Here is a 57,671-nt window from a genome sequence, read left to right as displayed (position 1 = left end):
GCGCGGGCTGGAAGGATTGGACGGGATCGCGATACATGGACTTCTCCTGGCAAAAACAAAAAAACCCGGCTGCCAGAGCTGGGTTTCTTGGGATCGCTGGAGAAGCGGAAGAGACACCAGGTGGCTGCCGAAGCGGCCACCTGCGCGTGCTCAGGTGGCCGCGGCGGTCATGGTGGTAATCATTCGTGCATCCACTGCGCGCGGGAAAGCGCGCGGCATCGCACGGCCTGCGAAGGCGGGGCTGGATGCGATGGGGAGGGGATGGGACGGCATGAGGGGGCAAGTGTAGTGCAGGTCGCATTCTGGCTGCGGCGACATGGAAATCAGACCCAGGTCGCTCCGCCGCGATGCAATGGGTGGCGCTGTTCGCGCAAGCAGGACGGGACGGCACGGGCCCGTCTCCTTGATTGGAGGGCTTGAGTTGCAGGGTACAAACGCAAAGTTGCCGGAACCGTCTGCCCAACCTGCGGTACAACTGAACATCGACCCGGCATCGGGTCCAAGGAGTTTTTGTCCTATGAATGCCATCATCGAGCAGTCCCTGTTGGCCAAGATCAGAACACTGTCGCCCCAGCAAGTGGCGGAGGTGGATGATTTCGTGGAGTTCCTGAGCGCCAGGTCCAGGAAGAATGCCGCGCTGGATCACCTGTTGGCGATTGCGCCGGCGCTGGAAGCCGCAGGCGTAGTGCCCATGAGCGAGGAAGAGATCGCCGCCGAGATCAAGGCCGCGCGGGCAGAGCGCCGCTCGCGCCAAGTCGAGCAAGACAAAGGCTCGGATGCGCCTGGTCCTTGACACCAACGCGGTGATCGCCGCACTGTTGTGGCGCGGCACCCCCTACCAGCTGCTTCAAGCCATCCGCCAACATCCGAACCTGCAGCTGTACAGCAGCGCCGTTCTGTTTGCGGAACTGGCAGATGTGCTCACGCGCAGCTCGCTGCGCAAGCAACTCGCGGCCATCGACAAGCAAGCCGGCGACGTGCTGCTGGACTACGGCGCGGCCGTGCAGATCGTTGCAGCCGCGCCGCTGGCGAAGCCGGTATGCCGCGACCCGGATGACGACGCCGTGCTGGCGTTGGCATTGGCCGCCCAAGCCGATCTGATCGTCTCGGGCGACCAGGACTTGCTGGTGCTCGGGCAATTCGAGGGTATTGCCATCATCAACCCGCGCCAGGCATTGGAGCGCGTCGCCCAAGCGTAGTCCGCGGTATTGCGGGTGCCATTGATCACGCCGCAGGCAACACGACCAACGCAGCCGCCGGCAGATTTGCAAACGCATCGCCCACACGCAGGGCCCCGTCCGCGACGACCAGCACTTCATCGGTCAGCACATTGCGAAAGCGCGTGCCCTCTGCCCAGCCCGGCAGCTTGACCACCGTGTCGCCCCAGCTCGCGCCGCCCAACGGCAGGCGTTGCGCGGTGGCAGCAGCGGCGGCATCGGTTTCCAGCCCCGCGAACAAGCGACCCGCGATCACCACCAGCGCCTGCCCCCGGTGTTGCCGCGTATACGCCACCACGTGTTGCGCCCTCGCCCCCCGGGCGTGCAAAGCTGCATAGGCGCCATCGCGGAAAAGCACAGGCATCTCCTTGCGCAAGCCCATCAGCCGCCAGGTCAGCCACAGCTTGGCGTGGCCATCGTGCGGCGCTTGGGCGAGTCCGCGGACCATCGTCGCGACGCCGGGTTCCCGCGCCTGCGCTGCCAGCGCATCGAGCCATTGCGAGCGCAGCGCATAGTCGACCGGCCGACGGTTGTCCGGGTCGACCAGGCTCAGGTCCATCAGTTCGTTGCCCTGGTACAGGTCGGGCACGCCCGGCGAGGTGTACTTGATGAGCGTCATCGACAGGCTGTTGAGCGCGCCGAACCAGGCGACCGTGGTGCTCATCGCCTGCAGGTCGGGCAGGAAGTCGTTGTCTTCCGCCGGGGTCAGCAGGCGCTGCACGAAGCCGGTCAGCGCGGCTTCATAGTCGGTGTTGGGGTTGACCCAGCTGGTGAACGCCTTCGACTCGCGCGCGGCCTTCAGCATGTAGCGCCCGATGCGGGCGATGTACGACGCGCGGCCCTCGTCGTCCAGGCCACCGGCTGGGAGCGTGCCGAGCAGGGTCTGGTAGAGCAGGTACTGGTCCGCGGCACAGGGCAGTTCCGTCCCCTCCGGCGCCGCGTTCATCTCGCGCCAGCGCCGTAGCGCCAGGCGCCAGGCGGCGGGGAATTCGGAGAGCACGTTGATGCGGTTGCGCACGTCTTCCGAGCGCTTGTTGTCATGCGTGGACGTGGCCAGCATGGTGTGCGGCCAGCGCTTCGAGCGGTCGGTGCTGGCCTCGTGGAAGGCCGGCACGGTCATGCCGAAATGCGCGGGCTCGCCGCCGACCTCGTTGAGCGAGCTGAGCGGAAAGTAGCGGTAGAAGGCCGTGTCTTCCACGCCCTTGGCCGTGACGGGCGCGCTGAATTGCTGGAAGCGGATGGCAAAGCGCAGCACGCGTTCGCGCAGCTCTGCGGGTGCGCCGGGCACGGCTTCGCCCAGCAGCGTGCGTCGCACGAAATCGAACACCGAACCATCGGCCTCGGGGCTCTGCTGCAGTGCCTGGGCGACGGCCTGTTCGATGTAGTGAAAGTCCTGCGCCGAAGGGCCTTCGATGATGTAGGTGCGATAGACCTGCAGGCAGGCCGCCACCTCGGCCAGCGCGCGGCGCAGCGTGTTGAGCGTGTAGTCGCGCGTGTGGCGATCGGCGCGTGCGATGCGCAGCAGTTCGGTCGAGAGCACGTTGAGCTCCGACGACAGCGCGTTGCGCATGATGGCGTGCTTGCCGCGGAAGGCGAGCTGCGCGAAGGAGGCCTCGACATCCGTGAAGCTGCGCCAGATGCGCGTGAAGCGCTCCGCCGCGGCGGTGTCGACCAGCACGCCGTTGAGCACCATCGCAAAGCGGTAGCCGGTGGTGCCGTGCACATGCCACTGCTCGGGCACTTCCTCGTGCGAGGCGGCGATCTTTTCCGCGACCACGTAGAGCGGACGCGCGGGGCGGCCCTGCGCGTCCGGGCCGGGCAATGCGAGGCCGGCCCGGCGGGCGAAGCCGCGCTGCAGGCGCTCGAAGTACTGGGCCGGGTCGTACAGGCCATCGGGGTGGTCGATGCGCAGCCCGTCGACCAGGCCGGCCGCCGCCAAGTCGAGCGCCATGCCGTGCGTGGCCTCGAACACGGGCTCGCGCTCGATGCGCAAGGCGGCCAGGTCGTTGATGTCAAAGAAGCGGCGGTAGTTGATCTCGTCGGCCGCCACGCGCCAGTAGGCGAGGCGATAGGCCTGGGCGTCGAGCAGTTCGTGCAGCGCATCGCGTTCGGCGGCGCTGTTGAATTCCGCGACGGCCGAGGCCATGGCATGCGCCACGTCGTGCTGCCGGGACACGAGCCGCGCGAGCCGGCCCTTGAGCACTTCCTTGTCGCGCGCACGCTCGGCCACGGCTTCGGGCGCGGTGGCGGTGCGCGCCGGCAGGTGGCCGAAGGATGCGGCGATGCTGGCCAGGCTGGCGCTGATGTCGGCGTCGGCGATGCGCGCCTCGGCGCGCTGCAGCACGCGCGGGTAGGTCTCTGGCGCGAGCGGGAAGCGGTGCTCGTTGTAGTGCAGCGCGAAGGTGCCTGCGTCTTCGTCGAACACCAGCACCAGTTCGCCGCGCGCCAGCACGTCGCCGTAGTGGTCGCCGAGCACGGGCAGCAGCACCTTGTCCTGCAACTCGACGTTGAGCGGATGCCAGTCGATGTCAAAGTGCTGCGCGTAGAGCGATGACGGCCCGTTCTCCAGCACGTCGCTCCACCAGGCGTTGTCGGCGCCGAGCACGCCCATGTGATTGGGCACCAGGTCGAGCAACTGGCCCATGCCGTGCGACTTGAGCGCGGCGCTGAAGCGCTCGAAGCCTTCACGCCCGCCCAGCTCGGGGTTGATCTGGTCGTGCGCGACCACGTCGTAGCCGTGCATGCTGCCAGGCCGCGCGCGCTGGATCGGCGAACAGTAGATGTGGCTCACGCCGAGCCGCGCCAGGTAGGGCAGCACGGCGATGGCATCGTCGAAGCTGAAGTCCTTGTGGAACTGCAGGCGGTAGGTGGCGCGCGGGATCACCGCCACGGCGCCGCGCCGCGTGCCGGCCTGCGGCACGGGGTGCGGTCGGATCGCGGCGAGGGCTTCGCACAACTGGAGCGTCGGCACGTCGGCCGCCAGTTGCGGCAGGTCGAGGCGCAGCTTGCGGCGCCAGTTGGGTTGCGAGTCGGTGGTGCCGGGCATGTTGGCCTGCTCCAGCATGCCGACGGTGTCTTCCAGCTGCACCATCATCACCTGCGACGGCGTACTCGCGAGGTAGGCATGGATGGCGGTGACGGTGGCAGTCGACAGCGTCTGCGCGCCGGTGGCCTCGACCACGGCGTCGGCCGAGAGCAGGCCGGCGCGCTGCACCGCGAGCAGCAGTCGGACGCGCTCCTGCGCGCGGTCGAACAACTGCTTCTCGAAGATGGCCTGGCTCGGGAACAAACCGAGCGTGAGCCGAAGGCGCAGGTCGTGGCCGGCCCACCAGCCGGTGAGCGTGGCCAGGTCGTGCGTGCTGATCGCGACCAATGCATGGCGCGGATATTCGGAGGGCGGCTTGAAGTCGCCTTCATGGTTGCGCTCGAAGTACAGCAGTCGGTACGACAGCACCTGGAAGCGGGCCAGCGCGCCGCGCATCTCGTCGGCCACGGTGCCGAGGTCCTCGCCGATGATCATGCAGCGCTGGCGCTGGCTTTCGATGGCGACGATGGCCAGCATCTCGTGCAGCGCGTAGTAGACGTAGGCGCCGTCTTGCGGTGTCTTCTCGGGCGGGATCCAGAACAGGCGCATGAGGCCCATGACATGGTCGATGCGCAGGGCTCCGGCGCCGCGCATGCTGCCGCGCAGGGTCTCGATGAAGAAGCGGTAGCCGGTGCTGCGCAGCTTGTCGGGCCGCAGCGGCGGCAGGCCCCAGCCCTGGCCGTTGGGGTTGAACTCGTCGGGCGGCGCACCGACGCTGGCGCCCAGGGCGAACAGCTCTCGCTCGCACCAGGCGTCGGAACCTGCGCGGTCGACTGACACGGCCAGGTCGAGGTAGAGGCCGACGGCCATGCCCAGGGCCTGGCATTGCTCGCGCACGAAGCCGAGTTGCCGCGCGGCCTGCCATTGCAGGTATTCGAAGTAGCCGATGCGCTCGGCATGCGATTGGGCGAACTGCGCGACCTCGGGTGTGTCGGGTGAACGGAAGGCCTCGGGCCATACCGGCCAGCCCCAGGTGCCTGGGTCGGTCCGATGGAAATGCTCCTGCAGCGCTTCGTACAAGCCGTGCTTGCGCAGGGCATCGCCGCGGTCGGCGCGGAAAGATTCGAAGGCGACCGCGCTGGCCGTGCCATTGGCGATGTGCTGCGTGCGGAAGTGCGCGTAGAGCAGTTCCAGCACTTCGAACTTGGCCGACGCGACGCCGGGATAGTCGACCAGTTCGGTGTCGCGCAGGGCGGCGAGGCGCGCCTGGAATTCCGGCGAGCGCACGCGTTGCTGTGCCGGCTCGCATTCGCGGAAGTCTTCGATGGCCTCGACGTCGATGTAGAGCACGTCGAGTTGCACGCGCGAGGACGGGCTGTACGGGCTCGCATGCGCCGGGTTGTGCGGGAACAGCGCATGCAGCGGATTGAGGCCGAGGATGCCGGCACCGCGCTGGGCGGCCTGCTGCGCGAAGCGGGTGAGGTCGGTGAAATCGCCGACGCCCCAGTTGCGACTGGAGCGCAGTGCATACAGCTGCACCGCCGGACCCCACACGCGCACGTCGTCCTTCATGGCCGGCGGGTTGTAGCAGTGCGGCGGTGCGCTGATGACGAGGGTTTCGCCCGGCAGGTCGTCCAGCGTCAGGCGGTGGTAGCCCATCGGCAGCGTGAGCGTGAAGGCGACGCGGCGCTCGCAATGCGGCACGCCGTCGACATCGGAGCGCGCTTCCTCGTGGAAGTCATGCAGGCGCGCATGGCCGCGGTGCTGCTTGCCGTTCTCTTCCACGAGCGTCCAGTGCGCCTCGGCCAACGCGGCGGGCACGCGCAAGGTGACGGCCCAGTGCGACTGGCCCGCGTCGATGGCGACGGCAGGGGGCAGCGCAAGTTGCCATCCAGCCGAGCGCAGCTCGCGCAGGCTTTGCGGCAGGGGAAGCGTGATGTCGACGCCGAAGGTGCCGAGCAGTGCGCGCAGGTTCGCAGGCGCGATGACATGCCGGTTGCCGAAGATGTCGTGGTAATCGGTGGCAATGCCGAAGTGGGCGCACAGGGCATGCAATGCCTCGTGTTCGCCGGGAGCCTCATCCATGGTTGTTTTCCTGCAGCGTGACGCAGACCGCGCCAGGTGCCAAGCGTAGCGTTTCGTTGTGGCCGGCCATCGCGAGGCCATTGGTGTAGATGGGTTGCCCGAGGATGGGCTGGATGCCTGTCAACGGCTTCTTGCCGAAGTTGATGAGCTGCCGCAGGCGGGCGCTCCCCAGCGACCAGTCGACGCGAAGAACGTCGCCCTCGCGCCAATGCTGCCCGCCGCCGCGCTGGTTGGCCAGGTGCGGCACCACGAAGCGCCGGCGGATCGCCAGCAGTTCCGAGATGAAGGCGAGGAAGTCGCGGTGCGGGCCGTGCAGGCGCTCTTGCCAGTTCAGCTTCGAGGCCTCGAAGGTCGAGGCTGCGTTGGGGTCGGGGATGCGCGCGCGTGCGGCTTCGTCGGCGAAGGCCGCGAACTGGCCGAACTCGGCGCGCCGGCCAGCCGACACCGCGGCCGCAAGCTCGTGGCCGAAATCGCAGAAGTAAAGGAAGGGCGTAGCGGCCGCGTACTCCTCGCCCATGAACAGCATCGGCACATGCGGCGACAGCAGCAGGCAGGCATAGGCCGCGCGCAGCAGCGCCGGATCGGCCAGCCCCTCGATGCGGTCGCCGAAGGCGCGATTGCCGACCTGGTCGTGCGTCTGCACGAAGGAGACGAAGGCGCTGGATGGCAGGTGCGCGCTGGGCTCGCCGCGCGCTTCGCCCTTGCGGAAAGCCGAGGGCTGGCCCTGGAACACGAAGCCCTCCGCCAGCGCGCGGCCGAAGTGGCCCATCGGGTCGTCGGCATAGTCCGCGTAGTAGCCGTCGGTGTCGCCGGTGACCAGCACGTGGGCGGCATGGTGCAGGTCGTCGTTCCACTGCGCCGTGGCGATCCTGGGCTGGCCCTTGGCGTCGCGTTCGAGGTAGCGTGCGCCGTTGGCGTCGTTCTCCAGCACGATGTGGATATGGCGGTCGCGACCGGGGCCCTCGCGCAGCGCGGTGCAGATCTCCTCGACGATGTCGGGTCGGCTGTCGTCGCGGATCGCGTGGATGGCATCCATGCGCAGTCCGTCGAAGCGGTATTCCTCGATCCAGAACAGGGCGTTGTGCACGAAGAAATCGCGTACCGTGCGCGCCTGCTCGCCGTCGTAGTTGATCGCGGAGCCCCAGGGGGTCTGGTGCGCGGCATTGAAGAAGAAGGGGCTGCCCGAGTGCAGGTAGTTGCCCTCCGGGCCGAAGTGGTTGTAGACCACGTCCAGCAGCACCATGAGGCCGAGGTCGTGCGCGGCGTTGACGAAGGCCTTGAGGTCATCCGGCGTGCCGTACGAAGCATCGGGCGCGAACAGCAGCACGCCGTCATAGCCCCAGCCTTGCTTGCCAGGAAAGTCGGCCACCGGCATGACTTCGACGACCGAGATGCCGAGGGCGGCCAGGTCGATCAGGCGCTTGCGCGCCGCGGCGAAGGTGCCTTCAGGCGTGAAGGTGCCGATGTGCAGTTCGTAGATCACCGCCTCGGTCCAGGGGCGGCCGCGCCATTCGTCGTCGTGCCATTCGTAAGCGCGGGGGTCGATCACCTCACTGGCGCCGTGAACGTCGTCCGGGTTGCGGCGCGAGGCGGGGTCGGGCACGCAACTGCCATCGGGCAGGCAGAAGCGGTAGCGGTCCCCGGCGCGTGCTTCTGCGACTTCGAGGCGATGCCAGCCGTCGTCGGCGCGTTGCAGCGGCAAGGGTGGCTGCCCGCCCAGCTCCAGCGCGATCTGCGATGCGTCGGGGGCCCAGTAACTGAATCGCACGCCAGCGTCGAGCAGCGTGGCGCCGAAGGGCATGGCGTGCACATGGTTCATGAAATCTGCCGGGAATCGGCGCCATGCGGCGTTGCAAATGCGCGCCATGCCGCCGGTGACTGCATGGCTGTGCTTTGCGCCTTGCCTGGCGCCGATTTCGACAGATTGGTGTTGTTCAACGAAACATCCAGTTCGAGGTTGCGACTCAGAGCGGTGGTGGCGGATCGGCGGGGCGGCTCTGGATCAGCGGCCGGCCGCGCGGGCGCAGCGTGGTGACGTGGCTGGCGGCGGCGGCGGTCTGCTCCGGTGGGGGCGCAGGCGCATCGAAAGCGTTTTCTGTCGCCTGCACCGGAACGTCGCGCTTCGGTGTCGTGATCGGTGCGGGCGCCTTGGCACGCATGTCGTGCGGCCACCATTGCGAAATGCGGTCGGCGGCCCAGTCCTTGCCGGCCAGGCCGAAGGCCAATGCCAGCGCGAACACCACGCCGGCCAGGATCACGAGGAAGCTCTGGCGCACGATGTCGCCGCCCACCCTCACATGGTCCAAGGCGATCAGCACCACGAAGATCATGATCGCGTAGCGCACCACCTTGCCGAAGAAGGTGGCGTCCGCCAGCTTGGCGCTGCGGCCGTAGTGGATGACCGCATCGCCCACGAACTTGGCGAAGTAGGAGCCGAAGGCCAGCACCATCAGCGCAACGAAGATGTTCGGCACGAACCACATCACGCGTCCGAGCAGGTCCGTGATGTAGGTCAGCCCCAGGCCGTTGAACGCGATGATCAACGCCGCCAGCAGCACCATCCCATACGCCAGCAGGCCGATGAGGTCGCTGGTGTCCTTGTTGAGGCCGCCCTGCTTCAGGAAGTTGTCCATGCCGGAGCGCTGCGTCAGCACACCGAAATTGGCGGCCCGCAAACCCTTCGTGACGGCGAAGCGCACCACCTTGGCGATGAGCCAGCCGGCAATGATGACCACGGCCGCGAAGAACAGCCGCGGCAGGTAGGCGCCGATCTGGAACAGGAAAGCGCGCAGCGGTTCGAGGCTGATGTCAAACTGGTTCATTGCGCAACTCCTCTTGCGATGTCGGTGGCGTTCGTTCCGGCGAGCGACTGCAGGCCCTGCATCGGCACCTGCACCCAATCGACGCGGTTGTTCAACTCATAGCGAAGCTCGTACATGGCCTTGTCGATCTCGAACAGCGCCAACATCGCGGGCTCCGGCGGCGGCGCGCCGGCCGCGGCCAAGGTGTCGGTGTAGCCGCCGAGGAAGGCCTGGCGCACCTGCTGTTCCCAGTCGGCGGCAGCGACGTCGAGCCGCGCCAGCTCTTCCGGGTTCTGCGCGTTGCGCTTCAGAGACGACCAACGTGCGTAGTTGAAGGAGCGCAGCATGCCGGCCACATCGCGCAGCGGCGATGTCTTGGCGCGTCGCTCCTCGAAGCTGCGCGCCGGCTCGCCCTCGAAGTCGATGATGACGAAATCGTTGCGCGAGACCAGCACCTGACCCAGGTGGTAGTCGCCGTGGAAGCGTGTCTTGAAGCCGACAGGCCCCGTTGTTTCGGTGGCAAAGGATTCGATGCGCTGGAGCAGTGCAGCCTCGCGCGCCAGCAAGCGCGACGCATCCTGCTGCACCTCCGTCGGCAGTCCGTGGACGCGTTCACGCAGCATGGCGAAACTGCGGCGCGCCTCGGCGGCAGCGGTGTCGCGGAAGGCGGTGCGGTCCGCGGCCACCAGCGGCTCGGGGTCGAAGGCCGCATCACCCTTGGAGCGCGCGAAGGCCAGGTGCAGCTCCGCAGTGCGCTGGCCCAGCACGCGCGCCAGCTTCATGAAAGCGCCATGGTCGACCAGCGCATCGCCTTCGGGCAGGTCGCGCTGCTCCGAGAGCACGCGATCGAGATAGTCCAGCGTGTAGTCCCAGGCATCGCCCTGGTTCGGCACATAGGCCTGCAGCAGCGCAAGCGTCATCACGCGGCCATCCTTGCCGTGGTACTCGATGGCGCCGGCCACCGGCACGCAATTGGCGAAGCGCGCCACCTGGGTGAGGTAGCGGCCCACGTCCAGCTCGGGGTTGATCCCCACGTGCAAGTGCCGGTAGCCCTTGAGGAACAACTGGTCGCCCAGCGTGACGACCGTGTTGCTGCTGGCCGCGCTGGGCTTGCTGACTTCGAGTGCGTCGATGTCTTCATCGGTCACGTCGACCAGTGCACCGGTGGACGTGAAGCGGATCTCGCCCTGCATGGCGGGCAGCACCAGGCCTTGCGCGATGCCCATCACCACGGCGCGGCAGAAGGCCTCGTCGTAGAAGGCATCGCCCATCAGCCCGACCTCGGCCAATTGGCGCACCTTGGCGACGACCGCCTGCGTGAGCTGCTTCATGCGCTCCTCGTCATGGTCCTCCCAGGCGAGGGCGAGGGGCATGAAATAGGTCGAATGCGCATCGGTCGCCTGCACGTCGAGGATGGGCAGCATCCAGCGCAACTTGCCATGCGTCCACACCGCGTGCTCGGCGATGGTGGCGCGCGTGATCGCGCTGCCCTTGGCGCCGTACCAGCGCTGCACCTCGATGTGCCGAGCCAGCACGTCGGCTTCGAGTTGATCGCGCAGGCGATCGGACATCGCCATGCGCCACGGCATCACCTGCTCGCGGAACAGGCTGGTCCAGCTGTCGAACAGCACCAGCGTGGGACGGTCGCGCAAGCCGACTTCCTCCTGGTGCCACACCGGCATCGGCGCATCGGTGGTGAGCTTGAACCAGTAGAAGCCGTACGAGGGCATCGTCAGCAGGTACGGCAGCTCGCCGATCGGCGGGAAGGTGGTGCGACCCAGCATCTCGACCGGCACGCGTGTCTTGTAGGCCGACAGGTCCAGTTCCACCGGCTGCGCGGCGCGCGACAGGTTGAACACGGTGAGGATGACGTCGTCCTCGAACAGGCTCAGGTAGGCCAGCACCTTGCGGTTGCCCGGCCGCAGGAACACCTTCTTGCCACGGCCGAAGGCGCTGCTGGTCTTGCGCACCGCGAGCATGCGGCGTGTCCAGTGCAGCAGCGAGCTGTTGTCGCGCAACTGGGCCTCGACGTTGATGGACTCGTAGCCATACATCGGGTCCATGATCGGCTGCAGGTACAGCCGCTGCGGGTCGGCGCGCGAGAAGCCTGCGTTGCGGTCGGGTGCCCATTGCATCGGCGTACGCACGCCGTTGCGGTCGCCGACGAACACGTTGTCGCCCATGCCGATCTCATCGCCGTAGTAGATGATCGGCGAGCCCGGCATCGACAGCAGCATGCCGTTCATGAGCTTGATGCGGTCCTTGTCGTTGTCCATCAGCGGCGACAGCCGCCTTCTGATGCCGAGGTTGATGCGGGCGCGCTTGTCGGCCGCATAAGTGGTGTACATGTAGTCGCGCTCGCGGCTGGTCACCATCTCCAGCGTGAGCTCGTCATGGTTGCGCAGGAAAATGGCCCACTGGCAGCCCTCCGGGATGTCGGGCGTCTGCTGCATGATCTCGACGATCGGGTCGCGGTCTTCCTGCGCGATGGCCATGTACATGCGCGGCATCAACGGGAAGTGATACGCCATGTGGCATTCGTCGCCGTCGCCGAAATACTCGCGCACGTCTTCGGGCCACATGTTGGCCTCGGCCAGCAGGAAGCGGTTCTTGTATTCGGCGTCGAGGGCGGCGCGGATCTTCTTGATCACGCCGTGCGTCTCGGGCAGGTTCTCGTTGCTGGTGCCGTCGCGCTCGATCAGGTAGGGAATCGCGTCGAGCCGGAAGCCGTCCACGCCCATGTCCAGCCAGAAGCGCATCGTCTTGAAGATGGCTTCCAGCACCGCCGGGTTGTCGAAGTTGAGGTCCGGCTGGTGGCTGAAGAAGCGGTGCCAGAAGAACTGCTTGGCGACCGGGTCCCAGGTCCAGTTGGAGGTCTCGGTGTCGGTGAAGATGATCCGCGTGCCCTGGTAGATCTGGTCGGTGTCGCTCCACACGTAGAAGTTGCGCTCGGGCGAGCCGGGCGGTGCGTTGCGTGCGGCCTGGAACCACGGGTGGTCATTGGACGTGTGATTGATGACCAGCTCGGTGATCACGCGCAGGCCGCGCTTGTGGGCCTCGTCGAGCATCTCCTTGAAGTCGGCCAGCGTGCCGTACTGCGGGTTCACGTCTTCGTACTCGGCGATGTCGTAGCCGTCGTCGCGCAGGGGCGAGGGGTAGAAGGGCATCAGCCAGATCGTGTTGACGCCCAGGTCCTTCACGTAGTCGAGCTTGGCGGTGACGCCCTTGAAGTCGCCCATGCCGTCGCCGTCGGTGTCGAAGAAGGCCTTGACGTTGAGCTGGTAGATCACCGCGTCGCGGTACCACTGGGGGTCGCTGGTGTGGTCGACCTCGGGGGTTTCCAGGGCGATGGCGGGGACGTTGGCGTTCATGTTCTTCCTGGTCCTACAGGTAGTAGTCGAAGTCTTGTTCGCTGCGCGTGCGGCGCCGCACGACCATGATGTGCGCGGGCGTGTGGTGCGGGTCGAGCCGCACGTAGTGCCAGTCGCCCTGCCACTGGTAGCGCTCGTCGCTCAGCAGATCATGCATCTGCCAGGTGCCGCCCGTGTCGACACCGATCGATTGCGGCTCGAGCCCGATCCAGCCGTACTGCGCGTTGTGCGGGTCCAGGTTGACCACCGTGACGATGATGTTCTGACCGTCCTCGGACTGCTTCGCATAGGCCAGCAACTGGTCGTTCTCTACGGCCAGGAAGCGCAGGCTGCGATTGAACTGCAAGGCCACGTTCTCCTGGCGGATGCGGTTCACGCGCTCGATCAGGGGCGCGATGCTGTCGGTCCGGTCGTGGTCCCATGAGCGGATCTGGTACTTCTCGGAGTCGAGGTATTCCTCGCTGCTCGGGCCGCGCGGCAGGTGTTCGAGCAACTCGTAGGCCGGGCCGTAGATGCCGTAGCTCGCGGCCAGCGTGGCGGCCAGCACCAGGCGCAGGCGGAACATGCCGGGGCCGCCGGTCTGCAGTTGCTCGTGAAGGATGTCCGGCGTGTTGGGCCAGACGTTGGGGCGAAAGTATTCGTAGCCCGGACCTTGCGTGAGTTCGGTGAAGTACTTGGTCAGCTCTTCCTTGGTGTTGCGCCAGGTGAAGTAGGTGTACGACTGCGAATAGCCGAGCTTGGCCAGGCGGTGCATGACCTTGGGCCGCGTGAAGGCCTCGGCCAGGAAGATGACCGTCGGATGCTCGCGCTTGATCTGCGTGATGCACCACTCCCAGAACGGGAAGGCCTTGGTGTGCGGGTTGTCGACGCGGAAGACCTTCACGCCTTCGTGGATCCAGTGGTCGAACACGCTCTTGAGTTCGACCCACAGGCCCTGCCAGTCGTCGCATTCGAAGTTGAAGGGATAGATGTCCTGGTACTTCTTCGGTGGGTTCTCGGCATATTGCACGGTGCCGTCCGGGCGCCAGCGGAACCAGCCCGGATGCGCCTTGACGTAGGGATGGTCCGGCGCGCACTGGAAGGCGATGTCGAGCGCGATGTCGATGCCATAGCCCGCGGCAGCCGCGACCAGGTGGCGGAAGTCCTCCGCCGTGCCGAGCTCCGGCAGGATCGACTTGTGCCCGCCCTCGGCCGCGCCGATGGCCCAGGGGCTGCCCACGTCGCCCGGCTCGGTGACGAGCACGTTGTTCTTGCCCTTGCGATCGATGCGCCCGATGGGATGGATCGGCGGCATGTACAGCACGTCGAAGCCCATCTTCGCGATGGCAGGCAGGCGGCTTTCGACATCGCGCAGGGTGCCGTGCGTGCCCGGTGCGCCGGTGGAACGCGGGAACAGTTCGTACCAGGTGCTGAAGCGGGCGCGCACGCGGTCGACGATGAGCGGCAACTCCGCGGAGGTGGTCTGGAAGCGCCTGTCCGGATAACGGCCGGCCAACTCGGCGAGGTCCCTGTCGAGCGCCTGTGCCTTGAGCGCGGTGCCGTCGATGTTGCGATCCGCGGCGTCGTGGTCCAACGATTGCGCCCATTGCGTCAGCGCCTGCCGGTCCGCGCCCGACGCACGGCCGGCCGCGGCAGCCACTTCGATGGCGCCCACCTGCACCGCGACGCGGATGTCTTCCTCATCGACACGTCGCGTGAGTTCATGACGCCACGATGCGAAGGAGTCGACCCATGCGACCACGCCGTAGCTGTAGCGGCCGGGTGTCGGCGGTGTGAATTCGGCCTCCCAGATGTCGTTGTTCAGCAAGACCATCGGCACCTCATGCGTGGCGGCGCCGTCGGCACGCCACAGCAGCAGCACGCGCAGCACGTCGTGTCCATCGGCGAAGCAATGTGCCTTCACCTCCAGTTTTTCGCCAGCCGTGCGCTTGACGGCGAAGCGCCCGCCATCGACGACCGGCAGCACCGCGTCGATGACCGCGCGCGCATGGCCGTCGTCCGGCATGCCCGGCAACGTCGGGGTCAGGAGAACGGGTGTATGGACAGCCGGTGAAGGAATGGCCGATGTATGCATCTCAGTTTCCCATGGCACTGGACAAATGCTTGTTCGCGAGCACCCGCGGAACCGGCTTTGCCGGGCCGCTGGGTGCGCCCCCTTGAGGGGGAGCGCCGCAGGCGCATTCGGGGGTGAACATCGCTTCAGTCATTGGCAATGGGCCTCAGGATGAGTGTGGACAACGGCGGCAGGGTCAGGGTCAGCGAATACGGCTGGAGGCCTTCGGGCAGCGGCGCAGCCTGCACGCTGCCCAGGTTGCCCCAGCCCGCACCGCCGAACTCCTTCGCATCGCTGTTGAGCAATTCGCGCCAGACACCGCCCGTGGGCACGCCCACGCAATGGTTTGTACGCGGCATCGGGGTCAGATTGCAAGCGATGAGCAGCGGCGCACCGCCCGCGAGGGGCTTGCGCAGAAACACGAACACGCTGGTCTCGGCCTCGTCGGCCTGCAGCCATTCGAAGCCTTCAGGGGAGAAGTCGAGCTGATGCAGGGCCGGCTCCTCGCGCAGCACGCGGTTGAGTTGCCGCACATACGCCTGCAGGCCCGCGTGCTCGGCCTGCTCGGTCACCCACCATTCGAGTTCGCCGTCATGCGTCCATTCGCGCCGCTGGCCGAACTCGCAGCCCATGAATAGCAGCTTCTTGCCCGGGTGCGTCCACATGTAGCCGAACAGCGCCCGCAGGTTGGCGAACTGCTGCCAGCTGTCGCCGGGCATCTTGTTCAGCAACGAGCCCTTGCCGTGCACCACCTCGTCGTGCGAGAGCGCGAGCACGAAGTTCTCGCTGAAGGCATAGATCAGCGAGAAGGTCAGCTGGTTGTGGTGATGCTTGCGGTGGATCGGATCCTTGGCGAAGTACTTCAGCGTGTCATGCATCCACCCCATGTTCCACTTCATGCCGAAGCCGAGCCCGCCCATGTCGACCGGCCGCGTGACGAGCGGCCAGGAGGTCGATTCCTCAGCGATGGGCACCGTGTCGGGCTGCTCGCGGTAGATGGCCTGGTTAAGGTCTTGCAGGAACTCGATGGCTTCGAGGTTCTCGCGCCCGCCGTTCTTGTTGGGAATCCATTCGCCGTGCTTGCGCGCGTAGTCGAGGTAGAGCATCGAGGCCACGGCATCGACGCGCAGGCCGTCCAGGTGGTAATGCTCCAGCCAGAACAGCGCCGACGAGATCAGGAAGCTGCGCACCTCGTTGCGGCTGTAGTTGAAGATGCTCGAGTTCCACTCCGGATGAAAGCCCTGGCGCGGATCGGCATGCTCGAACAGATGTGTGCCGTCGAAGTAGCCCAAGCCATGTTCATCCGTCGGAAAGTGCGAGGGCACCCAGTCCAGCAGCACGCCGATGCCGCGCTGGTGCAGGTGGTCGACGAAGGCCATGAAGTCCTGCGGCGTGCCGTAGCGTGCGGTCGGCGCGAAGTAGCCGGTTGTCTGGTAGCCCCAGGAGCCGTAGAAGGGGTGCTCGGTGACGGGCATCAACTCGACGTGTGTGAAGCCCATGTCGCTCACGTACTCGGCCAGGCGGTGCGCCAGTTCCTGGTAGCTGAGCATCTCGCCATCGCGGCGCTTCCACGAGCCCAGGTGCACCTCGTAGACGGACATCGGCGCGTCGAGCGCATTGCAGGCGCCGCGCGTGGCCATCCAGTTGCCGTCATGCCATTCATGCGCGAGCGACCAAACGCGCGAGCCCGTGGCCGGTGGCGCCTCGCTGCAGAAGGCGAAGGGGTCGGCCTTGTCCACGACGTAGCCGTTGAAGCGGGAGAAGACGCGGTACTTGTAGACCTGACCCTGCGCGGCCTTGGGCGCGATGGCTTCCCAGATGCCGCTGCCATCGGGCCGCGGATGCATGCGCAGGGCGCTGTCGTCCCAGCCGTTGAAGTCGCCGATGACGGAGACGGCCTCCGCGTTCGGCGCCCACACGGCGAAGGTCGCGCCACTGCCGTCCGCATGCAGGTGACAACCGAGGTTGTCGTGCATGCGGGCATGGGTGCCTTCGCGAAAGAGCCAGCTGTCTTGCTCGCTGAAATGCTGATGATGAACTTGCACTGTGTTCCCTGTGACCGGACGGATGGATTCGTCCTTGGGCTTGCGAGCGATTCATTGAAGCGCAGGCTCCAGGTGTGTGCAAGGCAGGTCTGCGCCTTGTGCTGTCGGACGCCGACTACAGGTTGCGGCGCAGGACCGCGCCTGCGTTTGCTCGCCCCGATCAGCGAATGATTTCAGCCGCAGCGTGAATCGTCTCGCGCACGCGCGGATAGATCTGCGTGTTCCACTTGCTGCCGCTGAACACACCGTAGTGGCCCACGCCCGCTTGAAGATGGTGCGCCTTGAGGTAGGGGCGGATGCCGCTGCACATGTCTTGCGCCGCGACGGTCTGGCCCACCGAGCAGATGTCGTCGCGCTCGCCCTCGACGGTGAGCAGCGCGGTGCGCCGGATGGCCGCCGGATCGATCTTGCGGCCGCACACTTCAAGCTCGCCGCGCGGCAGGTCGTAGGTCTGGAAGATGCGCTCCACGGTCTCCAGGTAGAACTCGGCCGGCAGGTCGTTCACCGCCAAGTATTCGTCGTAGAAATCGCGGATGTTGTTGGCCTGCTCCATGCGGCCTTCGACGAGGTGCGCATAGAGGTCGCGGAACTGCTTCTTGTGCCGGTCCATGTTCATGCTCATGAAGGCGGTCAACTGCAGGAAGCCGGGGTAGACCTTGCGCCCCACGCCCGCATGCGGCAAAGGCACGCGGCTGATCAGGTTGCGCTTGAACCAGCCGATCGGCCGTTCCGTCGCCAGTTCGTTCACCCGCGTCGGATTGATGCGGCAGTCGACCGGGCCGGCCATCAGCGTCAGGCTGCGCGGCGTGGCGGCATGGTCCTCTTCCGACATCAGCGTGGTGGCGGCAATCGCGGCCACGCAGGGTTGGCAGACCGCCACCAGATGCACGCCGGGGCCGATCGCGGCCATGAAGTCGACCAGCGTCGTGGTGTATTCGTCGAGCCCGAACTTGCCTTGCCACAAAGGCACGTCACGTGCGTTATGCCAATCGGTCACATAGACGTCGTGGTCGCGCAACAGCGTGCGCACCGTTTCGCGCAGCAGCGTCGCGAAGTGGCCCGACAGTGGTGCGGCCAGCAGCACCGGCGGGTGCACCGCCTTGGTGTCCTTGCGGAAATGCAGGAGCGTGCCGAAGGGCGCCGTCAGCGTGGGCTCTTCCCGCACCGCCACTTCCTCGCCCTCCACCATGACCGTGTCGATGCCCCATTTCGGCCGCGTGTGCGTGAGCCGCATGCGCGAGAACACCTCCATCTGCGCCGATATCTGCCGCACGGCGGTGCGCTCGGAGCCTTCGCTCCACAGCGATGCCCCCAGGAACTGCGCACCGAGCCGCAGGGGTGAAAGCATGTCGGTGTGGTTTTGGTAGGCCCGATAAAGCATGAGGCCTTGAAGGCAAGTTGCGGGCCAAGGCGCGAGCCCGCACCTTGCGCATGGCATGGGCCTTGCACTGCCGCAGGCGGCAGACCCGCACCGCAATAGCCCCAAGGAGCATCTCGATGTCCAAACCCGTCCTCACCATCAGCAGCAAGAACTACGGCGCCTGGTCCCTGCGCGGCTGGCTGATGTGCCGTCTGGCCGGGCTCGACTTCGCCGAGAAGATCATCCCGCCGGACGACCCTGCCATGAAGGCCGAGATGCTGCTGTTGTCCTCGTCGATGCTGGTGCCTTCGCTGGAGCATGACGGCCTCAAGGTCTGGGACACGCTGGCCATCGGCGAATACCTGCACGAGATCAAGCCCAAGGCCGGCCTGCTGCCCACCGATGTGCGTGCCCGCGCCCATTGCCGCGCCATCTGCGGCGAGATGCATTCGGGCTTCGCCAGCATGCGCGGCGCACTGCCGATGAACGTCAAGGCGCGCTTCCCCCACTTCAAGATCTGGTCGCGCGCGCAAGGCGACATCGACCGCATCGTGGAGATCTGGAAGGAGTGCCTCGGAAAGTATGGCGGGCCGTACCTTTTCGGCAAGAAGCCGGGCCTGGCGGACGCGATGTATGCGCCGGTGGTCACGCGCTTCATCACCTACGACGTGAAGCTGCCGCCGGCCTGCGCGACCTACGTCAAGCACATGATGGAACTGCCCGAGATGCAGGAATGGATGGCTGCGGCGAAGCAGGAGCCCGAGGCGATCGACGAGCTGGAGGCGGAGTTCTAGCCGACCGCTTTCGCGGCACCGGGTCAGCGTGACAACCCGGTCTGCTCATCGCCTTCCGCGGCAACCTGCTGGACCTGTGTCTGCGAGACGTTCGCGCGCTTTGCCTTCGCGAGCGCGAGTTCGCGTTGCTGGCGTCGTTCGAGTTCCCTGGCTGCGGCGTCCCTGCGCGACTTCTCGACCAGGTGGGCTTCGATGATTCGCTGTTGCTCGGCTCGCGCCGCCGCCTGCTGCCGCGCGGCTTCCTCGGCTTGGGCCACGGCCGCTTCGGCAGCAGCCCGGTCACGCTGTTGCTCCAGGTACCACGCACCGCCGCCGATGAAGGACAGCAGCAGGACAAGGAGCATCAGCGGGCGCGCCCACCTGGACCGCTCCTTGCCTTCGGAATAGCGGATCTCGACCCACGACGAAACTTGCTCCGTCAAGACGGCCTTCGCCAGCTTCCGGTCATGCGCGGCGCGCATGTCGGGGCTGCGCAGCACCTTGTAGGCCTCCATCACATCCGCCAACTGCGCGGCGGCGCCAGCCTCCGAGCGGAGGCGTTCACGGGTGAACGCTGTCAAGGAATTGTTGAACGCGCGTTCGATCTCGGCGGGCTTTGCATTGCCCTGCACGCCCAGCACGCTGTATGCAGGCCTCATCACTTCCCCCTGCGGGCGGAAAGCGCCGCGGCGATCTGCCGCAACATCGATCCACGCCTTGGTTTTTTGTGTATCGCGATGTTACGCGCCGACCGCGCGGCGTGCAATTAATCCACAAGACTGCATTTCGAATCGGCCACCGGCTGGCCTGCCGCCAAAGTGCTACTCGGTGGGCTTGCCCACCGTGACGAAGTAGGAAGCGACGATGACGCCCACACTCACAACACAAGCAATAGCAATCGACATGGGAACCTCTCTGGTTGGTGTTTACGATGGTTCACATTCTAAGGGTAAACCCTAGTCCTCGCACGCGAAGGGATTGGGTCTGAAAGCTGGCATTCCGATGCGCACGGCGCCATACTGTAAATAAATACAGTATTGCTGCCATGACCGATACCTTCATTCCCGTCCATGCCCTCAAGGGCCGCGGCGCGGCGACGCGCATGCCGCATCGCTTCGAGAAGGACGCCCGCGACGCGTACGACGACGGCTGGGGCACGCTGGAGGACGATGCCGCCGAAGAAAGATCAGCGCCGCAAACCGAGGTCCGCTTCGAGGATGCGAAATCGGTGCTCGGCGAAAACGACTCGCCCGACGTGCCTTTCGACCGTTCGCTCAACCCGTACCGGGGCTGCGAGCACGGCTGCATCTACTGCTTTGCCCGGCCGACGCACAGCTACCTCAACCTGTCGCCGGGCCTGGACTTCGAGACCAAGCTCATCGCCAAGCGCAACATCGCCGAAGTGCTGCGCGCGGAGCTGGGGCGGAAGAACTACCGGCCCAGCCAGATCGCGATCGGCACCGCCACCGATTGCTACCAGCCGATCGAGCGCGAACTGCGACTCACGCGCGCGGTCATCGAGGTGATGCGCGAGACACGGCACCCCTTCGCCATCGTGACCAAGTCGAGCGCCATCGAGCGTGACCTGGACCTCATCGCGCCGATGGCGGCGGATCGACTGGCGGCGGTCTACATCACCCTGACCACGCTTGACGGCGAACTCGCGCGCAAGCTGGAGCCGCGCGCCGCCGCGCCGCATCGGCGACTGCGCACCATCAAGACGCTGGTCGATGCGGGCGTGCCGGTCGGCGTGAGCGTTTCGCCGCAGATCCCGTTCGTCAACGAAGACATGGAGAAGGTGCTCGAAGCCGCCTGGGAGGCCGGCGCTCGGCGTGCCTTCTACAACGTGATCCGGCTGCCCTGGGAGGTGGCGCCGCTGTTCAAGGAGTGGCTCGAACTGCACTACCCGCAACGCGCCGGCCGCATCATGGCGCGCATCCGCGACATGCGCGGCGGCAAGGACTACGACGCCGACTTCGCCACCCGCATGAAAGGCAGCGGCTTGTGGGCCGAATTGATTCGCCAGCGCTTCGAGAAGGCGACGCAGCGCATCGGCTTCACCCGCGAGCGCATTCCCATGGACCTCGAAGCCTTCCGGCCGCCGGGAGCGGTGGGGCAGGGGAGCTTGTTTTGACGGCTCATACGGCTCTGCATTCAATCGCAGAACAAGGCGGAGAACCGCAGACAGTGCTGTAGCACGGCAAGGCGATCCAACGCAGTTATGCGGTTGAAGGGCGAAGTCGTATCACAGCACGAATGGAATGAAGCGCCGCGTCCCGCGCATGTACGTCCGGTAGGCCTCGCCGAAGTGCTGCAGGCACTCCTGTTCGTCCCGCAAGGCGGTGATGAACAGCAACACCGTGGCCGCCAGCACCAGCACCAGTCCAAGCCATGAGAACTGCTTGAGAAACGCGCCCCAGGCCAGGAAGATCAGCGCGGCGTACATCGGGTGGCGGATGTAGTGGAAGGCGCCGGAGGTCACCAGGGCGCTGGTCTTCTCGAAGCCCAGCAAGGCGTCGTCCCGGCGTTCGTCGGTCGGTCGACCCACCTGCTTCAGCAGCCGAAAGGCATGAACCGGAAGCCACGCCGAGGCGACCAGCAGCAGCCACGACAGCAGTTGATGCGGCGCCAGCGGGTCGTTGCCCCACACCGGCAGGTTCACCAGGACCAACAGCAGGATGCATTCCCAGGCAAAGAATCGATAGAACCCGTGCGAACCGGGGTGCCTCAGCGCGCCGCGCGAGACGTAGAGCAGCGCGGCAGACCCGACGATGAAGGCGACGGCAAAGACAAGCGGGTGGAGCATGGCGCCCGAATCTACACGCGGCGTTCCAGCGACACCGTGCGCTCCCCAAGCAGGGGGATGCGATCAGCACAGTAATTTGCCAATGTCAGCAATCCCCTACACTCGCACGTCCTCCCCGCCTGTTGCCCCTGTGACCTCACCCCTGCTGAGCGCGACCGCGTCCCCCAAGCGCGTGCTCGCCATTCGTTATTCCCAGACGGGACAACTTGACGCCGTTGCCGACCAGATCCTGGGGCCGCTGCAGGCGGATCCCGGCATCGAGGTGCACGTCGAGACGCTGCGGCCCTTGCAGCCCTTGCCGTTCCCGTGGCCCTTCCTGGCCTTCTTCGACGCCTTTCCCGAGACGGCGCACATGCGGCCGGCCCCGCTGGCGCCCCTGTCGTTGACGGGCGACGAGGCGTTCGACCTGGTCATCCTGCCGTGGCAAGTCTGGTTCCTGGCGCCATCGCAGCCCATCGCCGCCTTCCTGCAGCATCCGGTGGCGGCGCGCCTGTTGAAGGGCAAGCCGGTGGTCACGGTGATCGCCTGCCGCAACATGTGGCTGACGGCGCACGAGAAGCTCAAGACGATGCTGGCGGCCGTCGGCGCGCGGCTGATCGACAACGTGGTGCTGACCGACCCCGGTCCTACCCTGGCCACCTTCATCACCACGCCGGCCTGGCTGCTGTTCGGCCGCAAGCGCGGCTTCTGGGGCATGCCGGATGCGGGACTCACGCAGGGGCAGATCGCGGGCGCACGCCGTTTCGGCCTGGCGCTGCGCGACGGCCTGCATGGCGATGCCGAAAAGGGCACGCAGCCGCTGCTGGCTGGCCTGGGCGCGGTCGTCGCCGAGCCGCGCCTGTATGTCAGCGAAAAGGCCGGTACCCGCAGTTTCTTCCTGTGGGGCAAGCTGATCATGGCGGTGGGGCGGCCCGGCAGCGTGCAGCGCCGGCCGCTGGTGTTGGCCTATGTGCTGTTCCTGCTGGCCCTCATCGTCACCATCGTGCCGGTCAGCCTGGGCCTGCAGGCTATGCTGCGGCCGCTCTTCAGGGGTCGATTGACTAAAATCAAGACCCACTTTGAGCTGCCCTCAGGCTCGGCCACCGATCGGTGCCACCGCTATGACAGTTGATGTATTCCTGACGCGTTCCGCAGCTTATTTGCCTTTCTCGCCGGTCTCCAATGACGAAATCGAAGATGTCCTTGGTCGCATCGGCGGCAAGGATTCGCGTGCGCGCCGGTTGATCCTGCGCAGCAATGGCATCCAGTCGCGCCACTACGCCATCGATCGCGCGACCGGCAAGGTGGCCATGACCAATGCCCAGCTCACCGCGAATGCCGTTCGCGCGCTGGGCGAGGACATCGGTGCGGTGGATTGCCTGGCCACCGGCACCACCTTGCCCGACCAGCTCATCCCCAATCACGCGGTGATGGTGCATGGCGAGTTGGGCTGGCCGCGGCTGGAAGCGGTGTCGTGCGCCGGCGTCTGCCTGTCCGGCACGGCGGCCCTGAAGCACGCCTGGCTGTCAGTGCGGGCCGGCGATGCGCGGCGTGCCGTGGCCACGGGTTCGGAACTGGTGTCGCCGCTGCTCATGGCCGCGAACTTCGAGGCCGAGTTGGCGCACAAGGTGCAGGCCTTGGAAGAGCGGCCCGAGATCGCCTTCGAGAAGGACTTCCTGCGCTGGATGCTGTCCGACGGCGCCGGCGCCGTGCTGCTGGAGCGCGCACCGCGCGGGCCCTTGTCGCTGCGCATCGACTGGATCGACCTGTCCTCCGCCGCGAACGAATTGCCGGTGTGCATGTACGCCGGCGCCGACCGCGATGCCAATGGCGCGCTGCAAGGTTGGATGCAGACGCCGTCCGCACAGTGGCACGCGCAATCCATCTTCTCCATCAAGCAGGACGTGCGCCTGCTCAACGAGAACATCGTGCGCGCCACCATCGAGGAGCCCTTGCGCGACATCATCGCGAAGCGTGGCCTCAAGGTGAACGAGATCGACTGGTTCCTGCCGCACATGTCCTCGCACTTCTTCGCGCGACCCATCGAGCAGTGCCTCCGGGAAGTGGACCTGCCGATCCCGTGCGAACGCTGGTTCAGCAACCTCGCGCAGATGGGCAACACGGGCGCGGCCTCGCCCTTCATCATGCTCGACGCGTTGTTCAAGTCCGGGCGCGTGCGCAAGGGGCACAAGCTGCTGATGTTCGTGCCGGAGAGCGGTCGCTTTTCCAGCGGCTTCGTGCACCTGGAGGCGGTGTGAACGTCGACGCCGTTCCGCAAGAAGGCAATGCGACGCTCGACGGGCACCGCAAGCTCATGTACGCGCGTGATGCGAGCGGCCATACCGTCACGGTCGGCTCGCGCGGCTGGGAGGCGGAAGAGATCGTCACCACGCATGCGGTCGATGCGCTGGTCGCGCAGGCCGAGGATGCGCGCGCTCGCGTGGTCGCGGGTACGGCGTCGCCGCTTGAATACTGGATGTACGAGCGCCGCATGGACGTGGCGTTGCTGTCGCAGACCAGCGGCTTCTGGCAGTGGCGCGTGCGGCGCCATTTGCAGCCGGATCATTTCGCCGCGCTGTCCCCGAAGCAACTGGCGCGCTATGCCGATGCGCTGGGCCTGTCGGTCGAAGCCTTGAAGCGCTTGCCATGAGCGCTGCGCCGGGCCGCCCCAAGCAAGCTCGCACCGCAGTGCGCAGCACGAAGGTACTCCAATGAACGCCGCCCGGCCGCCCGAAGGCGCTCGCACCGCAGAGCGTAGCGCGGAGGTTACCCAATGACATTCGAACACCGCCATGCCGCGCACTGCGAGAGCGGCGTCATCTCCAACATGCTGCGCCACCACGGCGTGCCGATGACGGAGAGCCTTGCGTTCGGACTCGCGTCTGCGCTGACCTTCGCGTACTTCCCGTTCATCAAGTTGTCGGGGCTGCCGCTCATTTCGTACCGCATGCCGCCGAAGTCCATCATCAAGGGCTTGCTGGCGCCCCTGGCCGCGCGCTTCCGGTTCGAGACCTTCGGCAATCCGCAGGCGGGGCAGGCGCGCCTCGATGCGCTGCTGGCCGAGGGCCAACTCGTCGGCCTGCAGACCTCGGTCTACTGGCTGCCGTACTTTCCGCCGCAGATGCGCTTTCACTTCAACGCGCACAACCTGCTGGTCTATGGCAAGGAAGGCGACGACTACCTGGTGAGCGATCCGGTGTTCGAGACACCGATGCGCTGCGGCAGCGCGGACATGGCGCGTGCGCGCTTCGCCAAGGGCGTGCTGGCGCCGAAGGGGCTGCTGTACTACCCGCAGAAGATCGAGCGCAAGACCATCGAGCCGCAGGCCATCGTCAAGGCCATCCGCAAGACCGTGCGCACCATGCAGGCGCCGGTGCCGCTCATCGGCGTGCGCGGTATGCGGACGCTGGCGAAGAAGCTGGCGAGCCTGCCAGCGGGCGAGGCGCACACGGTCGACTACATCGGCCACATGGTGCGCATGCAGGAAGAAATCGGCACTGGCGGCGCGGGCTTCCGCTTCATCTATGCAGCCTTCCTGGAGGAAGCCGCGCAGATCGCATCGATGCCGCAGCTGGTCGAGTTCTCCAATCGCATGACCGAGATCGGCGACGGCTGGCGACGCTTCGCGCTCAAGGCGGCGCGCATGGTCAAGGGCCGCGAGCCGGTCGATCCGCCTGCGCTGGCCGGCCTGCTGCGCGGCCAGGCCGACCAGGAGGAAGCCTTCTTTCGCGACCTGAAGCGCGCCGTCGCATAAAGGGCGCGTGTGCTGGCGCTCGAACACCTGAGCTACCGCTACCCCGGTGCAGCGCAAGCCGCGCTGGATGACGTGTCGTTGACGGCCCGGCGTGGCAGCGTGCTGGGGCTGCTCGGGCCGAACGGTGCGGGCAAGACCACCTTGATCTCGCATGTGTCGGGCGCGCTCGCCGTGCAGGGCGGCCGCGTGCTGGTGGATGACGAACCCTTGCAGGCCGTGCGCGCGCGCACGCCCACGCGCATGGCCGTGGCGCCGCAGGAGCACGCCTTCTACCCCATGCTGACCGTGGCGGAGAACCTTGCTTGCTTTGCGGGGGCGGCACGGTTGGGAGGCGCACGCAGGAAGGAGCGCATCGCGGCATGCATCCGTTTTGCGCAGCTCGAATCCTTTGCGACGGTGCGTGCCGAGCGCTTGTCGGGCGGACTGAAGCGGCGGCTCAACCTGGCGATCGCCTTGCTGGCGGAGCCCGAGTTGCTGCTGTTCGACGAGCCGACCGTCGGCGTCGATCCGCAATCGCGCGCCTTCGTGCTCGACGCCATCAAGACGCTGGCGGACAACGGCGCGGCGGTGATCTATGCCACGCATTACATGGAAGAAGTGGAAGCCATCGCAGACCGCGTGGCGATCCTCGACAACGGCCGCGTGCTGCGCGACGACACGCTGGAGGCCCTGCTGTCGGAGGGCGAGCGCGTGCTGACGGTGCGCGCCGAAGGCGTCGATGCCGCGATGCTGGCGCGCTTCGGCGAGGTGGAGCAGGGACCGGACCACTGGCGCGTGCGGCTGGTCGCCGATGCGAGCCCGGCCCAGGTGCTGGCCGCGCTCGATGTGTCGGGCGTGATCGTGCGGCAGGCCGAGTTCGGTCGCTACAACCTCGAACAGTTGTTCATGGCATTGACGCACCGCTCGCTGCGCGATGCCTGAAGCCGCATGACGATGCTGACCGCACTCATCAAGAAGGAACTGATCGCCCTCGCGCGCGACGTGCACGGCCTGGCCGCGCTGTTCCTGATGCCGGTGATCTTCATCGTGGTGATGTCGCTGGCGCTCAAGGACTACTACAACCCGCCGTTGGCGGCCTTGAGCTATGCGGTCGAACAGCACGACACCGGCGTGCCCGCGCAGTCGATCCTCGCCGACTGGAAGCGCACACACGGCACGCCGCAACCGTTGCCGGCCGACTGGCAGGCGCAACTGACCAACGGACAACTCAAGTACGTGATCGTGCTGCAGCACGGCCTGTCGGACGCATTGCATGCGGATGCACTGCCGACTGCGCCGCATATGCGCTTGCTGGCCGAGCCCGGCATCGACGGCAACCTGTTCAACGCCCTGCGCGCGGAACTGGTCGGCGTGGCGGGCGAGGTCAAGGGCCGGCTGGAAGCCACCGTGGCCGGTGGCCCGCCGCCACCGCCCGGTGCATCGATGGCGACGCTGCTGCAGGCCGAGCGCTTCGCCCCGAGCGGACCGCGTCCGACGGCCGTGCAGCAGAGCGTGCCGGCCTGGCTGGTGTTCGGCATGTTCTTCGTGGTGGCCTCGATGTCCAGCCTGTTCATCCAGGAGCGCGCGTCGGGCACGCTCGGGCGGCTGCGCAGCCTGGGCGTCCCGACCGGCATGCTGCTGCTTTCCAAGGCCTTGCCCTACCTTGGCGTCAACGCCCTGCAGGCTGCATTGATGCTGGCCGTGGGCGTTTGGCTCATGCCTCTTCTGGGCGGCGATGCGCTGTCGCTGGCGGGCATCCATTGGGATGCGTTGGTCGTGGCGCTGGCGGCCATCGGCCTGGCCGCGGTGAGCCTGTCGCTGGCGCTGGCCTGTGCGGTCCGCACACATGCCCAGGCCGCCACGGTCGGGCCCGTCGCCAACGTGCTGATGGCCGCGATCGGCGGGATCATGGTGCCGAAGTTCGTGATGCCCGCCGCCATGCAACATGTGGCTGAATGGTCCCCGATGAACTGGGGCCTGGAGGCGCTGTTGACGGCGTTGCTGCGCGGCGGCGGCCTGTCGGCGATGCTGCCGGAATTGGTGCGCCTGCTTGTCTTTTCCGCGGCCATGCTGGCATTGGCCGCCCTGTTGTTCCGAAGACGTATCGCATGAACGAAAGCCTGTCGCTGACTGACCTGATCGCCGAGCTGAAGGGGCTCGTGCTCGACGCCGTGGAGAAGTCCGCGCCCGAAGGCGGCCTCGCCGACGACGAGCCCCTGTTCGGCCCCGATGCGCGGCTGGACCTCGATTCGCTCGACGCGCTGCAGGTGTCGATGGCGATCCAGCAGCGCTACGGCGTGCGCATGCCCGACAGCAAGGAGACGCGCCGCGCGCTGACTTCGATTGCGCACCTGGCGGCGCATTTGAGTGCTGGAAGGTCATGAGCGCAGCGCCGGGCCGCCCCAAGCAAGCTCGCACCCCCTCGGGGGGCAGCGAGGACACGCAGTGCCGAGCGTGGGGTCCCCAGTGACCATTGAGGTCTATCTGGCAGGTAGCGGACTCGCCTGTGCACTGGGCCGGGACCTGCCACAGTCCCTGGCCGCGCTCCGGCAAGGCGGCGTCCCCGCGACACCCACCAGCGTCCCGGGCGGCTTCTCCTGGCCCGTCCATTCACTGCCGCCTGCGGAAGGCGACTGGGTGCAACAGTTGCGTCGCACCGTGCGCGAAGTGGTCGCGCAGTGCTCCCTGCTACGGCACCTGGCGACGCCGGAGATGCCGCTGTTCGTGGCATCTTCGTCGCTCGACGTGGGCTTCGAGGAGCAAGCCGGTTGCTTCGCCGGTGATGTGCAGGCCTTTGCCGATCTGGTGGCTGAGGCCATCGATTGGCGCGGACCGGTGTTCACCGTGTCGACGGCCTGTACCTCGGCCGTCAATGCGGTGCTGGCGGCGACCGACCTGATTCGTTGCGGCGTCGTGCCGCATGCGCTGGTGCTGGGCATCGAGTTCAGCAACCGTCTCACGCTGGCGGGTTTCGGCGGCATGCAGTTGCTTTCGCCCGGCCGCGCCTTGCCCTTCGGCGCGGAGCGCAATGGACTGGTGCTCGGCGAAGCCGCGGCGGCGATGGTGTTGAGCAGCACCCCGTCCCGCTGGCGCCTGGCCGGCGGCGCCAACGTGGTGGCCGGCGACACGCCCACCGGCGCCGACGCCGGCGCCATCGTCGCGGTGACGCGTGCCGCGATGCGGCAGGCCGGCGTGTGCACCGAGGACATCGACCTCATCAAGCCGCAGGCCGCCGGGAGCCCTGCCAACGACGCCATCGAAGCCATGGCGTTGAAGACCTTGTTCGCCAGCCTGCCGCCGATGGTCGCGCTCAAGCCGCTGATCGGCCACACGCTCGGTGCGGCCGGCGCGGCGGAACTGGTGTTGCTGCTCGGCTGCATCGAGGCCGGCGCGTGGCCCGCCGCAGACTACGCGCTCGATCCGACGCTGGACGTGACGCTCGCCACGCAGGCACCGGCGCGCTTGCGGCACATCCTGTTCAACGCCATCGGATTTGGCGGAGGCCACGCAGCGCTGGTGATGGAGGACTGCGCGTCATGAAATCAGCGCCGCATGCCGTCGATACCTCGGGCGCTCAGCGCGGCGCGGCAGGGCCGGGCGTGGGCTCGGCAATGAGCGCAGCCATTGAATCCATTCCGGGTTGGCGGCTCGCTGCCCATGTCGTGGCGAAGCCGCCGCCGTCCGATTGGCGCGACGCACTGGCCAAGCGGCTCGGCGCACGCCCGCGTCGCATCGGCGTATGGGCGGAACTGGCGCTCTACGGCGCCTGGCAATGCCTGGACGCCGCCGGCGAGTCCGCGCTGCCGCCCGGCGCCCGGCTGCGCGTGGCCAGCCTGAGCGGCCCCCAGACCGCCACGCGCGACAGCATGACGCAACTGCGCACCGGCCTGCCGATGCCTTTCGATTTCATGCAGAGCCAGTCGGGGCTGATGCTCGCGGCGCTGGCCAAGGGGCTGGGCTGGCAGGGCGACGCCAGCTTCATGGTGTGCCGCGATGCGTCCTTGCTGATGCGCGTGGCCTCCTGCGGCGCGGGACCGGACGGCCTGCTGCTGGGTTGGATCGAGCAGGATGGCGACGTGCTTCGCAGCGAATGGTGGCGCTGGCTGCCGGACGATCGCCGAGGCACCTGAGGCAGGCAGCCGCCTATCCGCACCCTGGCGCCGCGTCCCGCGATGTCGTGCACCAATCCCCGCCCAAGGCCTTCACCAGGAACACCGACGTGACGAGCCGCTGGCCCAGCACCTGCGCCGCCTGGCGCTCGGTGTTGAGCACGGCCTGCTGCGCGGTGATGACGTCGAGATACGTCGAGGCGCCGCCCTCGTAGCGCGTGGTGGACATGTCGAGCACGCGCCGCGACGCGGCCACGGCGGACAGGGCTTGCCGGCTCGCGTTGTCGAGCGCGGTGAGGCCGCTGATGCCGTCCTCGACTTCCTGCATTGCGGTCAGTACCACGCGCCGGTAGTTGGCCACCGTGGCCTCGTAGCCGCCCTGTGCAAAGTTCACGTTGGCCTTCAGCCGCCCGCCATCGAAAAGCACCTGCGTCGCCGACACACCCACCGACCACAGCAGGCTGGGCGCATCGAACAGTGTCTCGATCATGCGGCTGTCCACGCCGACGGTCGGCGCCAGCGTGATGCTCGGATAGAAGGCCGCGGTGGCAATGCCGATCTGCGCATTGGCCGCCGCCATCGCGCGCTCGGCCGAGGCCACGTCGGGACGGCGCTGAAGCACCTCCGAGGGCAGGCCCAGCGGAATGGCCGGTGGTGTCACGGGCCTCAGGTCGGGCGCGATGGAGAACGACGGCGCCGGCGTGCCGGTGAGCGTGGCCAGGGCGTGCTCGTACTGCGCACGTTGCTTCTTCAGCAGGTCGACCTGGGTCAGCGTGTTTTCCAGTAACGCTTGCTGCTGCGCCACGTCCAGCCCCGACACGGCACCGAGGTCATGCCGCGCCGTCACCAGTTCCAGGGCGCGACGCTGCAGCGCGATGCTGCGCGTCACCACGTCGAGTTCGATGTCGGTGGAGCGCAGGTTGAAGTAATTGGTGGCCAGGTCCGCGGACAGCAGCAGGCGCGCATTGGCCAGGTCGGCGGCCGACTGCTCGGCGGAGGCGGCGGAGCCTTCGACCAGTCGCTTCACCCGGCCTGCGAAATCGATTTCGTAGCTGGCCGTGAGGGACAGCGCGAAGTCGTTCTGCACCGTCTCGAAGTTGGATGCGTTGTAGTTCGTCAGCGGACGATTCGCGGAGATCTTGAAGCGCTGGGTGCGCGCGCCGATGCCGACCTGCGGATAGCGCGCGGCACTGCTCGCGTCCAGCGTGGCCCGCGCCTGCGACAGCCGCGCGACGGCGATCGCCACCGTCGGGTTGTCGGCCAGCGCCTTCTGCTGCAGCGCGTCGAGTTGCGCGTCGTTGTAGCGCTGCCACCAGCGGCCCTTGTCGAGCGCGTCGCCGGGCTCGGCCTGGCGCCAGGGATGCTCGACCTGCCAGGTGACCGGGAGGTCAGGCGTCGTCGGTGCGCGGTAGTCGGGGCCGACGGCGCAGCCGGCCAGCATCGCGACGACAACGACCGTGGCCAGCGCGGCCGGCAGGAGGCCATCGCGGCGCAACGCCTTCACGGACTTTCCTTGGCCAGCGCCACGACATCGCCTTCGGCCAGCGAGTCGGACGGGTTGAGCACCAGGCGGTCGGTCGGCGCGATGCCGTCGATCAGTTCCACCGTCTCGCCGTAGTTGCGGCCCAGGGTGACCGTGCGCAGGCGCACCGTGTTGTTGGCGTCGACCAGCGCGACGCGCGTGCCCTCGGCGCGGAAGAGCAGCGCGTTCGCCGGCACGGTGAGCGACTGGCTCGGCGCCATCGGCAGGGATACCTGCACATAGGCGCCCGGCATCAGGATGCCTTCGCGGTTGGGCAGCGCGACCTCGACCTGCATCATGCGCGTGGCGGCATCGATGGCGCCGGAGGAGCGCGCGACCTCACCCTTGAAGGTCTGGCCGCGCAGCTCGGCCTGCGTCACGACCACCGGCTGCCCGGCCTTGATGAGCTGGGCATAGGCCTGCGGCACGTTGATGTAGACGCGCAGCGGGTCGGTCTGCGAGAGCAGGAACAGCGGCCTGCCGCCATTGCCGGCGCCTGCGTCGATCAGGTCGCCCACGTCGACGTTGCGCCGCGTGATGACGCCGGCGAACGGCGCCAGCACGCGCTTGAAGCCCTCGGTCTGCTTCAGGCGCTGCACGTTGGCATCGGCCGCGGCCAGGTTGGCGACCGTGGAAGCGACCGCGGCGCGGCGCTCGTCGAGGTCCTGCTGGGAGACCACGTCTTTCTGGCGCAGCGCCTCCCAGCGGGCCACGGTGCTCTTCGCAAGCGCGAGTCCGGCGGCCGCCTGCTCGCGCGCCGCGATCGCTTGCGAGAGTTGCTGGTCGACTTCCGGCGTCTCGATCTCGGCCAGCAACTCGCCTTGCTGCACGCGCGCGCCGATGTCCTTGGTCCAGCGCTTGAGGTAGCCGCTGGCGCGTGCGTTGATCGGCGATTGCACGAAACCCTGCAAGGTGCCGGGCAACGCCAGCGTCTGGCCTGCGGTGGGCTTGATCGGGAGGGCGGTCTTGACGTACTGCGTGGCGCGTTCCGTCGTGCCGGCCTGCAGCTCTTTCGCATTGGACATGCGCACGAGCACCGTGCGCGCAGCGCCGACGCCCAGCAGCACCAGCACGATGAGCACGAGCCAGCGGGTGCGGCGCAGGATCTGGCGACGCCGCAGCAGTTCGTGATGGTTGTCGGTTTCGCCGCCGTGGATGGCCAGGCCGGCGTGGCGTTGCTCGCTCATGGCCGGGCTCCGCAATGAATGGACGTGGGCGACATGGTTTCAGCTCTCCTGGGACGCCACGGCAGCGGGCGGCATCGGATGGTGTTGTTCGCGCGCCGCCTTGCGATGCGCAAGCCGGCTGTGCACGCCGGCAAACACCGCCGGCACGAAGAAGAGGGTGGACACGGTCGCGAACAGCAGGCCGCCGATCACGGCACGGCCCAGCGGTGCATTCTGCTCCGCGCCTTCGCCGAGGCCCAGCGCCATCGGGATCATGCCGATGATCATGGCCAGCGCCGTCATCAGCACCGGCCGGATGCGGGTCGCGCCGGCTTCCAGCGCGGCCGACAGCGGTGGCACGGCGGCGGCCAGCCGCTCCCGCGCGAAGGCCACCAGCAGGATCGAGTTGGCCGTCGCCACGCCCATGGTCATGATCGCGCCGGTGAGCGCCGGCACGCTCAGCGTGGTGCCGGTGATGAACAGCATCCACGCGATGCCCGCCAGCGCGGCCGGCAGCGCGGTGATGATGATGGCCGCATCGATCCACGACTGGAAGGTCACCACGATCAGCAGGTACACCAGCACGATCGCCATCGCCAGGCCGACGCCCAGGCCGATGAAGGAATCCTGCATGGTCTGCACCTGGCCGCGGATCGTGACCTGGTTGCCGCGCGACAGCTTCGGTCGCATCTCGTCCACCAGCTTCTTCACCTGGCCAGCCACGTTGGCCAGGTCGGTGCCCTGCACGCTGACGTACACGTCGATGACGGGCTGGATGTTGTAGCGCGACACCACCGTCGGCATGCGCGCCGCGCGCGCGTCGACCAGGTTGCCCAGCAGTTGCGGCGGCTGGCCGCCTTGCCCGGCGCCGCCGACGGGAATGTTGAGCAGCGCGTCCAGCGAGTCGATGTTGTACTGCGGCGTCTGCACCGCGACGTTGTAGACCACCCCGTTCTGCGGGTTGAGCCAGAAAGCCGGCGCCGTCTGCGAACTGCCCGACAGTGCGATCAGCACGTTCTGCCCGACATTGGACGCCGTCAGCCCGTACTGCTGCAGCCGCGTGCGGTCCATCTGCAGGCTGAGGCTGGGTGCGTCCAGGCGCTGGTGCACGTGCGCATCGACCGCGCCGGGGATCGTGCGGATCTGCTTGACCAGTTCCGCCGCGCGGGCGGCATTGCCGGCCTGGTCGTTGCCGCTGAACTGCACGTCGATGGCAGCGGGCAGGCCGAAGTTCAGGATCTGCGTGACGATGTCGGCCGGCTGGAAGAAGAACTCGGTGCCGGGGAAGCGCTTGGGCAGTTCGGCGCGCAGCAGGGTCACGAACTTCTCGGTGGGCTCGTGGCCGTCCTTCAGCGACATGAGGATCTCGCCGTCCAGCGTGCCGATGGTGCCGGCGTTGCTGTACGAGAGGTTGATGCCGCTGTTCGGCACTCCGAGGTTGTCGAGGATGGTCTCGAGCTGGTCCTTCGGGATCAGCTCGCGGATGGCGCGCTCGACGTCATCGGCCAGCCGCGCGGTTTCCTCGATGCGCGTGCCGGTCGGCGCGCGGATGTGCAGGCGGATCTGGCCGCCGTCCACGCTCGGGAAGAAGTCGCGGCCCAGCACGCCGAACAGGCCGCAGGACAGCACGCAGAAGCCGAGGAACAGCGCGATGAACGGGCCGCGCCGGGACAGCACGGTCGACAGCACCAGCGTGTAGGCGCGCCGCACACGTTCGAACTGCCGGTCGAAGCTGCGGTACATGCGCTGCAGCAGGCTGGGCTTCGCAGCGTTGGCATTGGCTTCATGCACGCCGCCCATCAGCAGCATCACCAGCGTCGGCACCAGCGTGCGCGACAGGATGTAGGAGGCGAGCATCGCGAACACGACCGCCTCGGCCAGCGGCACGAACAGGAAGCGCGCCACGCCCGTGAGGAAGAACATCGGCACGAACACGATGCAGATGCACAGCGTCGAGACGAACGCCGCCGCGCCGATCTCGCCGGCACCGGTTTCGATCGCCTCCTTCAATGGCGTGCCCATGTGCAGGTGCCGCTCGATGTTCTCGATAGTCACGATCGCCTGGTCCACCAGGATGCCGACCGAGAGCGCGAGCCCGCCCAGCGTCATGAGGTTGAGCGTCTCGCCCATCGCGTAGAGCACCAGGATCGACGCCAGGATCGAGAGCGGGATCGTCAGCGCGATGATCAGCGTGCTGCGCCAGTTGCCCAGGAACAGCAGCACCATCGCGGCGGTCAGCGCCGCCGCCAGCGCGGCCTCGGCGACCACGCCTTGCACGGCAGCTTTCACGAACAGCGACTGGTCGAACAGCGGCGTGATCTTGATGTCCTGCGGCATGCCCTGCGCCGCCGCCGGCAGCAGCGCGCGCAGGTTGGAGACGATGTCCAGCGTGGAAGCGCCGCCGTTCTTCAGCACCGACAGCAGCACGCCGCGCACGCCGTCCTGTCGCACGATGTTGGTCTGCGGCGAGAAGCCGTCGCGCACCTGGGCCACGTCGCGCAGGTAGGTGGTGGCGCCGTTGACGGTGCGCACCGGCAGGTCGTTGAGCCCGGCGATCTCGTCGGGCGAGCCGTTCATGCGCACGTTGTATTCCGTGCCGCCCAGCTTCACGGTGCCGGAAGGCAGGATCAGGTTCTGCGTGTTGACCGCATTCACCACGTCGGCCGGCGACAGGCCGCGCGCCTGCAGCGCCTTGGTGTCGAGGTCGACCGAGATCACCCGGTTCTTGCCGCCGTACGGAAATGGCACGGCCGCGCCGGGAATGGTGATGAGTTGCGGCCGCAACTGGTTGATGGCCGCGTCGAAGAGGGAGTTCTCCGCGCGCGTCGGGCTGGACAGCGCGAGCTGGATCACCGGGATGCTGGAGGCCGAGTACTTGATGACCAGCGGCGGCGTGATGCCGGGCGGCAACTGGCGCACTTGCGTCTGCATCGAGGCCACGACCTGGGCGATGGCGGTCTCGATGTTGGCGGTCGGCTGGAAGAAGACCTTGATGACCGAGATGCCGGCCAGCGACTGCGACTCGATGTGCTCGATGTCGCTCACCGTGGTGGTCAGCCCGCGCTCGCTCTGGCCGGAGATGCGCTGGCCCATCTCCTGCGCCGGCAGGCCGCCGTAGTTCCAGATGATGCTGATCACCGGAATGTTGATTTCCGGGAAGATATCCGTGGCCATGCGCAGCAACACGAAAGGCGTCGCCAGCACGATCAGCATCGCCATCACGATGAAGGTGTAGGGGCGGCGCAGGGCGAGTTGGACCATATAGTCACGAATTGTTACTTCATTCGGAGGCGGGCGCCATCATACGCACGGCATGAGCACATTTGGTGCCTGCCGCGAGGCTTTACGTTCCCGAAACAAACCCACCCCCCCGGCGTCTGCGACGCGCCCGACGGTCGCCAGACGCGTCTGCTCTTGCGGGCCGTCGAAGCATGCGCAGACAGGCTCCGAGCCGCGTCCCTCAGTCCTCGAAATGGCGCACCCAGCGGTCCGGCAAAGCCGGTTCCGCGGGTGCCCACGAACAGGCATTGTTCGCTCTGATTTCACGCGTTGCGGGTCACACGCGAGCGTGGTGGCGTACTGACGCCAAGTCGCGGTCGCGGGGGCGACTCAGCCTCCCGGCGGCGGCGGGTCGCTCCAGAGCGTCCCGCCGGTGGCCCAGTCGTGCTTGGCGATGTCGAAGAAGAGGATGTCGACGGAGCCGGGCGAGCCGCCGAGCGTGCGGACGGTGGCTTCGGTCAGGGCTGCGGCAAGGGCGCGCTTCTGCTCGACGGTTCGGCCTTCGAAGAGTTCGACGCGGATGGTGGGCATGGTGGGTTTCTCCTTTGACAGTGTTGTGATCCGGAATCGTGACAGTCTGGGGACGTGCCGAGAACATCGGGCATCCGCCTCCGTGGCGGTTCATCCCTCGCGATAGTCTGGCTCGCTGCGGTCGAGTCGACGCAGCAAGGCCGGCCATTCGACATCGCCGTCCCACTCGCTGCCGTCCCCCACCCATTCGGCGTAGGTGCGCGCGGCCAGTGCGTCGCTGACGACGCGCACCGCACCGCCGGTCGCCGCCATCGCGCGCAACTGCGCCTTGGCGGCGCGCTCCAGCAGGTGCATCAGCATCCAGGCCTCGGCCACGGTCCGGCCGACGACCAGCGTGCCGTGGTTCTCCAGGATCAGGCCGTCGAGTGCGCCGAGGTCGGCGACCAGCCGCCTCTGCTCGTCCGCGCCGAGCGCCAGCCCCTCGTAGGCATGGCGACCGAGCCGGCGGTAGAGCCGCATCGCGTACTGCGAAGTCGGCTGCAGGCCCTCCGGCAACATCGACAAGGCCACGCCCCAGGGCGTGTGCAGGTGGATCACGCATTCGACCTCCGGCCGCGCCGCGTGCACCGCGCCGTGGATCGCGAAACCGCTCGGGTTGACGCGCGCGCCCGAGCCGTCGACCACCTCGCCGCGCAGGTTCACCTTCACCAGGCTCGACGCGGTGATCTCGTCGAAGGTCGCGCCAAAGGGGTTCAGCAGGTAGTGGCCGGGCTCACCCGGCACGCTGGCCGACAGGTGGGTGTAGACCGTGTCGTCCCAGCCGTTCTGCGCGGCCATGCGGTAGGCGGCGGCGAGGTCGGTGCGGACTTGCTGTTCGGTGCGGGCCGGGCGTTGGCGGCGGTCGGAGTTCATGCGAGGCAGGTGGTCACACGGGGGAGGGAGCGCCACTTTAGCGCTGCCGTCCGGCGCCCGCCCGCCAAGCACATGCCGGGCGATTCCCGTACGATTTCTCCCGCTCAAAACCACAACGGAGACATGCATGCCTGACACCTATGTTCTTGTCCACGGCGCCTGGCACACCGGCGCCGAGATCGAAGCCGTCGCCGACGTCATGCGCGAGGCCGGCCACACCGTGCTGTGCCCGACCGTCGCTGGCAACCGGCCCGGCGACGACCGTGCGACCACCGGCCTGGCGCAGGCGATCGATTCGATCGTCGGCTTCATCGAGGAGAAGAACCTGAGCGATGTCCGGCTCGCCGGCCACAGCTACGGCGGCATGGTGATTTCCGGCGTGGCCGATCGCATCGCGGCGCGGCTGAAGCGGCTGGTCTACATCAACGCCTTCGTGCCGCTCGACGGCGAGTCGCTCAACGACATGGTGCCGCCGCACTACGTCGCGATGTTCGATGCCATCGCGGGCGCCGGCAACAACGCGGTCAACCTGCCCTTCGAGATCTGGCGCGACGCCTTCATCAACGACGCCGACATGCTGACCGCGCAGGCGGCGTACGCCAAGCTGAACCCGCATCCCTATGCCACCTTCACCGACAAGATCAAGCTGAGCCAGCCGCTGGCCGCGCTGGCGCTCGGCAAGTCCTACGTCAATTGCCAGCAGGACATCGCGCTGCCGCACAGCATGCCGTGGCATCCGCGGCTGTCGGAGCGGCTGGGGCTGTTCAGGCTGGTGGAATGCCCGGGCAGCCACGAGATGTTCTTCTCGAATCCGCAGCGGCTGGCGCAGGCGATTCTGGAGGCGGGGCGGGACTGAGCCTCAGCCCGGATTCTTGACGGGTAGATCCAGCCGCAGCCTGGTCACATTCGGATCACCAGGATCGCGCTGCGCCTTGAACCCCAGCTTGCGCGCCAGCGCCAGCATCCCGCGGTTGTCGTAGAGCGTGATGTCGGCCAACCGCTTGACGCCGGCTTGCTCTGCCGCCGCGATGAGGCGGCGCATGAGCTTCTCGGCCAAGCCGCGGTGCTGCCAGGCATCGGCGATCACGATGGCGAACTCGGCGGTGTCGAAGGTCTCCGGTGTATCGCCGCGTACATATCGTGCGACGCCGACTTCATGCACCTTGCCGTCGGCTTCGTGCGCCAGGGCGATCAGCGCGAGTTCGTGCTCGTAGTCGACATCGGTCATGCGGCGCAACTCGGGCTCTTCGGGAATCCGCGGCGACAGCAGTCGCGCGAAGCCGGTGGCTGGTGACAAGTGGTGCACGAAATCAGTGTGCAGTGCCAGGTCGTTGGCACGGATCGGCCGGATGCGGCACTCTGTGCCATCGGCCAATTGGAAGTCTTCTGCGAGATGACTGGGGTAGTCCATGCTGCCTCCATGCCAGAACGATCGAAGGATCCGCTTCGCCGAACCGCTGTTTGCTGCCCTCGGCGAAGGTCGGGCTGCCCGCACGAATCGAGGCCACCCGCGCTGTTCAGCTCAGCCGATGACCTCGGGCCAATCGGTATGAAACCACTGTCCTTCAGGCTTGTCGGTTCGCTCGTAGGTATGCGCGCCGAAGAAGTCGCGCTGCGCCTGCAGCAGGTTGGCCGACAAGCGCGCCGAGCGGTAGCTGTCGTAGTAGCCCAAGGACGCACTGAAGGCCGGGACCGGGATGCCGTTGGTGACGGCCAGCGCCACCACCTCGCGCCAGTTCTGCTGCGTGCGATTGAGCAGGTCCTTGAAGAAAGGCGCGAGCATCAGGTTGGCCAGTTGCGGCTCGCTGCGGTACGCCTCGGTGATGCGGTTCAGGAAGCGCGCGCGGATGATGCAGCCGCCGCGCCAGATCGACGCGATGCCGCCGAAGTCCAGCCCCCAGTTCTTCTTCTCGCCCATGGTCTTGATGAGGTCGAAGCCCTGCGTGTAGCTGATGACCTTCGACGCATAGAGCGCGTCGTGCACCTTGGCGACCAACTCCGCCTTGACCTTGTCGAGCGCGGGCGTCGGTCCTTGCAGTTGGGTGCTGGCCGTTACGCGCTGCTTCTTCTGCGATGACAGCACGCGTGCCTCGACGGCGGCGTTGATGGTGCTGATGACCACCGCGTTCTCGGCCGCGTTGAGTTGCGTCCACTGGCCCGTTCCCTTCTGGCCGGCCTTGTCGAGGATCAACTCGACCAAGGGCTTGCCCGTCTCCGGATCCTTCTGCTCCAGCGCCTTGCCGGTGATCTGGATCAGGTAGCTCTGCAGTTCGCCTTCGTTCCATTCGTTGAAGATCGCGGCCATCTCGGCGCTCGTGAAACCGGCCGCCTTGAACAGGCTGTAGGCCTCGCAGATCAGCTGCATGTCGCCGTACTCGATGCCGTTGTGGATCATCTTCACGTAGTGGCCCGCACCGCCCGGGCCGATGTGGATCACGCAGGGCTGGCCGTCGACATGGGCCGAGATGCTCTCGAAGATCGGCTTCATCACCTCCCAGGTGGAGGCCGGACCCCCCGGCATGATGGCTGGCCCCTTGCGCGCGCCTTCCTCGCCGCCCGACACGCCCGCGCCGATGAAGCGCAGGCCCTTGGTCGTCAGGTACGCATCGCGGCGCTCGGTGTCGGTGTAGAGGCTGTTGCCGCCGTCGATGACGATGTCGTCCTTCTCCAGCAGCGGAATGAGTTGCTCGATGACCTGGTCCACCGCAGCGCCGGCCTTGACCATGATCTGGATCTTGCGTGGCTTGGCCAGGCTCTGCACGAAGGACTCGAGCGTGTCGCAGCCGACCAGCTTCTTGCCCGGATGCTTCGCCACGAACTCGTCGGTGACGGAGGGGGTGCGGTTGTAGACGCTGACCTGGAAGCCGCGGCTTTCCACGTTCAACACCAGGTTCTGGCCCATCACGGCCAGGCCGATCAGGCCGAAGTCGCTCTTCTTGTCAGTGCTGCTGCTCATGTTGTCCTCTGTCCTTGGGGTGTGCGGCGGCGTCAGGTCGCCAACCGGGAAGCATTGTGCCGGTCATACGAATGGCGATGTGGCCGGCCACCAGGGAAGCCCGCAGAATGAACATCCTGTCCACATCAAGCTCCCTCGAGTTTTCCTCATGGCACGTCCCGCGCCGGATTGTTCGCTGGAGCCCGCGGCGCGGACGCTCCGGCTGTGGCTGTGGCTGTGTGCGGCCGTCGTGGGCGCGCTGGCTGCAGGCGCCACGGTGGGCCTGCGCTGGCTGACGCAAGTCGTCGAATGGCTGGCCACAGGGGGCAGCGGCGGCCTGGTCGAGGTCGCGCGCTCGCTGGCGCCCTGGCACCGCGCAATGGTTGTCGCGGGGGGCGGACTGGTCGCCGGGTTGCTGCTGGATGCCGGCCATGCCTGGGCCCGGCGCGGACCGGGGGGCGACCGTCACCTCGACTACATCGATGCCGCCCGGCAAGGCCGGGTCGACCTCAACGACCGCACGACCTTCACGCGCACGGCCTCCGCGGTGGTGTCGGTCGGCACCGGCGCGTCGATCGGGCGCGAGGGGCCGATGGTCCAGATGGCCGCGTGGCTGGCCGCACGCCTGGCGCAGCTGCTGCCGTTCACCCCGCCCGAGCGCAGCATCCTGTTGATTTGCGGGGCGGCAGCAGGCATCGGGTCGACCTACCACGCGCCGGTGGCCGGGGTCGTGTTCGTGCTGGAACTGGCGCTGGGGTTCTTCGCCCGGCGAACCGTGGCGCCGGTGCTGATCGCGGTGAGCACAGCGAGCGGCCTGATCCACTGGCTGCTGGATCCGGCGCCGCTCTATGTGATGCCAGTCGCCCACCTGCATTCCGCGAGCCTGGGCGTGGCGCTGCTGGCCGGCGTTTTCTTCGGGCTGGCGGGTTGGGGCCTGCTCGCCTTGCTGAAGCATTGCCGCCTGCTGTTTGCGCGTGTGCCGACGTACGCACTGCGGCTCGGCCTGGGTGGGTTGCTGGTCGGGCTGCTGTCCGCGGCCATGCCGGAAGTCTGGGGCAATGGCTACAGCGTGGTGTCGCGGGTGCTGCAGGAGGGCATCGCGTGGCAAACGCTGGCGATGATCCTCTTGCTCAAGGTGCTGGCCACCGCGTTGAGTTCGGGCAGCGGGGCGGTGGGCGGCGCGTTCACGCCGTCGCTGTTCGTTGGCGCCGCTGCGGGCTGCGTGCTGGCCCAGTTGGCCATGCTGTGGCTACCGGCCGCGCTGGTCGGCGACCCGCGCGCGATGGCGGTGATCGGCATGGCGGCGATGCTTGCAGCGATGACGCATGCGCCCGTGATGGCCATCGTCATGGTGCTGGAGATGACCAACCAATTCCACCTGGCCATCCCGGTGATGCTGGCCAGCGGCATGGCCTATGCAGTGAGTACGGGATTCGGCGCGCACCCGCTGTATGGCAACCCGATCGAGGTTGACGAGTCGGGCAAGACTTGAGATGAAGCCTACCGCGCGCATGCGCCTGCGGCGGCCGGCGGCGCGGGGCGGTCGCCAGAGGCAATTGCTCTTGCACGCCGTCCGAGCCTGCGCAGACAGGCTTGGAGCTGCGGCCTTCAGCCGCTCAAGGGGGCGGCGCACCCAGCGTCCCGGCAAAGTCGGTTCTGCTGGTGCCCACAAAACAGGCATTGCCCGCCCTGCCAAGTCCGCCTTGCCCGGCGCACCGATCACGGCGCACCGGCCGTGCCTCAACTTATTGCGGCTGCAGGTTGATCGCCTTGGCGATCGCGCGATAGCGGGCGGTTTCCGCTTCATAGAACTTCGTGGCCTCCGCCGTGGACACCGGTGCCGAAGGCGTCGCCATCTGGACCGCGAGTTGCGTGCGGACGGACTCTTCCTTCAGCGTGGCCACGATGCCGGCGTGCAGCTTGTCGACGATCGCATCAGGCGTTGCCTTGGGCACGAAGAAGCCGCTCCAGATCGTGTATTCGAACTTAGGCAGTTCCTTGCCCTCGGCCGCGGTGGCCACGTTCTTCAGGAAGGGCGAGCGTGTGGCGCCAAGCTGGCCGATGATCTTGATGCGGCCCTGCTCGGCCAGCGCGCCCATCGCGGAGCTGTAGACCAGCACGGCAAAGTCGACCTGCCCGCCACCCAGGTCCTGCAGCAGCGGCGCGTTGCCCTTGTACGGCACATGGCTGAGCTTGATGTTGGTGCGCTTCTGCACGTCTTCCAGGATGAAGTGGTAGAGCGAGCCGATGCCCACGCTGCCGTAGTTCAGCGGCTTGTCGGCCGACTTGCGCGCCAGCGCGATCAGTTCGTCGACGTTGTTGGCGGGCAGGTCCTTGCGCGCAACGAACACCATCGTGGCGTCGGTCATCGGGTGGACCAGGCGGAATTCCTCGGCCTTGAGCTTGATCGCGGCGTTGGCCAGCGACGCCAGGATCACTTCGTTGGGGCTGCCCTGGAAGATGTAGCGCCCGTCGGCCGGCGCGGACAACACCTTCTGCGCCGCGATCGAGCCGCTGGCGCCGCCCAGGTTCTCGACGATGACCTGCTCCTTCAGCGCAACGCCCAGCGGCGTGGCCACGATGCGGGCCGTGGAGTCCGAGGGTCCGCCTGCGGGGTAGGGCACCATCAGGTTGATGGGTTTGCCGCCGACCTGCGCGTGTGCGGCACCCGCGGCCAGCAGCAACGCCGCCAGCAGGGCACCGAGTTTCTTGAAATGGGTCATGTCTTGCCTCCTGAAAGTTTTAGTTGGATTGCCATGCTGATGCCAATGCAAAGATTCCGATGCATTCCTCGATGACGTTGGCGAGGATATGAGTGAAAAAGCGCATGAGCCAGCGGATAAACGCGATGCCGGTGGGGCCAATCCCGGGGCCGCGGCAATTCTGGAGGCGCCCGTCCGGGCCGTTTCGTAAAGGAGACGCGCCGCGCCGACGGCTATGCCGCAGACGTTCCAGCGCCGCAACGCCTCCGCCATTCCAGCAGCTCGAAGCCGGCCATCCCGAGCCCCATCGCCAGCACGAAAACCAGCGCCTTGGGCTCGCCCAGGCCCAGCGCCACCAGGCCCGGGCCGGGGCAGAAGCCGGCGATACCCCACCCCACGCCGAAGACCAGGCTGCCGAGCACCAGCCGGCGGTCGATGCGGCCTGCAGCGGGCAGCTTCATGTCCGCGCCCAGCAGCGAGCGCGTGCGCCGTCGCGCCGCCAGGAAGCCGAGCGATGCGACCGACACTGCGCCCCCCATCACCAGCGCCAGCGACGGGTCCCAGCGCCCGAACAGATCGAGAAAACCCAGCACCTTGGCCGGGTTGGCCATGCCCGACACCAGCAGCCCGACGCCGAGCACCAGGCCCGCGATGAACGAAACCAAGGCCTGCATGTTCACCCCCACAGATGGCGAATCGCGAACACCGTGACGAAGCCGGCCGCCGTGAAAGTCAGCGTCGCGACCATCGAGCGCGGCGAGAAGCGCGACACGCCGCACACGCCGTGCCCGCTGGTGCAGCCCGACCCGTAGCGCGTGCCGATGCCGACCAGCAGCCCGGCCACGGCCACGCCGACGAATCCGATGTCGACCTGCACCGGCGCCATCGCACCGAACAACCCGAAGACAAGCGGCGCGACGACCAACCCGAGCAGGAAGGCGAGGCGCCATCCGACGTCGCCGCGCGCGGGCCGCAACAGCCCGCCCATGATGCCGCTGATCCCCGCGATGCGGCCGTTGAGCAATGCGAACATGCCGGCGGCCAGGCCGATCAACGCGCCACCCGCCAGCGCATGCCAAGGCGTGAACGCGGCCCAGTCGATGGCAATGCCGAGCGAAGCCATCACCTCAGCCCTGCGCTCCGGCTGAAGGCGCCGGCCGCAGCCCCATCGCCTCGTACACGCGCATCGCAGCCCAGGCATCGTTCGCCGCGTAGCGCAGCTGCCCTTCGCTCAGGTGCTTGCTGGACCAGTTCGAGGTGCTCTGCTTGCGTGACTTGCTGAAGCGCTGCCCGAACACCAGCGCCACCGCGGTCTTCACGCCGACCGAATTCTTGTAGCCGCGGCGCCGGAACACCGTGTCGAGATCGATCACCGCTTGCGGCTCCACGCCCAGCTTGGCGCGGATCTGCGTGCGGTCGCTGGAGAGGCCGAAGCCGACCTTGGTCAGCGCGCTGGAGGCCAGCAGGCTCGCGGCGGCGGCGCGGCAATCGGCGTCGTGCAACTGGAACACCCAGGCATGGTCGAGCGTGGCCAGCTGCAGCGTGTGTGGGCCGCTCGACACTTCGTTCTTCAGGAAGGTGGGCTTGGATTCGGTGTCGAAGCCGACCACGTCGAGCCGGCCCAGCGCTGCCAGGGCACGTGTCGCGTGTTCCGCGGTGGCCACCAGTTCGATGTCGGGCATGTCGAGTCCGGGGAACTCTGCGAGCAGCGCGATTTCCTCGCGCGTGGGCAGTGGGGGTGGCGGCGTCGTGATCATCGGGTGGCCGCCTTGCGGGGTGCTTTGGTGGTCTTCGCAGCCTGGGCGGTCCTTGTGGCCTTCGTGGCCTTTGCGGCTTTCGTGGTCTTGGCGGCCTTTGGCGCATGGCCGGATCGCATGGCAGCCTCCCAGGCAAGACGGCCCCAGCTCGCGGCCTCCTCGCGGTCCTCGAACACATCGGCGGGCGCCTGGCGGTAGGACGTCTGCATCATCTTCCCGGCCCGGAGGTATTCGAAGTGGGGCAGGGCCAGCAGGTCGAAGTGCGCGACGTTCTCCGCATCGGTCTTCAAGTAAAGCGTCTCGGCGACAACCAACCCGATCATGCGGCCCTCGTGGAAGATGCCGTGGCCGCCGAACATGCGCTTCGCCTCGATGCGGCCGAAGCGCTCGAAGACCTCATGCAGGCTGGAAACAAACTCGCTCATGCCCTGGTCCTTGCCGTGTTGGATGGGCGCGCCGACAAGTCAGCGTTCGTTGCCCGGGTCGCAATGGTAGGCAACCCGCGGCACGCCCGTGCCCGGATGCCGGTCGATCGCGCCGGGCGTCAGGCCGCAGCGCGCGTAGAAGTGCTGTGCGTTGACGTTGTCCAGGGCCACGTGCAGCTTCCATCCCTCGGGCATGCGGCGGCTGGCTTCGTCGATCAGCTTGCGCCCGAGGCCCTGGCCCTGCACATGCCGGTCGACATACAACTGCGCGACATAGCGGTGCGCCGTGTGCAGCACCATGAAGCCCAGCACCTGCTTCTCGCGTTCGAGCAGCCGCAGTTCGCTGGGCGGCCCGAACTCCGCCTTCACGCGTGCGAGCCAATGCCCGATCGGCTCCAGCACCACCGAATCGCGGCGCGCCGAAGACCACGCGCGGCGCCAGATGCCGGCCACGGCGACGGCTTCCTCGTGCGTGAGGCGGCTGTCGCGGATGTGGGCGGTGGGCGCCGGGGTCATGTCATTCGTGCGGTTCGACGTGAAGGGCCCGCGCATGATGCGCCAGGTGGTCGGCCATGAAGCTCTGGATGAAGTAGTAGCCGTGGTCGTAGCCTTCGTGCCGGCGCAGCATGAGCGGCTGGCCGATGGCGGCGCAGGCGGCTTCCAGCAACTGCGGATGCAACTGCTCCGGCAGGAATTTGTCGGCCAGGCCCTGGTCGACCAGGATGCCGCCGGGGTAGGGCGCGACGGGCTGGTGCTGCATCAGCACTGTCGCGTCATGCTCGATCCATCGCGTGGTGTCGGCGCCGAGGTAGCGGGTGAACGCCTTCTCGCCCCACAAGCATTGCGTGGGTGCGCAGATGGGCGCGAAGGCCGACAGCGACTTGAACAGCCCCGGATGGCGCAAGGCCAGCGTGAGCGCGCCATGCCCGCCCATCGAATGGCCGAAGATGCCGAGCCGCTGCATGTCGAGCGGCAGGCGTTCACCGAGCAGCGGCAGCAGCTCATCGACAAGGTAGCTTTCCATGCGCCAGTGCTTCGCCCACGGGGCTTCGGTGGCATCGAGATAGAAGCCGGCTCCCACGCCGAAATCCCAACTGTCGGCCTCGCCGGGCACATTGGCGCCGCGCGGGCTGGTGTCGGGTGCGATCAGCGCGATGCCGAGGTCGGCCGCCATGCGCTGCGCGCCGGCCTTGACCATGAAGGTTTCCTCGGTGCAGGTCAGGCCCGCGAGGTACATCAGCGCCGGCACCTTGCCGATCGCGGCCTGCGGCGGCAGGTAGATCGAGAAGCGCATCGGCAGGCCGATCTCGCGCGACTCGTGTTCCAGGAAGCGCTGCACGCCGCCGAAGCAGCGGTGTTCGGAGAGGAGCTTGAACGAGGAGGTCATGAAGTGTGAAGGGCAACGAGTTCGAGGACGGCATCGGCGAACACGCGCGGCACTTCCTGCGGCATGTTGTGGCCGACGCCCGGCACGATGCGGTGCGAGCGCGGGCCGGTGAAACGGGCGGCATGCACGGAGGCTGGGGCCGGGTCGCGCACGCCGTCGTCGGCGCCGTCGAAGGTGATGCAAGGGACGGTGATGGCGGGTTGCGCGGAGAGCCGGCGTTCGATGTCGGCATAGGCCGGATCGCCCGGCACCAGGCCGAAGCGATGGCGGTACGACTGGACCACCACGTCGACGAAATCCGGGTTGTCGAAGGCCGCCGCGCTGCGCTCGAAGGTGGCGTCGTCGAAGCGCCACGTCGGCGACCAGAGCTTCCACAGCAGCTTCGTGATGCCGCGCCGGTCCTTCGCCAGGCCGGCCCGGCCGCGTTCGCAGTGAAAGTAGTACTGGTACCAGAGGCGGTGCTCGTTCTCCGCGGTGTCGGGCTCCATGCCGCGGGCGATGTTCTGGATGTTGTAGCTGTTGTACGAGACCAGCCCGGCACAGCGCTCTGGCCACAGCGCCGCGACCACGCAGGCCGCGCGGCCGCCCCAGTCATAGCCGGCGAGCACGGCGCGCGGGACTTTCAATGCATTCATCAATGCCAGCAGGTCGGCGCCGAGCGCGGCCTGTTCTCCGGAGCGCGGTGTCGCAGCGTGAAGAAAGCGGGTGGCCCCGTAGCCGCGCAGGTACGGCACGATCACGCGGCAGCCCGCCGCGGCCAGCATCGGGGCGACCTCGACGTAGGCATGGATGTCGTACGGAAAGCCGTGCATCAGGAACACCGGCTTGCCGTCGGCCGGGCCGGCTTCGAAATAGGCGACTCGCAGTACGCCGGCTTCGATGTGCTTCAACGGTTCCAAGGTTTCCATCGAGCGATCCTGATTCAGAGGGCACATCATTCCAGAAACACTGCGGATCCGGCTTTGCCGTGCCGCCGGTGTTGCTCCCGGTGGGTGGGCGGTCCACACGAATCGAGGCCAACCCGCGCAGGGACAACATGCTTTCCGGGTCGCTGCGGGTGCTCCTGCTCGAAAGCGAGAGGTCGCAGCACGCCAGTGCTGCGGCGACCTGGGGGCGAGCTTCAGTAGATCACCACGCCCCGGATCGACTCGCCGCGCTTCATCAGGTCGAAGCCCTTGTTGATGTCCTCCAGCGGCATCGTGTGCGTGATGAGGTCGTCGATGTTGATCTTGTTCTCCATGTACCAGTCGACGATCTTGGGCACGTCGGTGCGGCCGCGTGCGCCGCCGAAGGCCGAGCCTTCCCACTTGCGGCCGGTGACGAGCTGGAACGGCCGCGTGCTGATCTCCGCGCCGGCCTCGGCCACGCCGATGATGATGCTGCGGCCCCAGCCCTTGTGCGTGCATTCCAGCGCCTGGCGCATCACCTGCGTGTTGCCGATGCATTCGAAGCTGTAGTCGGCGCCGCCGTCGGTCAGTTGCACGATCGCATCGACCACGTTCGGCACGTCCTTGGGATTGATGAAGTGCGTCATGCCGAACTTGCGCGCCATCGCTTCGCGCTCGGGGTTCAGGTCGATGCCGATGATCTTGTCGGCACCGACCATCTTGGCGCCCTGGATCACGTTGAGCCCGATGCCGCCCAGGCCGAACACCACCACGTTGGCGCCGGCCTCGACCTTGGCCGTGAAGATCACCGCGCCGATGCCGGTGGTCACGCCGCAGCCGATGTAGCAGACCTTGTCGAAGGGCGCGTCCTCGCGGATCTTGGCCATCGAGATCTCCGGCGCGACCGTGTAGTTGCTGAAGGTGGAGGTGCCCATGTAGTGGAAGATCGGCTTGCCGTCGAGGCTGAAGCGGCTGGTGGCGTCGGGCATCAGGCCCTTGCCCTGGGTGCCGCGGATCAGCTGGCAGAGATTGGTCTTGCGGCTCAGGCAGAACTTGCACTGGCGGCATTCCGGCGTGTAGAGCGGAATGACGTGGTCGCCCTTCTTGAGCGTGGTCACGCCGGGGCCGACGTCGACCACGATCCCCGCGCCTTCATGGCCCAGGATGGCCGGGAAGATGCCTTCCGGATCCGCGCCGGAGAGGGTGTAGTAGTCGGTGTGGCAGATGCCGGTGGCCTTGATCTCGACCAGTACCTCACCGAACTTCGGCCCCTCCAGGTCGACGGTTTCGATGGTCAGCGGGGCGGCGGATTTCCAGGCGACGGCGGCTTTGGTTTTCATGGGGGATCGGTATCGGTGGGCGGTGGATGACAGCGCTCACTATAGAGGGGAGTTCCCGGCGCCAAGACGGCATGCCAATGAAAAACCGATGGGGTGCCGGCCATGGCTTGTGGCGGCGATGGTGTCGGGTATTGATTTCACATTTGTGAATAAACTGTGTCTAAAGCGTCGTTGCATGAGCCCTCGCTGCCGGTCCAGGGCGGTACGCCGGCGGCCACCAGACCAACGGGCGGCGCAGCCCTGCTGGCGGCAGTTGGCAGGCCGCCTGGTGAAGGAAAAGCGCAACCGAGTCCTTTGCATTGAAGCGGGTAAACCCCAAAAAAGATCGTTGATCGATCAGGTGATTGCGCTGATCGATCACGCGATGCGGCCTGCTTCTGTACGCCACGATGCGGGCCTCCTAAAGTGGCGGCTCCTTCCCACCGGAGACAAACAGATCATGATCAGCGGCAAGACCACCCTCATCGCTCACCTCGGCTACCCGACCGAGTCATTCAAGGCGCCCATGATCTACAACCCATGGTTCGACAAGAAGGGTATCGATGCGGTCGTGATGCCGATGGGCGTCAAGCCGGAGGACTACCCGTCGGTGCTCAAGGCGCTGGCTGCGCTGACCAACCTGCGCGGTGCGCTGGTGACGATGCCGCACAAGGTCACGACGATGAGCCTGGTGGACGAGGTCACGCCAACGGCCCGCATCGCAGGTGCCTGCAACGCGATCCTGAAGCGGCCCGACGGCACGCTGCTGGGCGACCAGTTCGACGGCGCCGGCTTTGTACGCGGCGTCGAGCGCAAGGGCCGTGCGCTCAAGGGTGCGCGCGTGCTGGTGTCCGGCGCGGGCGGGGTCGGGTCGGCCATCGCGGCATCGCTGGCTGGCGCCGGCGTGGCCGAACTGGCGTTGTTCGACATGAATACCGCCTCGGTGGAAGCGCTGGCCGACCGCCTGCGCGAGCACTATCCGCAACTGGTGGTGAAGACGGGTTCGAAGGACCCGGCCGGCTTCGATGTGGTGGTCAACGCCACGCCGCTGGGCATGAAGGAAGGCGATCCGCTGCCTTTCGACATCGACCGCATCGCGCCGACGACCTTCGTGGGCGAGGTGGTGATGAAGTCGGAATACACGCCGCTGCTGAAAGCTGCCAAGGACAAGGGCTGCGCGATCCAGGTCGGCACGGACATGCTGTTCGAGATGATCCCGGCGTATCTGGAATTCTTCGGCTACGGGACGAGTACGCCGGACGAACTGCGTGCTTCAGCGCAAATTCAATACTGAGTCCCGACGCCCACCCGAGAATGCCAAGACCATGAAAAAAATACTCGTCCTCAACGGCCCCAACCTCAACCTGCTCGGCACCCGCGAGCCTGCGCAATACGGCTACGAAACGCTGGCGGATGTCGAGCGCATGTGCGCGGAGGCTGGAGACAAGCTCGGCGTGGCGATCGAATGCCGCCAGTCGAACCATGAAGGCCAGTTGATCGACTGGATCCACGAGGCCGGCCGCGAGATCGCCGCGGGCAACATGATCGGCGTGGTGATGAATCCGGGCGCCTACACGCACACGTCGATTGCATTGCATGACGCGATCAAGGGCGCGAGCGTCACGCTGATCGAGTTGCACATCTCCAACGTGCATGCGCGCGAGGAGTTCCGCCACCACTCGTACATCTCGCCGGCAGCGCGCGGCATCATCGTGGGACTGGGCGTGAAGGGCTATCCGCTGGCGATCGAGGCGCTGGTGCGGCTGGCTGGGTAGCGCCTGGTTCGCAAGGAAGGGCCAGCAGGCGTGTGATTCGAGCGGCGGCCCTGCAGGCATTGCGAATTTCGTCCTGTTGATGACGGAGCATTGCAGGGGTGGGGTTCTGATTCGGGGGTGCCATGCCGCCAACGAGCCACAGGGTCGCAAGGATGGACATGCCGCTCCCGCGAGGACTGTGCCGACGCCAAGGATGAGCAGTGCTTTCGGCCTCATGCCAGCACCAGCCCCGACGGTCGAAGCGCCGCGTTGGTCGCCCTCGGTCTCAAGAGCCCCCAGGGCCGTGCCGGCCCGCCCCCCGCGGGGGATTGAGTCGAGATGGCAAAGCCACATCGACTCAAGAGCATTCCAACCCCGTGGCCGGGGCAGGCGTTCGCAGAGAAACGGACTCAACGAGTTTTGTTTCTCAAGAGGCGTGCCCTCTTTGGCGCAATGACACCCAACAACTGCATGAACTCTCCCTGATGAGTCGAACGTGATCGGCACGGACTGGCGACTGTCGATCTCGGTGCGGACTAATCCCTGCTATCTCGTTGACGTGCTCGAAAGGTGCAGGCACAAGTGCGTCTCGCTGTGAAATTGTCCGGCGATGAACATGGCGTCCGGCTCGACGCCGAAGGCACGGAACCCGAACGATTCGAACAGCCGGAGAGCGATGGCGTTCCCGCTGTTGACCGTCGCATTGAGTTGTCGTACGCCGGGCACGTCCGCGGCAAATGCCAGGAGGTGCGCCAGCAGCGCCCGTGCAACGCCCATGCTGCGGTAGTCGGGCAGCACATACATGCCCCAGATCAATCCCTTGTGCGACCGATGGGTGACGCGTTCGCGGTCGAACGCCACCGCGCCGATCAACGACTGCGCCCGGAAGGCGCCGAAGAACGCCAGGTCGACTCCGTGTTGCAACAGCGTGGCCACGACCGAGGTCGGCCAGTCTTTTTCCTCCTCATGGCTGGACCCGAAGGCCGTCGGCGCTTCGAGCAATCCGGCAAGGCGCAAGGCCTGGACCGCGGGTGCATCGGAAACCAGAAGGCGGCGAATATTCATGTGAAGGATTTCGGACGACGGTCGTGCCTGGACGCGGGTCGTGCGAGGAGCGTGAAGACGCTGGCGACCAGCACGATGGCGCACCCCGCTTCGAAAAGAATGAAGGCGTTGATCCGCGGGCTGACGGAGCACATCGGCGCGTAGAGACAGTGCCCGAGCGACAGCAGGCTCATGGCTGAAAACGCGAGCAACGGCGCACCGCCCAGGCACGGCCGGCCACGCGCGAAGAAGCCATAGCCCGCAGCAGCGAAGGGCGTCATGAGAAACCAGAATGCGTCGACCAGCAGTGGGGTGGCCCAGGCGGGCTCCGGATACTCGGGAAAGGACAGCACGTTGTCGACGTAGTGCAGGACGGTCGACAACACGTTGGTTGCCACCAGCCAACCGAGGAACCGAAGCCGACGAGAGTCCTGCAAAGGGCCCTTCACGGCTTCACGTCCGCGGCACGATCCTGCATCCCGGCGTTCATCTTGCTCCCTGGGCCTCGCCAGCGTGAACTGAAGGATTTCAGGACGGTGACAGTGTGGCGAGGTGGGAAAGCATAGTCGCTGGCATTCGGGCGTTGCAATGGGAACTGAGAAAAATGGCCAGCGGCTTGTCGTTCAACCGGCTATTTCACAGCCTCCACCTTCACCCGTGCATTCGGCACCTCCCCGAACATCTCCGGCGCATACATTGCCTCCACCCGACTCGGTGGCAGCGCAAACTCGCCGACGTTGTTCAGCCGCACCGTGTATTCCATCTTCACCACGCCCTTCGGCAGGTACTCGTAGTAGCTGCGGAAGAACTCGAAGGAGCGCTCCTCGAACGCGGCCCAGCCGGTGCCGGTCTTCTTCTCGCCCTGTGTCGCGATCTGCGAATCGCGCCCCAGCCCACCGCCGAGGATCGTGGCGCCACCGGGAATCGGGTCGGTGATGACGACCCAGGTCATGTCGGCGCTGGCATTCACCTCCAGCGACACGCGCAGCACGTCGCCGCGCGTGTACTTGCCGGCGGAGGCCTGCTCGACCGGCGTGATGCTCTTCTTGATCGCATAGCCGGCCGCGAATGGCGCCTTCAACTGCACCGCGGCCACCGACTGCATCGTGAGCCACGGCTTGCCGGTGCCGGTCTGCGTGACCTGCAAGTTCTCGCGCGCGGCCGGCGGGTTGGACCATGGCATGAACATGCTGTTGTTGCGCAGGTTGCCCGGTGAGGCCGGCGCACCGAAGGCCGTGGTCTGGTTCGGCGCGCCGCCCGCGTCGCTGGTCTTGATGCGCTCGACCTTCCCCCAGTCGACCTGCGCCCTCATCGCGCCGAGCGTCGCGGCGGTGAGGCCAGCGACCGGCGTGGCCTCGAACTTCTTCGAGAACTTCTCCAGCGCCAGCCCGCCCCACAGGTTGGCCGTGGTGGTGAGCCATGCGCCTTTCTGCTGCCGGCCGATGAAGCCATTGGCCAGCCGGCCCATGTCCTCCTTCCATTCGGGGTCGTCCATCACGGCCAGGATCAGGCGCGCGGTGTTGACGTCGCCGTTGGTCATCAGCCACCACCAGTAGTCGTCCTGCTCGGTGCTGAAGATCAGCTTGGTGCCCTGGTAGCTCAGGCGCGCCTTGAGGATGTTGCTGGCCTCGGCCATGCGCTCGTCGCGCTTGGGAACATCCTTCACGCGTTGCAGGATCTGCAGCCAGTCGATCACGGCGCCGGTGGGCCACTGGTTGGGCGCGATCGTGATGCTGCCGAGCATGCGGCCCTGTGCCTTGCCGTAGCGCGACAGGGCTTCGAGCGCGGCGAGCTTGCGCACGTCGAGGTCCTTGCGCGGGCTCCAGAACTCGCGCTGGAGGCGGCCTTCGACGAAGGCGATCAGCGCGCTCTCCATCGGTGCGCGAACGTTGTCGGCGATGGCAAAGCCGGGGTCGATCGCCGAGGCTTCGTGCGTGGCCGCCAGCAGGTAGGCCGTGAGGGTGTCGCTGCCACGGTTGGACTCACCGTCGCGCGGCGGGAAGTAGCTTGCGAGGCCATCGCCGTCGAGGTAGGTGGGCAGTTGCGCAATCACGGCCTGCCACATCTTCGCGTCGCGCAGGCCAACGGCCTTGCTGGTCTTCTGCTCGAGGCAGATAAAGGGATAGTTGGCGAACCAGTCGCGCACGCCCGTCATGCCTTCCGCAAGGCTCGGCTGCAGCGACAGGCGCAGGCCGCCGCGACCGGGCAGGGCGTCTGCGGGCGGGGCCACGTCGAGCGTGAAGGTGCCATCGACCTGGACCAGCGTGGCCTGCTGCACCGTGAGCGGAACGGCGGGCACGATGCGCTGGCGCACCTTGAGCGCGTCGGCCGCGCCGCCGAGCGAGTCCTTCGCAGAGATCTCCCACAGGATGGCCTCGGCGCGCGTCTGCGCCAACTGCGCGGGCGCCGTCACGTTCCACGCCACCTCGCGCGATTCCCCGGCGGGAATATCGACCGTCTGCGGCTCCATCGTGAGCAGCGTGGCGCGCGGCGTGGCGACCACCTTCATCGCCTTCTGCGTCGTGTTGCGCAGCGTGATCTGCGCGCGGAACTGGTCGTCCTCGCGCACCAGCGGTGGCAGTCCGCTAATGATCTGCAAGTCCTGCGTGGCCTGGATGCTGGCCTGGCCGGTGCCGAACATGCCGGTGCCCGCATCGGCCACGGCCACGATCTTGAAGGTGGTCAGCGCATCGTTGAGCGGGACTGTGACCTTGGCCTGGCCGTTGGCATCGAGGACGATCTTCGGGTTCCACAGCAGCAGCGTGTCGAGCAACTCGCGCGTCTGGCCCTTGCCGCCGCCACCGCCCGCAGGCACCGCCTTGCGCCCATAGTGCCGGCGCCCGACGATCTCCATCTGCGCGGTCGACGTGCCCACGCCCCAGCTGCGCCGCTGCAGCATCGCCTCGAGCAGGTTCCAGCTGGTGTTGGGCATCAGCTCCAGCAAGGCCTGGTCGACGGCGGCCAGGGCCACTTCGGCGCCGGCCGCGGGCTTGCCGTCGGGAAGCTTGCCGGTGATGGTCACCTCGGCCTTGCTGCGCACCGGGTAGCTCGGCTTGTCGCTGGCCACACTCACTGCGATCTGGTGTGCCTGCGTGCCGACGCGAATCTCCGCCAGGCCCATGCGGAAGGCGGGCTTGCTCAGGTCGACCAGTGCGGTCGGCGCGACGTATTCACGGCCTTCGTACCAGAAGGCGGTCCACCACTCGCGCGGCGACTTGAAGCCCCAGGTGAAGAAGCTGTACCACGGCACCTCGCGCAGCCGCCCGCGCAGTGCGAGCACGCTGACGTAGGCGTTCGGGCCCCATTCCGGCTTGACATCGAGGGTGACGGTCGGGTCCTGGCCGTTGAGCTGCACGACGTGCGTCTCGATGACCCCCTCGCGCTCCACCGCGACCAGCGCCGTCGCGAAGCGGAAGGGCATGCGCACCTGGAAGCGGGCCACTTCGCCAGGCTGGTAGTTCTTCTTTTCCGGGAGCACGTCGATGCGGTCGTTGTCCTCGCCGCCGAACCAGATCTCGCCTTGCTTCGTCACGTAGACCGAGCTGGCGGCCAGGCTCGTGCGGCCTTCCTTGTCGTTGGCGTTGACGACCAGTTCGACCTGGCCGGGCTCGGCGAGCGACGCATCGCACAGCAGCAGGCCGCGGCTGTCGCTCTTGCCCTTGCAGACGCTGCCCAACTCCTTGGTCTCGGTCTTGTTGTCGTAGGTGTAGAAGCCGCCGACCATGCGCTTGCGGCTGCTGGTGGTGATGACGGCGGTGGCCTTGACGTCGATGGGCACGTCGGCCAGCGGCTTGCCCGCGAGATCGAGCGCGAGCGCCTGTAACTTGAGCTTCTTGTCTGTGGAGATCCAGTTCTCGGCCTTGATGCCGGCGATGACGGCGGCGGGCCAGAGGGTCTGCGTGCTGCGGAGGGTCTGCACCTCGCCGTTCGGGTCGGCATAGCTGGCTTCGAGCAGCAGTTCGCGCGGCGCCTTGGAGGCGGGCAGCTTGTCGACGGTGACCTTGCCGGCGCCGTTGCGGTCCAGCGTCACGGGCAGCTTGTCGGCCACGATGCGGTTGTTGTCGCTGGCGGCGGCTTCCTCGTCGGCGTTGCTGGCGCTGTCCTGCTTGCGCGGGGGCGTGAAGCTGAACATGTCGTAGTCGGCGAAGCTGATCGACTTGCTGCGCGTGAGGGCCGACACGCGCACCGGCAGGTTGGCCGCACCGCCGCCGGCCACGTAGTTGATCTGCACGTCCGCGGGCACGGATGTCACCGCGACGAGCGGGTTCTTGTCGGCGGGCGTGACACGGCCTTCCAGCACCGGCAGGCGGAACTCCTCGACGCGGAAGCTGCCCGAGTTGTAGCTTTGGCGACGGCCGTCCTCGTTGTCGCCCTCGGCCTGTTCCTTGCCGTTGCGCATCATCACCTCGTACACGCCCAGCTTGGCGGCGGGCGGGATGGCGAAGGTGTTCTCCGCGCTCTGGCCGCCGGTCGCGGTCTTGCGCCACTTGAGGTCCTGCGTGAACTGCTGGCCGCTGCCGGTGTGCGTCACCACCAGCGTGTCGGGCACGCTCTCAGGCAGGCCGAAGCCGGTGCGGGTCTGCGTGCGGATGAGGTGCTTCATCGACACCGTTTCACCGGCGCGCAGCAACGTGCGGTCGAAGATGGTGTGGGCGACGCGGTCGGGCTCCGGGTCGAGGCTGGTCGGCACGTTGAAGCGCCAGGGCTCGATGCCGCGCTGCCAGTCGCTCCAGGTGAAGGCGAGGTCTTCGGCGCCCGTGTCGTCCTTGGCGCGCGCGCTGACGAAGTAGGCGCCACTGCTGTAGTCGACGTCTTCCTCGCCGCCATCGCCAGGGCACTTGGGTGCTTCGGGCGAAACGCCGCTGAGCGTGATCAGCCCGTTGGCATCGGTGGTGCCGCTCACCACCTCCTTGCCGTCGCAGCCCCACACGCGCACCTTCGCGCCGGCCACGACCTTGCCCTTGTCGAGCGTGGTCACCCAGGCCACGGCGTTCTCGCGCCCGAGCTTGAAGTGCACGGCCAGGTTGGTGGCCAGCGCGCTGGTGCGCACATACATCGTGCGGTCGGCGCCGTAGCGTTCGTCGAGCAGCGAGCCGCCGAGCTTCTGCGATGCGATCTCCAGCACGTGGAAGCCCGGCGTCAGCGGAATGCCCACCACTTCAAAGGGACGCGGGCCGCCGCCTTCTGCCTTGGGCATGTCCAGCGTCTTCACGCCGGACTGGCCGTTGAGCAGGGACAGCATGCGCGTCTGCACGCTGTCCTTGTCGTCCTTGTCGATGATCCTCGGCAGCGGTCCCTTCACGTCGCGGGCGGCCACCTTGCGGGTGACGGTGTAGCTGTTGTCGTAGCGGCGCACCTTGCGGAACCACGCGATGATTTCGCTGTCGGTCTGCGGGTTGAGGTCGCTCACCTTGCCGGGGGTCAGCGCCTGCAGTTGCAGGGCAGGTTCCACGTTGCGCACGGTCACCGGCATCACGGCCACGCCGCCCGGCTCGGCAAAGCGCTCGACCACGCCGAAGGGCGCCGCCGCGAACTTGGCCAGCGGCGGCATCGCGCCGGTGGCGACCTTCATCGGAAAGGCGCCGGGGGACGCCACAGGGCGGTCCGACGCGTCCTTGAATCCGGCAGGCAGTTCGATGCTGAACTGCGTCTGCTCGGGGAAGGGCGCCGGGAAGCTCACCGAGTCGACCAGCGTCTCCGCATTGGCCTGGCCCTGGTCATCGAACTTGGGCGAGACGGTCTTGCCACCGCCCTTCAGCGCGATCTGCGCGGCAAGGGCGCGTGACACCGGCGAATTGAAAGTCAGCGTCATCGGCCGCAGCGGCAGGCAAGCCGCCTGGGCGTTCTCGCGTTCGCAGGTAAAGGACACGGCGAAAGGCTCGCGCACCTGGAAGTTGAATCGGCGCTCCACCTTGTTGGCCACGCCCGATGGCGTGGCCACGCCGGCGCCGTAGACCAGCTGCACCTTGGCCGATGGCGGCAGCGTGCGGTTGCAGCGCACCGTCGCAAAGCGCAGCGGATCCTTGGCCGCGCGCTCGGTGGCGTTCATCGATTGCAGCAGGGCGGCGCGGTCGGCGTCGGCCAGTGCCACTACGGGGATGCGCTCGCCGATGCCCTCGGCCTGGCACCACATGTTGGCCAGCAGGCTTTGCGACGTGGCGGCGCCGTTGAGTTCAAGCAGGAAGAATTGCTGCTCGTCGATGCTGCCGCCGCCGGGCCGCACGCTGCGGACGAAGGGCCCGCCGGTGTTGAACTGCCAGCTTGCGGCGCCCGTCAGCTCAGTGCCGGACGCCGACTTGAACCCGGCGACCCGCGTCACCGTGCAGCGCACGCCCGGCCCCAGGTCGTTCTCGAAGTCGTACACCCACTGCTTCTCGTTGACCCACCGGCCTGTGCCCTTGGACGCCGCTGCATCGCTGCAGTTCACCGCCAGCGGCGCGGGCGCCTTCGGATCGCCGAAGTTGACGGCCGCCTGGTCGAAGCGGGCGGAGATCTGCCGCACGCGCGCGACCTCGCCCTGCGGCGTGAGCCCGGTGACCTGCAGTGCCTGGGCGCCCAACGCGACGGCGGCGAGCACGGTGGCGGCCACGACCTTCTTGCGAATGTTCAAACGGTCTCTCCTTGACGACCAAAGGACTGCACGCCCGGTTCACACATGGATGCCCCCGAGGGTGAGTGCCAAAGGCGCGGTGCCATGATTCCAACGCGCGGGCGTACCGACGCCGCCATCACGCCATTCTGGTTGCGATTGCCC

General features: G+C 67.1%; 47 protein-coding genes (2 of these 47 running past the window's edge). 17 read left to right on the top strand and 30 right to left on the bottom strand.

Features of this window, described 5'->3' with window-relative positions:
• Positions 1-37 carry the 5' end (the start) of a homoserine dehydrogenase gene (locus WKW82_RS19040; RefSeq protein ID WP_340343882.1) on the bottom strand. It extends 1,325 nt beyond the left edge of the window, so the window shows 37 of its 1,362 coding nt (coding positions 1-37); its start codon is at positions 35-37; its stop codon lies off the left edge, out of view.
• A gap of 480 nt (positions 38-517) precedes the next feature.
• Between WKW82_RS19040 and WKW82_RS19035 the strand changes: the two genes are divergently transcribed.
• Positions 518-793, top strand: a complete 276-nt coding sequence (locus WKW82_RS19035) for a hypothetical protein (protein ID WP_340343881.1) — start codon at positions 518-520, stop codon at positions 791-793.
• Positions 777-1,199, top strand: coding sequence for a putative toxin-antitoxin system toxin component, PIN family (locus WKW82_RS19030; protein WP_340343880.1), 423 nt, complete (start codon positions 777-779; stop codon positions 1,197-1,199). Before WKW82_RS19035 ends, WKW82_RS19030 begins: the two co-directional genes overlap by 17 nt.
• Positions 1,200-1,224: 25 nt before the next feature.
• Here WKW82_RS19030 and WKW82_RS19025 read toward each other — a convergent pair whose 3' ends face one another.
• The 7 genes from WKW82_RS19025 to WKW82_RS18995 form a co-directional block, all read right to left on the bottom strand.
• The gene (locus tag WKW82_RS19025) at positions 1,225-6,327 is read right to left on the bottom strand and encodes a malto-oligosyltrehalose synthase (protein ID WP_340343879.1); all 5,103 of its coding nucleotides are present in this window, start codon (positions 6,325-6,327) and stop codon (positions 1,225-1,227) included.
• Positions 6,320-8,146, bottom strand: coding sequence for a malto-oligosyltrehalose trehalohydrolase (gene treZ, locus WKW82_RS19020; RefSeq protein WP_340343878.1), 1,827 nt, complete (start codon positions 8,144-8,146; stop codon positions 6,320-6,322). The genes WKW82_RS19025 and treZ overlap by 8 nt, the downstream gene beginning before the upstream one ends.
• Before the next feature lie 145 nt (positions 8,147-8,291).
• Entirely contained in the window at positions 8,292-9,149 is an 858-nt protein-coding gene (locus tag WKW82_RS19015) for a mechanosensitive ion channel family protein (RefSeq protein ID WP_340343877.1), read from the bottom strand.
• Positions 9,146-12,499 (bottom strand): maltose alpha-D-glucosyltransferase, encoded by a 3,354-nt coding sequence (gene treS, locus WKW82_RS19010; protein ID WP_340343876.1) that lies wholly within the window; start codon positions 12,497-12,499, stop codon positions 9,146-9,148. Before treS ends, WKW82_RS19015 begins: the two co-directional genes overlap by 4 nt.
• A gap of 13 nt (positions 12,500-12,512) precedes the next feature.
• Positions 12,513-14,504: an alpha-1,4-glucan--maltose-1-phosphate maltosyltransferase gene (locus tag WKW82_RS19005; RefSeq protein ID WP_340343875.1), complete on the bottom strand. Its 1,992-nt coding sequence runs from the start codon at positions 14,502-14,504 to the stop codon at positions 12,513-12,515.
• Positions 14,505-14,698: 194 nt separating this feature from the next.
• Positions 14,699-16,597 carry a 1,4-alpha-glucan branching protein GlgB gene (gene glgB / locus WKW82_RS19000; protein ID WP_340343874.1) on the bottom strand — a complete coding sequence of 633 codons (1,899 nt, stop codon included), beginning with the start codon at positions 16,595-16,597 and terminating at the stop codon, positions 14,699-14,701.
• Between the two features lie 160 nt (positions 16,598-16,757).
• Positions 16,758-17,978, bottom strand: a complete 1,221-nt coding sequence (locus WKW82_RS18995; RefSeq protein WP_340343873.1) for a polyhydroxyalkanoate depolymerase — start codon at positions 17,976-17,978, stop codon at positions 16,758-16,760.
• Positions 17,979-18,094: 116 nt separating this feature from the next.
• Between WKW82_RS18995 and WKW82_RS18990 the strand changes: the two genes are divergently transcribed.
• The gene (locus WKW82_RS18990; RefSeq protein WP_340343872.1) at positions 18,095-18,751 is read left to right on the top strand and encodes a glutathione S-transferase; all 657 of its coding nucleotides are present in this window, start codon (positions 18,095-18,097) and stop codon (positions 18,749-18,751) included.
• A 23-nt stretch (positions 18,752-18,774) separates the two neighbouring features.
• Here the strand turns inward: WKW82_RS18990 and WKW82_RS18985 are convergent, their stop codons facing one another.
• Positions 18,775-19,389 (bottom strand): hypothetical protein, encoded by a 615-nt coding sequence (locus WKW82_RS18985; RefSeq protein WP_340343871.1) that lies wholly within the window; start codon positions 19,387-19,389, stop codon positions 18,775-18,777.
• Positions 19,390-19,775: 386 nt separating this feature from the next.
• On the opposite strand from WKW82_RS18985, the gene WKW82_RS18980 reads away from it, so the two are divergent.
• Positions 19,776-20,864, top strand: a complete 1,089-nt coding sequence (locus WKW82_RS18980) for a PA0069 family radical SAM protein (protein WP_340343870.1) — start codon at positions 19,776-19,778, stop codon at positions 20,862-20,864.
• A 111-nt stretch (positions 20,865-20,975) separates the two neighbouring features.
• Here WKW82_RS18980 and WKW82_RS18975 read toward each other — a convergent pair whose 3' ends face one another.
• Positions 20,976-21,536 carry a methyltransferase family protein gene (locus tag WKW82_RS18975; protein WP_340343869.1) on the bottom strand — a complete coding sequence of 187 codons (561 nt, stop codon included), beginning with the start codon at positions 21,534-21,536 and terminating at the stop codon, positions 20,976-20,978.
• A gap of 130 nt (positions 21,537-21,666) precedes the next feature.
• Between WKW82_RS18975 and WKW82_RS18970 the strand changes: the two genes are divergently transcribed.
• The 9 genes from WKW82_RS18970 (at position 21,667) to WKW82_RS18930 (ending at position 29,378) form a co-directional block, all read left to right on the top strand.
• The gene (locus tag WKW82_RS18970; protein ID WP_340343868.1) at positions 21,667-22,647 is read left to right on the top strand and encodes a dialkylrecorsinol condensing enzyme; all 981 of its coding nucleotides are present in this window, start codon (positions 21,667-21,669) and stop codon (positions 22,645-22,647) included.
• Positions 22,637-23,773: a beta-ketoacyl-ACP synthase III gene (locus WKW82_RS18965; protein WP_340343867.1), complete on the top strand. Its 1,137-nt coding sequence runs from the start codon at positions 22,637-22,639 to the stop codon at positions 23,771-23,773. Before WKW82_RS18970 ends, WKW82_RS18965 begins: the two co-directional genes overlap by 11 nt.
• Positions 23,770-24,165, top strand: coding sequence for a DarG family dialkylresorcinol biosynthesis protein (locus WKW82_RS18960; protein WP_340343866.1), 396 nt, complete (start codon positions 23,770-23,772; stop codon positions 24,163-24,165). Before WKW82_RS18965 ends, WKW82_RS18960 begins: the two co-directional genes overlap by 4 nt.
• A gap of 123 nt (positions 24,166-24,288) precedes the next feature.
• A complete protein-coding gene (darH, locus tag WKW82_RS18955; RefSeq protein ID WP_340343865.1) occupies positions 24,289-25,269 on the top strand; it encodes a BtrH-related acyltransferase DarH in 981 nt (326 codons plus the stop codon).
• Positions 25,270-25,278: 9 nt separating this feature from the next.
• Entirely contained in the window at positions 25,279-26,190 is a 912-nt protein-coding gene (locus WKW82_RS18950; protein WP_340343864.1) for an ABC transporter ATP-binding protein, read from the top strand.
• Positions 26,191-26,202: 12 nt separating this feature from the next.
• The gene (locus WKW82_RS18945; RefSeq protein ID WP_340343863.1) at positions 26,203-27,360 is read left to right on the top strand and encodes an ABC transporter permease; all 1,158 of its coding nucleotides are present in this window, start codon (positions 26,203-26,205) and stop codon (positions 27,358-27,360) included.
• A complete protein-coding gene (locus tag WKW82_RS18940) occupies positions 27,357-27,632 on the top strand; it encodes a phosphopantetheine-binding protein (protein WP_340343862.1) in 276 nt (91 codons plus the stop codon). The genes WKW82_RS18945 and WKW82_RS18940 overlap by 4 nt, the downstream gene beginning before the upstream one ends.
• Before the next feature lie 82 nt (positions 27,633-27,714).
• Positions 27,715-28,788: a beta-ketoacyl synthase N-terminal-like domain-containing protein gene (locus WKW82_RS18935; RefSeq protein ID WP_340343861.1), complete on the top strand. Its 1,074-nt coding sequence runs from the start codon at positions 27,715-27,717 to the stop codon at positions 28,786-28,788.
• Positions 28,785-29,378: a hypothetical protein gene (locus WKW82_RS18930; protein ID WP_340343860.1), complete on the top strand. Its 594-nt coding sequence runs from the start codon at positions 28,785-28,787 to the stop codon at positions 29,376-29,378. The genes WKW82_RS18935 and WKW82_RS18930 overlap by 4 nt, the downstream gene beginning before the upstream one ends.
• A 13-nt stretch (positions 29,379-29,391) precedes the next feature.
• Here WKW82_RS18930 and WKW82_RS18925 read toward each other — a convergent pair whose 3' ends face one another.
• The 5 genes from WKW82_RS18925 to WKW82_RS18905 form a co-directional block, all read right to left on the bottom strand.
• Positions 29,392-30,798 (bottom strand): efflux transporter outer membrane subunit, encoded by a 1,407-nt coding sequence (locus WKW82_RS18925; RefSeq protein WP_340343987.1) that lies wholly within the window; start codon positions 30,796-30,798, stop codon positions 29,392-29,394.
• Positions 30,799-30,857: 59 nt separating this feature from the next.
• Complete coding sequence (locus WKW82_RS18920) at positions 30,858-32,066, bottom strand: efflux RND transporter periplasmic adaptor subunit (protein WP_340343859.1); 1,209 nt, start codon at positions 32,064-32,066, stop codon at positions 30,858-30,860.
• A 39-nt stretch (positions 32,067-32,105) separates the two neighbouring features.
• Positions 32,106-35,306 (bottom strand): efflux RND transporter permease subunit, encoded by a 3,201-nt coding sequence (locus WKW82_RS18915; protein ID WP_340343858.1) that lies wholly within the window; start codon positions 35,304-35,306, stop codon positions 32,106-32,108.
• A 348-nt stretch (positions 35,307-35,654) separates the two neighbouring features.
• On the bottom strand, positions 35,655-35,855 hold the full coding sequence (locus WKW82_RS18910) for a 4-oxalocrotonate tautomerase (RefSeq protein ID WP_340343857.1): 201 nt from the start codon (positions 35,853-35,855) through the stop codon (positions 35,655-35,657).
• 90 nt (positions 35,856-35,945) lie between these two features.
• Entirely contained in the window at positions 35,946-36,707 is a 762-nt protein-coding gene (locus tag WKW82_RS18905; protein WP_340343856.1) for a class II aldolase/adducin family protein, read from the bottom strand.
• A 127-nt stretch (positions 36,708-36,834) separates the two neighbouring features.
• On the opposite strand from WKW82_RS18905, the gene WKW82_RS18900 reads away from it, so the two are divergent.
• The gene (locus WKW82_RS18900) at positions 36,835-37,563 is read left to right on the top strand and encodes an alpha/beta fold hydrolase (protein ID WP_340343855.1); all 729 of its coding nucleotides are present in this window, start codon (positions 36,835-36,837) and stop codon (positions 37,561-37,563) included.
• A gap of 3 nt (positions 37,564-37,566) precedes the next feature.
• On the opposite strand, the gene WKW82_RS18895 is transcribed toward WKW82_RS18900, so the two are convergent.
• Both WKW82_RS18895 and gnd read right to left on the bottom strand, forming a co-directional pair.
• The gene (locus tag WKW82_RS18895; RefSeq protein ID WP_340343854.1) at positions 37,567-38,118 is read right to left on the bottom strand and encodes a GNAT family N-acetyltransferase; all 552 of its coding nucleotides are present in this window, start codon (positions 38,116-38,118) and stop codon (positions 37,567-37,569) included.
• Positions 38,119-38,229: 111 nt separating this feature from the next.
• On the bottom strand, positions 38,230-39,663 hold the full coding sequence (gene gnd, locus WKW82_RS18890; protein ID WP_340343853.1) for a decarboxylating NADP(+)-dependent phosphogluconate dehydrogenase: 1,434 nt from the start codon (positions 39,661-39,663) through the stop codon (positions 38,230-38,232).
• A gap of 148 nt (positions 39,664-39,811) precedes the next feature.
• Between gnd and WKW82_RS18885 the strand changes: the two genes are divergently transcribed.
• Positions 39,812-41,134 (top strand): chloride channel protein, encoded by a 1,323-nt coding sequence (locus WKW82_RS18885; protein WP_340343852.1) that lies wholly within the window; start codon positions 39,812-39,814, stop codon positions 41,132-41,134.
• A gap of 253 nt (positions 41,135-41,387) precedes the next feature.
• On the opposite strand, the gene WKW82_RS18880 is transcribed toward WKW82_RS18885, so the two are convergent.
• The 9 genes from WKW82_RS18880 to WKW82_RS18840 all read right to left on the bottom strand — a co-directional run bounded on the left by WKW82_RS18880 (position 41,388) and on the right by WKW82_RS18840 (position 48,140).
• Entirely contained in the window at positions 41,388-42,365 is a 978-nt protein-coding gene (locus WKW82_RS18880; RefSeq protein ID WP_340343851.1) for a tripartite tricarboxylate transporter substrate binding protein, read from the bottom strand.
• 212 nt (positions 42,366-42,577) lie between these two features.
• Positions 42,578-43,018 carry a DUF6691 family protein gene (locus WKW82_RS18875; protein ID WP_340343850.1) on the bottom strand — a complete coding sequence of 147 codons (441 nt, stop codon included), beginning with the start codon at positions 43,016-43,018 and terminating at the stop codon, positions 42,578-42,580.
• A 2-nt stretch (positions 43,019-43,020) separates the two neighbouring features.
• Complete coding sequence (locus tag WKW82_RS18870) at positions 43,021-43,452, bottom strand: YeeE/YedE family protein (RefSeq protein WP_340343986.1); 432 nt, start codon at positions 43,450-43,452, stop codon at positions 43,021-43,023.
• 19 nt (positions 43,453-43,471) lie between these two features.
• Positions 43,472-44,101, bottom strand: a complete 630-nt coding sequence (locus WKW82_RS18865; RefSeq protein WP_340343849.1) for a 3'-5' exonuclease — start codon at positions 44,099-44,101, stop codon at positions 43,472-43,474.
• The gene (locus tag WKW82_RS18860; protein WP_340343848.1) at positions 44,098-44,526 is read right to left on the bottom strand and encodes a TfoX/Sxy family protein; all 429 of its coding nucleotides are present in this window, start codon (positions 44,524-44,526) and stop codon (positions 44,098-44,100) included. The genes WKW82_RS18865 and WKW82_RS18860 overlap by 4 nt, the downstream gene beginning before the upstream one ends.
• Positions 44,527-44,565: 39 nt before the next feature.
• Complete coding sequence (locus WKW82_RS18855; protein ID WP_340343847.1) at positions 44,566-45,042, bottom strand: GNAT family N-acetyltransferase; 477 nt, start codon at positions 45,040-45,042, stop codon at positions 44,566-44,568.
• Position 45,043: 1 nt separating this feature from the next.
• A complete protein-coding gene (gene fghA, locus WKW82_RS18850; protein ID WP_340343846.1) occupies positions 45,044-45,913 on the bottom strand; it encodes an S-formylglutathione hydrolase in 870 nt (289 codons plus the stop codon).
• On the bottom strand, positions 45,910-46,821 hold the full coding sequence (locus WKW82_RS18845; RefSeq protein WP_340343845.1) for an alpha/beta fold hydrolase: 912 nt from the start codon (positions 46,819-46,821) through the stop codon (positions 45,910-45,912). The genes fghA and WKW82_RS18845 overlap by 4 nt, the downstream gene beginning before the upstream one ends.
• 212 nt (positions 46,822-47,033) lie before the next feature.
• The gene (locus WKW82_RS18840; RefSeq protein ID WP_340343844.1) at positions 47,034-48,140 is read right to left on the bottom strand and encodes an S-(hydroxymethyl)glutathione dehydrogenase/class III alcohol dehydrogenase; all 1,107 of its coding nucleotides are present in this window, start codon (positions 48,138-48,140) and stop codon (positions 47,034-47,036) included.
• Positions 48,141-48,579: 439 nt separating this feature from the next.
• On the opposite strand from WKW82_RS18840, the gene WKW82_RS18835 reads away from it, so the two are divergent.
• Complete coding sequence (locus tag WKW82_RS18835) at positions 48,580-49,413, top strand: shikimate dehydrogenase family protein (RefSeq protein WP_340343843.1); 834 nt, start codon at positions 48,580-48,582, stop codon at positions 49,411-49,413.
• Positions 49,414-49,444: 31 nt separating this feature from the next.
• Positions 49,445-49,894: a type II 3-dehydroquinate dehydratase gene (gene aroQ / locus WKW82_RS18830; protein WP_340343842.1), complete on the top strand. Its 450-nt coding sequence runs from the start codon at positions 49,445-49,447 to the stop codon at positions 49,892-49,894.
• A 525-nt stretch (positions 49,895-50,419) separates the two neighbouring features.
• Here the strand turns inward: aroQ and WKW82_RS18825 are convergent.
• The 4 genes from WKW82_RS18825 to WKW82_RS18810 form a co-directional block, all read right to left on the bottom strand.
• Positions 50,420-50,938, bottom strand: a complete 519-nt coding sequence (locus WKW82_RS18825) for a GNAT family N-acetyltransferase (protein WP_340343841.1) — start codon at positions 50,936-50,938, stop codon at positions 50,420-50,422.
• Entirely contained in the window at positions 50,935-51,366 is a 432-nt protein-coding gene (locus WKW82_RS18820; protein ID WP_340343840.1) for a hypothetical protein, read from the bottom strand. The genes WKW82_RS18825 and WKW82_RS18820 overlap by 4 nt, the downstream gene beginning before the upstream one ends.
• 182 nt (positions 51,367-51,548) lie before the next feature.
• Entirely contained in the window at positions 51,549-57,527 is a 5,979-nt protein-coding gene (locus WKW82_RS18815) for an alpha-2-macroglobulin family protein (RefSeq protein ID WP_422823515.1), read from the bottom strand.
• 118 nt (positions 57,528-57,645) lie between these two features.
• On the bottom strand, positions 57,646-57,671 hold the final stretch of the coding sequence (locus WKW82_RS18810) for a hypothetical protein (protein ID WP_340343839.1). Its footprint extends 235 nt past the window's final position; only the last 26 of its 261 coding nucleotides appear in the window; the start codon falls outside the window, past its right edge — the gene reads right to left on this strand; it ends in the stop codon at positions 57,646-57,648.

It is taken from the genome of Variovorax rhizosphaerae (assembly GCF_037889975.1).
Lineage (GTDB): Bacteria > Pseudomonadota > Gammaproteobacteria > Burkholderiales > Burkholderiaceae_C > Variovorax > Variovorax rhizosphaerae.
Note: the sequence above shows the minus strand (reverse complement) of the source record. Positions and strands in the feature narration are given on the sequence as shown.

Coding starts and splice junctions, on each gene's coding strand:
- WKW82_RS19035 (WP_340343881.1), top strand. CDS start 518: ATGAATGCCATCATCGAGCAGTCCCTGTTGGCCAAGATCAGAACACTG.
- WKW82_RS19030 (WP_340343880.1), top strand. CDS start 777: ATGCGCCTGGTCCTTGACACCAACGCGGTGATCGCCGCACTGTTGTGG.
- WKW82_RS19025 (WP_340343879.1), bottom strand. CDS start 6,327: ATGGATGAGGCTCCCGGCGAACACGAGGCATTGCATGCCCTGTGCGCC.
- treZ (WP_340343878.1), bottom strand. CDS start 8,146: ATGAACCATGTGCACGCCATGCCCTTCGGCGCCACGCTGCTCGACGCT.
- WKW82_RS19015 (WP_340343877.1), bottom strand. CDS start 9,149: ATGAACCAGTTTGACATCAGCCTCGAACCGCTGCGCGCTTTCCTGTTC.
- treS (WP_340343876.1), bottom strand. CDS start 12,499: ATGAACGCCAACGTCCCCGCCATCGCCCTGGAAACCCCCGAGGTCGAC.
- WKW82_RS19005 (WP_340343875.1), bottom strand. CDS start 14,504: ATGCCGGACGACGGCCATGCGCGCGCGGTCATCGACGCGGTGCTGCCG.
- WKW82_RS18995 (WP_340343873.1), bottom strand. CDS start 17,978: ATGCTTTATCGGGCCTACCAAAACCACACCGACATGCTTTCACCCCTG.
- WKW82_RS18990 (WP_340343872.1), top strand. CDS start 18,095: ATGTCCAAACCCGTCCTCACCATCAGCAGCAAGAACTACGGCGCCTGG.
- WKW82_RS18985 (WP_340343871.1), bottom strand. CDS start 19,389: ATGAGGCCTGCATACAGCGTGCTGGGCGTGCAGGGCAATGCAAAGCCC.
- WKW82_RS18980 (WP_340343870.1), top strand. CDS start 19,776: ATGACCGATACCTTCATTCCCGTCCATGCCCTCAAGGGCCGCGGCGCG.
- WKW82_RS18975 (WP_340343869.1), bottom strand. CDS start 21,536: ATGCTCCACCCGCTTGTCTTTGCCGTCGCCTTCATCGTCGGGTCTGCC.
- WKW82_RS18965 (WP_340343867.1), top strand. CDS start 22,637: ATGACAGTTGATGTATTCCTGACGCGTTCCGCAGCTTATTTGCCTTTC.
- darH (WP_340343865.1), top strand. CDS start 24,289: ATGACATTCGAACACCGCCATGCCGCGCACTGCGAGAGCGGCGTCATC.
- WKW82_RS18945 (WP_340343863.1), top strand. CDS start 26,203: ATGCTGACCGCACTCATCAAGAAGGAACTGATCGCCCTCGCGCGCGAC.
- WKW82_RS18940 (WP_340343862.1), top strand. CDS start 27,357: ATGAACGAAAGCCTGTCGCTGACTGACCTGATCGCCGAGCTGAAGGGG.
- WKW82_RS18930 (WP_340343860.1), top strand. CDS start 28,785: ATGAAATCAGCGCCGCATGCCGTCGATACCTCGGGCGCTCAGCGCGGC.
- WKW82_RS18925 (WP_340343987.1), bottom strand. CDS start 30,798: ATGCTGGCCGGCTGCGCCGTCGGCCCCGACTACCGCGCACCGACGACG.
- WKW82_RS18920 (WP_340343859.1), bottom strand. CDS start 32,066: ATGAGCGAGCAACGCCACGCCGGCCTGGCCATCCACGGCGGCGAAACC.
- WKW82_RS18915 (WP_340343858.1), bottom strand. CDS start 35,306: ATGGTCCAACTCGCCCTGCGCCGCCCCTACACCTTCATCGTGATGGCG.
- WKW82_RS18910 (WP_340343857.1), bottom strand. CDS start 35,855: ATGCCCACCATCCGCGTCGAACTCTTCGAAGGCCGAACCGTCGAGCAG.
- WKW82_RS18905 (WP_340343856.1), bottom strand. CDS start 36,707: ATGAACTCCGACCGCCGCCAACGCCCGGCCCGCACCGAACAGCAAGTC.
- WKW82_RS18900 (WP_340343855.1), top strand. CDS start 36,835: ATGCCTGACACCTATGTTCTTGTCCACGGCGCCTGGCACACCGGCGCC.
- WKW82_RS18895 (WP_340343854.1), bottom strand. CDS start 38,118: ATGGACTACCCCAGTCATCTCGCAGAAGACTTCCAATTGGCCGATGGC.
- gnd (WP_340343853.1), bottom strand. CDS start 39,663: ATGAGCAGCAGCACTGACAAGAAGAGCGACTTCGGCCTGATCGGCCTG.
- WKW82_RS18885 (WP_340343852.1), top strand. CDS start 39,812: ATGGCACGTCCCGCGCCGGATTGTTCGCTGGAGCCCGCGGCGCGGACG.
- WKW82_RS18880 (WP_340343851.1), bottom strand. CDS start 42,365: ATGACCCATTTCAAGAAACTCGGTGCCCTGCTGGCGGCGTTGCTGCTG.
- WKW82_RS18875 (WP_340343850.1), bottom strand. CDS start 43,018: ATGCAGGCCTTGGTTTCGTTCATCGCGGGCCTGGTGCTCGGCGTCGGG.
- WKW82_RS18865 (WP_340343849.1), bottom strand. CDS start 44,101: ATGATCACGACGCCGCCACCCCCACTGCCCACGCGCGAGGAAATCGCG.
- WKW82_RS18860 (WP_340343848.1), bottom strand. CDS start 44,526: ATGAGCGAGTTTGTTTCCAGCCTGCATGAGGTCTTCGAGCGCTTCGGC.
- WKW82_RS18855 (WP_340343847.1), bottom strand. CDS start 45,042: ATGACCCCGGCGCCCACCGCCCACATCCGCGACAGCCGCCTCACGCAC.
- fghA (WP_340343846.1), bottom strand. CDS start 45,913: ATGACCTCCTCGTTCAAGCTCCTCTCCGAACACCGCTGCTTCGGCGGC.
- WKW82_RS18845 (WP_340343845.1), bottom strand. CDS start 46,821: ATGGAAACCTTGGAACCGTTGAAGCACATCGAAGCCGGCGTACTGCGA.
- WKW82_RS18840 (WP_340343844.1), bottom strand. CDS start 48,140: ATGAAAACCAAAGCCGCCGTCGCCTGGAAATCCGCCGCCCCGCTGACC.
- WKW82_RS18835 (WP_340343843.1), top strand. CDS start 48,580: ATGATCAGCGGCAAGACCACCCTCATCGCTCACCTCGGCTACCCGACC.
- aroQ (WP_340343842.1), top strand. CDS start 49,445: ATGAAAAAAATACTCGTCCTCAACGGCCCCAACCTCAACCTGCTCGGC.
- WKW82_RS18825 (WP_340343841.1), bottom strand. CDS start 50,938: ATGAATATTCGCCGCCTTCTGGTTTCCGATGCACCCGCGGTCCAGGCC.